Source organism: Microbacterium sp. GXF7504, from assembly GCF_054798235.1.
On the sequence record NZ_JBSJZI010000001.1, the window covers coordinates 760,120 to 816,132 of the forward strand.

The window sequence follows — 56,013 nt, forward strand, 5'->3', positions numbered from 1 at the left end:
GCGGCCTTCCGCGCGCACAGCGACTCGAGCCCGATCCGCACCTCGACGATCTCCACCGCCTCGGCGACCGAGATCGCCCGCACCCGGGCGCCGCGGTTGGGCAGCCGCTCCACGACGCCCTCGTTCGCCAGGTTCAGCAGCGCGGTCCGCACCGCCGCCCGCGAGGCGGTGAACCGTTCGCACAGATCCGCCTCGATGAGTCGCTGGTGCGGCACGAAATCGCCGCGCAGGATCGCCTCGCGGATCCGGACGGTCAGCTCCTCGGCGGCGGACTCGCCGGACGTGATCACGCTCATGGGGACATCCTCTCGCGTCGTCCGGGTTCGCGTACAGATTGTCGCCGATCCGGGCGCCGATCCGGGGTAGCATCGGCGGCACAGGGCATGCCGCGGCCATCCGCCGTCGGCGCGAGGGTGCGGCATCCTGCGGGACCGCGCCGGCCGGCGCGGGGCAGGTGACGCACGAAGGAGTGCAGGACATGACGATCACGGACACGTCCGCCGCGGTGCGGACAGGGTTGTTCATCGGTGGGCAGGAGCGGTTCACCGACGACGTGCTGGCGGTCGCGGACCCCGCGAAGCCGGGAGCGGTCGTCGGCGAGGCCGCCGCGGCGTCGCCGGCCGACGTCGCGGATGCGGTGGCCGCAGCGAAGGAGGCGTTCCCCGCGTGGGCGGCCCTCGGCGCCGCGGAGCGGGCACGCCTCATGGCCGAGGCGATCAAGGGCGTCGCGGACGAGCGCGACGAGGACGCCGCGATCCTGTCGCAGGAGAACGGCAAGGTCCGGATGGAGGCGTGGGTGGACGCGCTCGTGTTCGAGCTGCGCTGGAACCTCGCGCTCATGCTCGCGGACGAGGTCGAGAAGGGGCACACCCTCCCCGTCGTACCCGGCGCGATCCCGGTCACCACCGAGGTCGCCTACCAGCCGCTCGGCGTGGTCACCGTCATCGTGCCGTTCAACTGGCCCATCGCGATCCTGGGCGCCGCCCTCCCCCACGCGCTGCTGGCCGGGAACACCGCGATCGTGAAGCCGCCGCCCTCCGCGCCGCTCGCCACCGCCCGCGTCGTCCAGCGCGTCGCGGAGAAGCTCCCGCCCGGGGTGCTCAACGTCGTCACCGGCCGCGACCAGGACATGGCGGGCCTCATCTCCGACACCGACGTCGCGAAGGTCTGCTTCACCGGCAGCGTCAACGGCGGCAAGCGGATCATGGAGATGGCCTCGAAGAGCCTCACCCGCGTCACCCTCGAGCTGGGCGGCAACGACGCGGCGGTGTTCCTCGAGGACGCGATCCTCGACGACACCCACCTGGACCGGCTCTTCGCCGCGATCTACGACACCACCGGCCAGATCTGCATGAACGCCAAGCGCGTCTTCGTGCACCGCTCCCGCCGCGACGAACTCGTCGCCGGGCTCGAGGCGCGGCTGCAGAAGACGGTGCTCGGCTACGGCCTCGACGAGGGCACCACGATGGGGCCGTTGCACCAGCGCGCGCAGAAGGCGTTCGTGGAGGAGCTCATCCAGGAGGCCAAGGACGCCGGCGCCGACGTGCGCGAGTTCGGCGAGCTCCCCGGCGGCGACCTGGAGGGCGGCAACTTCGTCCGCCCCGCGATCGTCGTCGACCCCGACCCGACGCTGCGCGTGGTCACCCAGGAGCAGTTCGGACCCGTCATCCCGATCATCTCCTTCGACACCGAGGAGGAGGCGATCCGGCTCGCCAACGACACCTGGGGCGGCCTCTGCGGCTCGGTCTGGACCGCATCCCCCGAGTCCGCGCAGCGCGTCGGCTCGCAGCTCGTCTGCGGCTACGTGTGGGTCAACGACCACGGCGCCACCCGCCTCGACCTGCGCGCCCCCTTCGGCGGCATGAAGCAGTCCGGCATGGGCCGCGAGCAGGGCATCGAGGGCGTGCGCGCCTTCCAGGACACCCGGTCGATCGCGACGATCGACCCCGAGGCCCTGGCCGCCATGGCCCACTGACCCGTTCGGACGCCGAGACTGCATCTGGGCGCCGAGACTGCGGGGTTACCCCGCTGTTTCGGCGCCCAGTTGCAGTTTCGCGGCCCTGAGCGCGCGCGGGCGGGAGGGGCGGATGCGGTCAGCCGAGGGCGTCGACGAGGGCGAGGCCGCGGCGGGCCCAGGCGATCTCCGCGCGCGCCCGCTCGACGAGCCCCTCGTAGGTGAAGCGCTTGTAGGCGACCGTGCGCTCGTGCTCCTCGTCGGGGGTGACCTCGAGTCGGCGGTTCAGCATGGGGCTCGTGCCCTGCGCGATGTCGTCGAGCTGCCCCTGGAACTGGGCGAGTTCGCCCTGCCAGTGCACCATGTGCGCGCGGAGGAAGGCGCGGGCGGCATCCGGTTCGGCGGATTCGAGGTACGCGGCGCGCAGATGCGCGGGGTCGCGGAACCGCTGGTAGTCGAGCGGGCCGTTCATCCAGTCGACGAACGCCTGCTCGCCGGCGGGGGTGACGTGGTAGAGCCGCCGCAGGCCCCGTTCGCCGCGCGCCTGCTCCTCGGCCTCGACGAGGCCCTCGGACGCCATCTTGCGCAGCTCCGGGTAGATCTGGGAGTCGGGGGCGTGCCAGACGTGCCCGACCGACAGTGAGAACTGCTTCTGCAGTTCGTACCCCGATTGGGGACCGACGCGGAGGATCGCCAGCAGCGCGTATCGCAGGCTCACGGTACCCCTCTCGGTCCAATCTGTGACGAGGTTATCGGGTCGAAGACGGATGCGGCGGCCACCGGTCGTGGTGGCCGCCGCATCCGGGCGTTCAGCTCTGGTAGTTGGTGCGCCAGCCGCCCTGGTAGGTCTGCCGGGCGACCGTGGAGTACGGCACCGGGCTGACCACGACGCGGACCTCGGTCTGCTCGTGCGGCTCGACCGACGCCTTCGCGGTGCCGCCGTTCGGCTCGCCCCAGACGACCTTGAGCTCGGTGCCCTCGGGGACGTTCGGGTCGACGGTGGCCAGCGACAGACCGCGGCGCTCGTTGGCGCTGTAGCCGGTGAACATCGAGAAGCCGACGACGGTGCCGTCCGCGTCCACGACCGAGTCGTAGTTCGCGGAGCCGTAGTTGGCCAGCGGCAGGTCGAAGAACTTGTAGTTCGGCCCGTCGACGTTCAGCAGCGAGGTCCAGACCTTGCCCAGGTCCTCCTCGTTCCAGGCCAGCGTGACCTTCTTGCGCTGGGTGGCCGGGTCGATCTGCTCGAGCGCGTCGCGGCCGATGAAGTCGTGGTCGAACTTCACGAACGAGCCGTAGCCGAGCTCCCACGGGGTGAGGTAGTAGTCCTCGATGTTCTCCGACACGAACGAGCCGGCGAGCGTGCCGGTGGCCTCGTAGCTGTCGATCCCGAGCCACTCGCGGTAGCCGCGCTCGGCCTCGCCGGTGTAGATCGCGGGCAGGGGCGAGGGGATCCAGCCGGACTCCAGGGTGTTCGACGGGTACGCCCGCGAACCCACCGGGACGAGACCGAACTCGGCGCCCGCCTCGACGATCGTGTCGCGGATGACGTCGTGGTCCTCGTAGGGGCCCCAGATCTCCAGGCCCGGCGCACCGGCCATGCCGTGACGGAGGGTGCGGACCTGCTTGCCGGCGATGGTCATCGTCGCCATGCGGAAGAAGCCGATCTTCTCCAGCGGGCCGCCGTTGAGCTTCTCGATGACGTCCCAGGCACGCGGACCCTGGATCTGGAAGCGGTAGTACTTGCGGGTGACGGCGTGGCCGTAGGGGCGGGACGGCGAACGGCGGTCGACGGTGATGTCGAGGTTCGCGTAGCCACCGGTCTCACCGTGGTACATCAGCCAGTTCGAGGCCGGCGCGCGGCCGACGTACACGTACTCGTCCTCGGCCTCGCGGAAGAGGATGCCGTCGCCGATCACGTAGCCCTGCGACGTGGTGGGCACGTACTGCTTGGCGCGGTTCACCTCGAAGTTGGCCACCGAGTTGATCGCGGTGTCGCTGATGAGCCGGATGGCGTCCGAGCCCTTCAGGAACACGTTGTCCATGTGGTGGGACTGGTCGTACAGCACGGCCGTGTCGCGCCAGGCCTTCTGCTCCTTGATCCAGTTCTGGAAGTCGGCCGGGACGACCGGGTAGATGTACGAGCCGATCTGGGAGTTGCGGAGCAGCTCGACCGGGTTCGTCTGGTCGAGCAGCTGTTGCAGGTTGCTGGCCACGGATGGAACCTCTCTGTTCGCGTGGTGTCCCGCCCCGGAGGGTCAGAACACGATGGTGTGGTTGCCGTGCCGGATGACACGGTCCTGGGAGTGCCAGAGCACGGCGCGGGAGAGCACGGCGCGTTCGACGTCCGCTCCCCGCCGCTGCAGGTCTGCCGCGCTGTCCGCGTGGGTGACGCGCACGACGTCCTGCTCGATGATCGGCCCCTCGTCGAGGTCGCCGGTCACATAGTGCGAGGTCGCGCCGATGAGCTTGACCCCGCGTTCCTTGGCCTTCCGGTACGGCGCGGCGCCGATGAACGCCGGAAGGAAGCTGTGGTGGATGTTGATGACGGGCACGCCGACCTTCTGCAGGAAGTCCTCCGAGAGGATCTGCATGTAGCGGGCGAGCACGACGAAGTCGACGTTGCCGTCGAGGAGCTTCAGGATCTCCGCCTCCGACTGCGACTTGTCGGGCCCCTCCTGCGACGGCACGTGGAAGAACGGCACGCCGAACGAGCGCACGTCCTCCGCCGTGTGGGTGTGGTTGGAGATCACCATCGGGATGCTGACGGGCAGCTCGCCGCGACGGTGACGCCACAGCAGGTCGAGCAGGCAGTGGTCCGAGGTGGAGGCGAGGATCGCCATCCGCTTCGGGATCGACTGGTCGGTCAGGCGCCAGTCCATGCCGTACGGCGAGAGCGTCTTCTCGAGGTCGGCCTCGATCTCGGGCATCGCGGCCGTGAGCTCCTTGCGGTGGAACACCACGCGCTGGAAGAACTCGCCGCCCTGCGGGTTGTCCGAGTACTGGTCGAGCGACACGATGTTGCCCTTGTTGCGCGTGATGAGCGTCGTGACGGCGGCGACGAGACCGGGCTGGTCCGGGCCGTGCACGATGAGGCAGGCGTGGTCGAGGAGGGCGTCGTTGTGAACGGTCATGTGAGGTGCTCCCGGGTCAGGACTGCGCGGCGAGGTACTCGCGGGCCCAGTTGGCCGTCGCGAGGAGTCCGCCGAACGTGTAGAAATGCAGTCTGACATCTCCCGAGCGGGCGTCCTGCGCGAGCAGGCCCGACAGGTCGTTCACGAAGCGCTCCGGACCGGCCGTGCCCATGAGGTTCGTCAGCGAGAAGCCGTACTTCTTCACGATCATGGCGTTCGCGCCGACGCCGAAGCGGCGGGCGAAGTTGATGAGGCGCTTGATGCCGGCGGGGCCGGGCGTGCCGATGCGGATCTCGCTCTCGATGCCGCGGTCCCGGACGCCGTCGATCCAGCGCATGACCGGGTCGGTGTCGAAGGCGAACTGGGTGAGGATGACCGCATCCAGCCCCTGCTCCTTCAGCGCCGCCGACTTGTCCTCGAGGTGGCGCCAGAGCACGTCCACGGCGATGTCGGGGTGCCCCTCCGGGTAGCCGGCGATCGAGACCTCCTTGACGCCGTACTGCTGGAGGATGCCGGTGCGGATGACGGTGAGCGAGTCGGGGTAGGGCCCCTCGGGCTGTGCGGGATCGCCGCCGACGCAGAACACGTGCTCGGTGGCGCCCACCTCCTGCAGGCGCCCCAGGAACTCCTCGAGCTGCGCCTGGCTCGACAGGCGACGGGCGGAGATGTGCGGGACCGGGGTGAACCCGAAGTCCTTGACGGCCTTGGCTGCGGCGACGCGCATGTCGAGGTCCTCGTTGCCGAGGAAGGTCACGTTGATCTTCGTGCCGGCCGGGATGGCGGCGCGGGCCTCCTCGAGACCCGGCACGTCCTTGCCGGTCATCTCGAGCGAGAACGCGTCGATGAGCTTGCGCGCGGCGGTCGTGTCGGCCGCCGGAGAGATCTGAGCCACGGATGGAATCCTTCCGCTGATCGGCCGCCTCGTTGCGGCCCTGCCAGGAACTTTACCTATGTGGATAGGCAATGACAAGAGGGAAATTCGGCGCTTCCGTCAGACGGACACCGGATGCGGGAGGGGGCCCGGACCGAACGGCCCGGACCCCCTCGCGCGTGTGATCGGATCAGCCGAACTGCTCGACCGTGCCGTATCCCTTGCCGTTGTACTTCTGCACGACCACGGTGGAGACGGCGGGCAGCCCGTCCTCGGTGGTGTTCACGTCCGTGCCCTCGAGCATGAACGGGGCGACGAACCCGTCGATGGCCCGCAGCTGCTCCATGAAGTTCTCACGGGTGGGCTCGGTCATCGCCTCGAACGCCTGCTGCAGCGTCGCACCGACCTGGTAGCTCCAGACGCAGTGCGGGAACGCCGGCACCTCGGGGTAGTCGGCGTACTCCGCGAGCTCGTCGAGGAACTGCTGCCCCTCGGGCGACTCGGCGAAGTTCGGCGCGGACGCCGACTGCGCGAACGCGACGGTGTAGACGCCCGGGAACGCGGCGCCGCCGCCCGGCTCGAGGATCGCGCCGGGGCTGGAGGTGTTCGAGGGCAGGAACCAGCTCGGGAGCCAGTTGAGCTGCTGCGCCTTCTGCAGCGAGGAGATCACCAGCGGGGTGATCGACATCGCGTTGAAGAAGACGTCGGCACCGGTCGCGGCGAGCTCGGTGAGCTGCGCGTCGACGGAGGTGTCGGTGGCCTCGTAGGTGAGCTCCTTGACCACCTCGACGTTGTCGGCACCCTCGATGCCGTCGAGGAAGCCCTCGACGTAGCCCTCGCCGTAGTCGTCGTTCTGCGAGAGGATCGCGACCTTGTGGTCCTCGCCGGACTCGGCGAGGAGCTTGCCGAAGGCCTCGCCCTCGTTCTGGTAGATCGGCACGAAGCCGAGCTGCCAGGGGCTCTCCTCCTGGTCGCTGAAGATCGGGTCGCCGGTCATGACGAGCACCTGCGGCACCTCGTCGGCGATGGCGGCCTCGCGGTACGCGCGGTTGGTCGGCGTGCCGAGGCCCGCGGTCATCGCGAAGACGCTGTCCTTGAGCTGGTCGTAGTTCGACTTGGCCTTCTGCGGGTCGTAGCCGTCGTCGAGCGCGTTGATCTCGATCGTGCGGGTCTTCCCGTCGCCGAACTCGACGCCGCCGGCGGCGTTCACGGCGCCGAAGTAGGCCGTGATGCCTGCGACGGTGCAGGTGCCGGGGCCGGCGGTGGCACCGCTCAGCGGTGTGGTGATGCCGAGGGTCAGCGTCTCGTCGGTGATGCCGGGGCTCGCGGCCGCTCCGCCGCCGTCTCCGCCGTCGCCGTCGCCGCCGCGCGCACACCCGGCGAGCGTGAGTGCGACTGCGGACCCCAGGGCGACGATGCCGAGGACCCCCCTCGTGCGCTTTCGCATGTTCATGCCTGTCCTTGCCTCTCTGTGTGGGTGGTGCCCTCCGCGGCGGTCGGCCCCGTGGCGGAACCGGTCGATGCGGACGACGTGGGGGCGTCGGCGCCCCCGCCCCGGCGTGAGCGCAGCGCCCGCGCGATGACGCGCGGCAGCGAGACGATCCCGCCGGGAAGAAGGAACAGCACGAGCAGCAGGAGCGCGCCCTGCAGCAGTGCCGTCAGACTCGGGTCGATGGCGTTCGTCAGCTCCGGCACGAGCACGTAGTACGCGCCGCCGAGGATCGATCCGATGATGCTGGCCGCACCGCCGATGACCATGGAGGCCAGCAGCGTGATCGAGTGGCCGAAGCTCATGGTCTCGGGCGAGGTGTACTGCACGACCACCATGTAGAGGAAGCCGCTCACCCCGCCGATGACGGCGGCGACGGTGAACGCGAGCACCTTGTAGCGGTACGGCGAGATGCCCATCGAGGAGGCGACCGCCTCGTTCGACTTCACGATCGCGAACGCGCGGCCGTACTTGCCGTGCACGAGGTTGCGGGTCAGCAGGAACACGATGCCGCCGATGACGATGACGAGGTAGAGCTGCCACTGGTCGTCGTAGAGCGTGGTCCACTCCGGCGCATCCGAGAACCGTGCCGATAGGCCCTGTGATCCGCCCGTGATGTCGGCCAGGCGCTTGGCCAGCGGCACGCCGATGATCGGCAGCGCGATGGTCACCATGGCGATGGCGAGTCCGCCCAGGCGGGCGGCGGCGAGCGCGATGACCAGGCCGAGGACGCCCGGCACCAGGACGCTCAGGAGGAACACCGGGATGATGTTCCAGTCCTGCTGCACGCCCCACGCGGTGGCGTAGGCGCCGACGCCGACGAAGAAGATCTGGCCGAGCGAGACCTGCCCGGTGTACCCCATCACGACGTTGAGGCCGAGCACGGCGACGGCGAAGACGCCGATCCGCGCGAGCCGCTGGTTGGCGAGTTCGGGCAGCAGGAGCGGCAGCACGAGCAGCACGACCACCACGAGGGCGATGAGGGCCCAGCGCACCCAGGCGCGCTCGAGGAGCTTCGTCGCGGCGGCCATCAGACGCGCACCACCGTTCGGCGGCCGAAGAGGCCCTGTGGTCGCACCAGCAGCACGATGAAGATGAGCACGAACGGCACCGCCACCTTGAGGTCGTATCCGATGAAGGGCACGTACACCGCGGCGAGGTTCTCGAGCACGCCGATCAGCCAGGCGGCGACGACGACGCCGAACGGGCTGGACAGGCCGCCGAGGATGACGGCGGCGAGGGCGTAGACGAGGGCGGTGTCCATCATGCCGGGGGTGAGTGTGAGCTGCGGGGCGACGAGCGCGCCGGCGACCGCGCCGAGCACGGCCGCGAGGCCCCATCCGGTCATCAGCAGGCGTCCGACCGGGAGGCCGGAGAACGACGCGGACTGCGGGTTCACGGCGACGGCGCGGAGCGCGAGGCCCAGCTTCGTGCCGAGGAACAGCCCCTGCAGCAGCAGCATGATCGCGAGGATGACGACGATCGTGCCGATGGAGCGGATGCTGATCGCCGCGCCGAACACCTGGATCGTGTCGAGCGGGAACAGCGACGGCATCTGCCGATTGTTGTAGGTCCAGAGCCAGCCGCAGACGCCGGTGATCAGGGTCAGCAGACCGATGGTGACCACGACGGCCGTGTCCGGGTCGCCGCGCTCGAACCGGCGCATCACGTACCGCTCGAGGAACGCCCCGAGCACGAACGAGAACAGCACCGAGATGAGGATGGCGAGGATGAGCGGCACCCCGATGGTGGTGAACCACCAGGCGACGTAGGCGGAGAGCACCGCCATCCCGCCCTGCGCGAAGTTGATCAGGCCGGTGGCCTGGTTCACGAGCACGATCGCGAGCGCGAGCGCCGCGTAGATCGACCCGGTCGAGAGCCCGTCGACGACGAGCTGGATGAAGGTCCCCATCGATCAGCCTCCCAGGTAGGCGCGTCGGATCTCGTCCATGCCGCGGAGCTCGGCGGACGAACCGGAGAGCACGCTCCGGCCGGTCTCGAGCACCGTCGCACTGTCGACGAGCGTGAAGGCGAGATTGGCGTTCTGCTCGACGACGAGCATCGCGATGCCGGACTCGACCCGGAGGCGCCGGATCGCGTCGTAGACGTTCTTCGCGGTGCTCGGAGCGAGGCCGAGCGAGGCCTCGTCGAGCAGGAGCAGGCGCGGGCGCGCCATGTAGGCACGGGCGACGGCGAGCATCTGCTGCTCGCCGCCGGAGAGTGCGGAGGCGTGCGAGCGGTACCGTTCCTTGAGGTTCGGGAACAGGTCGAGCAGGAAGTCGATGTCGCCCTGGATCGCCTTGCGGTCCTTGCGCAGGTACGCACCGACGCGCAGGTTCTCCTTGACGGTGAGGTCGCCGAGCGTGCCGCGGCCCTCGGGGACGTGGGCGATGCCGATGCCGGCGACCTGCTCCGGGCGGCGACCGCGGATGTCCTTCCCGTCGAACGTGATCCTCCCGCCGGCGCGGACGACGCCCGTGATGGCGCGGAGCGTGGTGGTCTTGCCCGCGCCGTTGGCGCCGAGGATGCCCACCGCGCCGCCGTCCGGGACGCTCAGCGAGACCCCGTCCAGCACCTGGACGGGTCCGTACGAGGCGGTGACGTCCTCGAGTTCAAGCAGCGTCATCCGCGGCCTCCTTGCCGATGTAGGCCTCGATGACGCGCGGGTCGGACTGCGCCTCGGCGGCCGTCCCCTCCATGAGCTTGCTGCCGTGGTCGAGCACGACCACCCGGTCGGTGAGCGCGGAGATGAGGCCCATGTTGTGCTCGACGACGACGACCGTGATGTCGTCCTCGTCGCGGATGCGGCGCACGGTCGCGATGAGCTGCTCGACCTCCGCGTGGGGCAGGCCGGCGGCGGGCTCGTCGAGGAGGAGGAGCGACGGGCGGGAGAGCAGGGCCCGGCACAGTTCGACGCCCTTGTGGAGACCGTGCGAGAGCTCGTCCGCCCGGCGACGCGCGGCCCAGCCGAGTCCGTGCCGCTCGAGCAGGCCCATCGCCTCCTCGCGCAGCTGCCGCTCGGTGCGGCCGGTGCGGGGCAGCCGGAGCGCCCATTCGACGGGACCGCCGGGCAGCCGGGTGTGCGCGCCGAGGAGCACGTTCTCGAGCACGGTGGCGTGCAGCTGCAGCGCCGGGTGCTGGAACGTGCGGGCCAGCCCGTGGCCGGCGAGGGAGGACGGCGCGTGGCCCTGCACCTCGGCACCGTCGATGGTGATCGTGCCCGAGGACGGGCGGTAGTGCCCGCTGATGCAGTTGAACAGCGAGGTCTTGCCGGCGCCGTTGGGGCCGACGAGGCCCATGATCGTGCCGGGCTCGACGTCGAAGCCCACGTCTTTCAGCACGGTGATGCCGCCGAAATGGAGATTCACGTCGGTCAGGGTCAGTCGAGCGGCCATCGCCCTCCTCCAGGTGTCGTCTGCGTCGTTGCTCCGACTCGGGGTGTCGCCCCGCTTCGGAAGGTACGGATCCGGGACCGGATTGTCAACGATTTTGGTGTGACGCGTGCGTCGTGCGTCGCCGCATCCGGACCGGCATCCGCTCCCAGCCGCGCAGCGTGTTGTTCAGATGGCGGGTGGGCTCGGCGGTGAGCTCGATCGTCTCGACCCGGTCGAGGAGGGCCTCCAGCACCGCCGTCGCCTCCAGGCGCGCGATGTGCTGGCCGACGCACTGGTGCAGGCCCATGCCGAAGGCGACGTGCCCGGACGGGTCGCGGTCGAGGTCGAACCGGTCGGGCTCGGGCCACCGGCGCGGATCGCGGTTCGCGGCGCCGAGGTGCATGAGCACCTTGCGGCCCGGGCCGATGCGCACCCCGCCGATCTCGATCTCGGTCGTGGTCGTGCGGAAGAACGTCTGCACCGGCGATTCCAGCCGCACCGCCTCCTCGAAGGCGCGCGGCATGAGCGAGCGGTCCTGCTGCAGCCTCCGCCACTGGTCGGGGTGCGTCGCGGCGGCATGCACGATGGCGGCGATGCCGGTCACCGTGGTGTCGACACCCGCGGTGAGGAGCGACCGGACGATGAGCGGCGCCTGCTCGGCGGTGATGTCGCCGCGGTCTGCCGCCGCCCAGATCCTGGCGCCGATCCCGTCGGGTGAGAGGTTCTCGCGCCGGCACATCGCGCCGATGGCCGCGACGACCGGCGGCATGGACGGTTCGAGCGCGGCGACGATGCCCTCCCGCGGCCCGAACGCGTTGAAGGCGAAGTCGCCGTACGGCAGCAGGTGCTCCCTGCCCTCCTGCTGCAGGCCGACCGCGTCCGGGAACACGCGCAGCGGGAAGACCTCGGCGAGGTCGGCGATCGCGTCGAACTCCTCGCCGCGGGCGAGCACGGCGTCGACCAGCCGCTCGGCGTCCGCACGCCACTGTTCGGCGAGGTCGCGCAGGCGGCGCGGCGAAAGGAGCCCGGCCAGCACCGCCCGCGGCGCGTCGTGGCGCGGCGGGTCGGCCTCGAGCAGCAGACTGGGCGGCCGCCAGGGCTGCTCGCGGGAGAAGTCCGCCAGCCCGACGCCGGCGCCGGAGCGCAGACCCTGCCAGTCGACGAGGGCGCGGTGCACCTCGGCGTATCGGGCGACGACGTACACGTCGTAGGCGGCCAGGTGCCCGACCGGTCCGAGTTCGCGCAGCGCCTCCTGCCCCGGCAGCGGGTCGGCGAGGAAGGCGTGCCCGAACGGGTCGATGTCGGTCGACGGGATGTCGGCGGTGAGGGTCGTCATGTCGTTCCTCCGGTCACAGGTCCAGGATGAGCAGGTCGCCGCGGCTGCGTGAGACGCACGGGAAGATGCAACGGGCGCTGCGTCGCTCGTCGTCGTCGAGCAGGCTGTCGCGGTGGTCGGGTTCCCCCTCGAGCACGTCGGTCTCGCAGGTGCCGCAGACACCCTGTGCGCAGGAGGTCACGACGCGGACGCCGCCGCGGGCGAGGGCCGTCGCGAGCGACTCCTCCGGCTCCACCGTGACCCGCACGCCCGACCGCGCCGCGACCGCCTCGAAGCGGCGCGCGGCGGATCCGACCGGGTCCACGCCGCTGAAGCGCTCGATCCGCGGCGGGTGCCCGCCGGGCACCGCGCCCCAGGCGGCGACGGCGTCCAGGAGCCGGGTCGGGCCGCAGGCGTAGACCCGGACGCCGGGATCGTCGGGCCGCCAGGCGTCGAGGTCAGCGCGTCCGAGTTCGTCCGCGCAGTGCAGTCGCACCCGGTCGCCGAAGGGCGCGAGGTCGTCGAGATAGGCGAGGCGCGCCCGGGTGCGGCCCAGGTAGTGGAGTCGCCAGGGGATGCCGAGGAGCTCCGCCTGTCGGATCATCGGCAGGAGCGGGGTGATGCCGATCCCGCCGGCGACGAAGAGGTAGCCGGTCGCCGGGGCGAGGCGGAACGTGTTCCGGGGCCCGCCGAACCCGAGCACGTCGCCCACCCGGACGGTGTCGTGCACGGCGGCGGATCCCCCGCGCCCGTCGGGCTCGCGCTGCACCGCGATGCGGTAGCGGTGGGCGTCCCAGCGGTCGCCGCAGAGCGAGTACTGCCGCATGCGGCCGTCCGGCAGCACGAGGTCGATGTGCGCACCGGGCGCCCAGTCGGGCAGTCGGCTGCCGTCGGGACGCGCGAGGGTGAGCTCCACCACGCCCGCGGCCACCGCCCGCCTGTCTACGACCACGACCGCACCCCGCCCGGCCACCGCCTGCATCGGTTCCGTCATCCCGGCCTCCTCGCCGCATCCGGTCCGTCCGGCGTCACCGTCGACGCCGCTGGCAACCGTAGGAGCGCGGTCGCGGCCGCGACGGTATCTTTCACATGAACGGAAAAGAACGGAGCGACATGGCGCGGGGATCGGCGGGCGAGTCGGCGCTGCACCGGCACCTGCGCGTGCTCGACGCGTTCGACGCATTGCACCCGTTCCGCACCCTCAGCGGCATCGCCGAGCGGACCGGGCTCCCGGTCTCGACCGTGCACCGCCTCGTCGCGGAGCTCACCGCCGAGGGCCTGCTCGAACGGCTGCCCGACCGCACGTACCGGCTCGGGCTGCGACTGTGGGAGTACGCGTCGCGCACCCCCGGCGCCATCGGCCTGCGCGAGGTCGCACGGCCCTGGCTGCAGGCGGCGCAGACCCGCATCCGACAGCACGTGCAGCTGGGGGTCCGCGCCGGCACCGACGTGCTGTTCGTCGACCGCCTCTCCGCCCGCGACGCGGTCGTCAACGCGACGCTGATCGGCGGCCGCATCCCGCTCCACGCCTCCGCTGCGGGGCAGGTGCTGCTCGCCCACGCCGGCCCCGAGGTCGTCGACGAGCTCCTGGCCGCCGGTCTGCGCCGGTACACCCGGCACACCGTCCGCACCCGCGACGAACTGGAGCGGACCCTCCGCCGGGTGCGTGCGGACGGTCTCGCGGACGCCGTCGGCCACATCCACGAGGCGGCGCGCGGGCTCGCCGTGCCGGTCCGCGGCCCCGACGGGTCGGTCTACGCCGCGCTCGGCGCGGTGGTGCGGGCCGAGGGTGCGAACGTCGCGGAGGTCGTCGAGACGCTCCGGATCGCCGCGGCGGGGGTCACCCGCAGCCTCGCCGAGGCGTATGCGCCCGGCCGGGGTGCAGGGGCGTCCTGGCACGGACCGGCCCCGGATGCGGGCGTGTCCGCGGAGTCGTGGGAGTACATCGCGACCATCGCCCGGGCGGGCTGACGGATTGTCGACGAAATCGTCGCGGATCCGGCCGGTGCTGGGCTAACGTGTCGGCCATGACCACGATCGCCGTCATCGGACTGGGTGAAGCCGGATCGCTGTATGCGCGCGGCCTGGCCGCGGCCGGCGCCGAGGTGCGCGGGTACGACCGCCGCACGGAGGTCGTCGCGGCCGACGTGCGCCGCGACGACCTGCGGGACGCCGTCGCCGACGCCGACGTCGTGCTGAGCCTCGTGTGGGCCCGCACCGCGGTCGACGCGGCACGGGCCGCGATGCCGCACCTTCGGCCGGGCGCCGTCTACGCGGACCTCAACACGGCCGCACGCGAGGTCAAGCAGGCGGTCGCCGAGGTCGGCGCCGCCCACGGCGTCCCGGTCGCCGACGTCGCGGTGCTCGCGCCCGTCCCCCGTGCCGCGGAGCGCAGTCCGCTGCTGGCCAGCGGCGACGGCGCCGCCCGGTTCGCCGAGCTGCTCGGCCCGTTCGGCGCGCCGGTGGAGGTCCTGCCCGGCGCGGCGGGCGACGCCGCGCAGCTCAAGCTGCTGCGGAGCGTCTTCATGAAGGGCCTCGCGGCGGTGGTCATCGAGGGTCTGGAGGCCGCGAAGGCGATGGGCGCCGAGGAGTGGCTGCGGGCGCAGATGGCAGCCGAGCTCGGCGGCGATCCGGCGCGGATCGACCGCATCGTCCACGGCACCCGCACGCACGCCGAACGGCGCTCCCGCGAGGTCGCCGACGCGCTCGGCGAACTCGAGGCGGCGGGACGACCGGCGGACATGACCCGGGGCACGCTCGCCTGGCACCGCCGCATCCTCGCCGAGGAGGGCGGCGCCGTCACCCGCTGACGGTCGCCGCGATCTCCTCGCGGAGGCGCGCGATGGGCACCTTGCCGGTCGGGGTGCGCTCCAGCGAGTCGCGGAAGACGATCCGGCGCGGCTTCTTGTACCCCGCGAGGCTCGCCCCGACGTGCGCGACGAGCTCGTCGGCCGTCACCGCCGGGTCGCGGCGCGCGACGACCGCGGTCACGACCTCGCCGAAGCGGTGGTCGGGCACGCCGATGACGGCGGCGTCGGCCACGCCGGGGTGCGAGAGCAGTGCGTCCTCGACCTCCTGCGGGTAGACCTTCTCGCCGCCGGTGTTGATGACGCCGCTGCCGCGGCCGAGGAGTTCGACGTGGCCGTCGTCGAGCACGCGCACCCAGTCGCCCGGCACGACGTGGCGGATGCCGTCGATCTCGGGGAACGTCTCCCGCGTCTTGGCCTCGTCGCCGTGGTAGCCGAGCGGCAGCGCGCCGCGCTGGGCCAGGATGCCCATCGCGCCCGGCCGGTCCTGCACCTCGCGGCGGTCGGCGTCGAGCACCGCGGCGGTGGGCATGAGCCGCGGACGACCGGGCAGGTCGTCGACGCCGCGGGTGGTGGTCACCGCGAACACCCCGCCCTCGGTCGAGGCCAGCATGTCGTAGATCGTCATGTCGCCCAGCGCGTGGAGGCTGCGCTTGGCCTCGGGGCTGAACCGCATCCCGGAGCTCTGCACGACCCGGACGGTGGGCAGCCGCACCCCGGCCCGCTCCGCAGCCGCGGCGAGGGGCAGCGCGATCGCGTCGCCCGCGACGACCATGCGGGTCGCGCCCTCCCGGTTCGCGAAGTCCAGCGCGGCGTCCGCGTCGAGCGTCGCGGACGACGTGGTGAGCACGGTGCCGCCGAGGGTGAACGTGTTCATCGAGGTGGTGAGCGCCGTCCCGTGCATGAACGGCGCGAGCGGGAGGGTGACGACGCGGGGCGTCGCCGGGTCCGCGGCCATGTCGGCGGCCGCCGCGACGGTCTCCGGGAACGGCAGGTCCGCCATCGTGTAGGTCGGCACCATCTGCGCCTGGAACATGTCCTCGACGCTCCACCGCACGGCCTTCGGACGACCCGTGGTCCCGCCGGTGTAGATCCAGAGCTCGCCGCCGGCCGGGGCGGATGCGGGGAGCTCGCCCGCCTCGCCGACGGCCTCCGCCCACGTCATCCCCGCCGCATCCGCACCCGTCACGTCGGGGACCTCGATGCGCAGCGGGGTGCGCCGGGCGTCGGCCGCGGCCGACACCGCGGTCGCCGCCGCGGACGCCGGGTGGAGCAGCACCGCGGCGTCGGAGTCGTCGAGGAGCTCGGTCAGCTCGCCGGCGCGGAACCGGTAGTTCATGGGCACCGGCACGACGCCGATCGCGAGGCAGGCGAAGAACGCCAGCAGGAACTCCGGCCGGTTGTAGAGCAGGATCGCGACCCGGTCGCCCTCGCGCACCCCGTGCGCCGTCAGGGTGCGGGCGAACGCGCCCGCCTCCGCGACCGCCTCGGCGTAGGTCCATTCGCGTCCGTCGACCGAGACGATCGCCCGCCGCCCGGGGACCCGCGCGGCGACCGCCTGCCACACATCCGAGTACCGTGCCCGCATCCACAGCCCCTTCGCCTCGTCGCGTGCCGTGCCGGAAGGCTAGGCGACGCAGGCACCGCCGCGCGAGGGCCCTTCCACCGGACGGACGTCGGCGGGAAGGACCCTCGGCGCGCCCGGTTCAGCCCTTGCGGTACTGCTCCCGGGCGTAGCGCGAGAACGGCGCCGGCGCGACGGTCGCACGGATGCGCACCTGGCGGTGCGGCTCGACCGCGGGCTTGCGGGAATTGGGCTCCTCGCCCCACACCACCTCGACCTCGTCGCCCTCGGCCACGGACGCGTCCACGCTCGCGAGGGAGACGAAGGCCTGCTCGTTCGTGATGTAGCCGCAGTCGTGCGAGAGCCCCACGAGGGCGCCGCCGCGTTCGACGCGGTCGACCTGGTACACGCCGTACCGCGCCTTCGGGAAGTCGATGAACTTGGCCGGGACGCCCGGTTCGTAGAGGGACCGCTGCGCCGCGGCGACGTCGTCCGGCTCCCAGACGAGCGTCACCTTCCGCCGTCCGGCATCCGCCCTCCCCTCCAGGGCCGCACGCCCGATGAAGTCGTGGTCGAACGCCACCGACCGGGTGTAGCCGAGGTCCGCCGGGGTGAGGTAGTAGTCCTCGATGTCGTCGGAGGCGAAACTGCCGGCGAGCGAGCCCAGTCGCGACGCCGGCAGCCAGGCGAGGTACGCGTCGGCGCGGGCGCCGGTGAAGATCGCCGGGAGCGGCGACGGCACCCACGCGGACTCGAGGTTCGCGGACGAGTAGGCCTTCGCCCCGACCCGGACGAGCCCGAACTCCGCACCGGCGGCGAGGAGCGCGTCGCGCACCCGCTCGCCCTCGGCCCACGGCCCGAACAGCTCGAATCCGGGCTGCCCGGCCATGCCGTGCCGGAGCGAACGGACGGCGGTGCCCGCGATCTCGAAGGTCGTCATGCCGAAGAACCGGGTGGGCGGCACCGGCGCCCCGGTGACCCGCTCCATGAGCGCGAGCGCGTTCGGACCCTGCAGTTCGTACCGGTACAGTGCCGGGTCGCGGCCGGGCTCGCGCATGAGCGAGTTCGCGTCGCGCTCGAACACCACGTCGTAGTCGCCGGTCTCGCCGATGAACTGCACCCAGTCGAGCACCATGAACCATCCGACGAGGTCGTAGCGGTCCTCCTCCAGGTGGAACAGGATGGCGTCGCCGATGAGGAAGCCCTCGTCGTTGACCGCGACGAACTGCTTCGCCGCGTCGACCGGGAAGCGCTCGAAGCTGTTGACGCCGGTGTCGCGGAGCAGCCGCAGCGCGTCGGGGCCGGAGATGAACAGGTCGGTCATGTGGTGCGACTGGTCCAGCAGCGCGACGCCTTCCCGCCACGCACGCTGCTCGCTGCGCCAGTTCGAGAACTCGGGCGTCACCGGGAAGATCGTGGGGCGCGCCTGGGCGTTGCGCAGCAATTCGACAGGCCCGCCGGCGCGCGCGATCGCGGCTGCCGCGGACTCGGGGACGGTGTCGGTCATGGGAACTCCTTCGTTCGGGGTGCAGCCAGCGTAGGAAAGCCGCGCCTATCCGGACCCTTCTTGGTCATAAGCTCTGCTTATCCGGGCGCAAGGATGCGTGAGGAGGCGCCGTGGACCTCAACCTCATCCGCGTGTTCGTCGCGGTCGCCGAGACCCGCAGTCTCACCGCTGCCGCCGCCCGGCTGTACGTCACGCAGCCCGCGGTGAGCCAGGCGCTCTCACGACTGCGGCGGGAGCTCGACGACCCGCTCTCCGTCCGCAGCGGCCGCGAGATGACGCCGACACCGCTGGCGAACTCGGTCTACCCCGGCTTCCGAGAGGCGCTGAGCGCCGTCGACCGGACGCTCGACGCCGTGCACGGATTCGAACCGGCCACGTCCGAGCGACTGTTCCGTATCGCGATGTCGGAGCTCGGGGAGATCGGCTGGCTCCCCGCGATCGTCGGCGCGGTGCGCGCGCAGGCCCCGCGGATGCGCATCGAGGTCGTGCCGATGGACGTCGCAGCGCTGCCGGAATGGCTCGGACGCGGCACGGTGGACCTCGCGATCACCCCGTCGCCCGTCCCGGGACGATTCGACCGGGTGCTGCTGAAGTCGCAGGCCTACGGGGTGGTCATGTCGCGCCGTCACCCCCTCGCCGGCACGGGGATGACGCTCGAGGACTACGCCGCGGCGGCGCACGCCGTCGTCACCGGGGACTCCGGGGCACCGGTGCTGCAGCAGGCGCTCCGGGCCCACGGCGTGGAGCCCGAGGCCCGGGTCGCCCTGAACCAGTTCGCGTCGCTCCCGCCGATGCTCACCGCCGGGCACGACCTCATCGCGACGATGCCCGACACGATCGCGGAGGGCTGGGCGCGCACCTGGCCGCTCGTGGTCGAGCCGTTGCCGTTCGAGATGCCGCCGGTCCGGGTACGGCTCTACCGGCGTTCGACGACGCAGCACGCGGCGGCACTGGAGTGGCTGTTCCGCACGGTCGCGCGCGCCGTGCGCGGCTCGTCGGGGCGGTTCCAGGTCATCCACGGCGACGCGGCGGCATCCGGAGGCGGCTGACCGGCACCGGGACGCCGGAAGGCCGCACCCTCGCGGATGCGGCCTTCCGGGTCGTGGCGTGCGCCGGTCAGGAGGCGACGGCGCCGGTGCGCCAGCCGCCCTGGTACTCGGTGCGGGCGGTCACGGCGTAGGGCACGGGGCTGACGACCGCGCGGATGGCGATCTGCTCGTGCGGCTCGACCGTCGTCTTGCCGGAGCCGCCGTCGGGCTCGCCCCAGACGACGCGGACCTCCGCGCCGACCGGCACGTCCGCGTCGACCGTCGCGAGCGACAGGCCGCGCTTCTCGTTCGCGGTGACGCCGGTGAACAGCGACAGGCCGACCGTCTTGCCGTCGGCGTCGATGACGGCGTCGAAGTTCGACGACCCGTAGTTCGCGTTCGGCAGGTCGAAGAACTGGTACCCGGGGCCCTCGCGGTCGAGCACCGAGGCGAGCACCTTGGTGAGGTCCTCGTCGTTCCAGGCCAGCGTGACCTTCTTGCGCTGGGTGGCCGGGTCGATCTGCTCGAGCGCGTCGCGGCCGATGAAGTCGTGGTCGAACTTCACGAACGAGCCGTAGCCGAGCTCCCACGGGTTCAGGTAGTAGTCCTCGATGTTCTCCGACACGAACGAGCCGGCGACCGCGTTGATGGCCTCGTAGCTCGTGTCGGTCAGCCACTCGCGGTACTTCCGCTCGATCTCGCCGCCGGTGTAGATGGCGGGCAGGGGCGAGGGGATCCAGCCGGACTCCAGCGTGTTGGAGGAGTAGGCGCGCGAGCCGCAGGGCTCGATGCCGAACTCGCGGCCCGCCTCGAGGATCGCGTCGCGGATGACCTCGTGCTGCTCGTACGGTCCCCACAGCTCGAGACCGGGGGCGCCGGCCATGCCGTGGCGGAGCGTGCGCACCTCGTGACCGGCGATGGTCATGTGTCCCATGTGGAAGAAGCGGACCTTCTCCATCGGACCGCCGTTGAGCTTCTCGATGATGTCCCAGGCGCTCGGACCCTGGATCTGGAAGCGGTAGTACTCGCGCTGCACGGCCTTGCCGTAGGGACGCGACGGCGAACGGTCGTCGTAGCGGAACTCGACGTCGTAGCCCCCGGTCTCGGCGTGGAACTGCAGCCAGTTCGCGCCGGGCGCGCGGCCGACGTAGACGTAGTCGTCCTCCGCCTCGCGGAACAGGATGCCGTCGCCGATGACGCCGCCGTTGGAGGCGGTCGGGACGAACTGCTTCGCGGTGTCGACCGGGAAGTTCGCGAACGAGTTGACACCCGTGTCGCTCAGGAGCTTCAGCGCGTCGGGGCCGGAGACGAAGAAGTTCACCATGTGGTGCGTCTGGTCGTAGAGCACGGCCGTGTGGCGCCATGCCTTCTGCTCGCGGCGCCAGTTGCTGAACTCCGCCGGCACCACCGGGTAGATGTACGTGCCCAGCTGCGAGTCCCGCAGCATCTGGACCACGTTGCCCTTCTCGTCCATCAGGTCTTGCAAGCTACGTGCCATGTACGGCCCTCGACTTCCTCGTCGCGACGTGAACGGGGAACCGTCCGGTTTCCCTACGTAGATAGTGACTTTGGATCAGGGGGATGTCAACGCCCGATGTTCCGTCGGACGAAAGTCGCCGCCAGATTGTCGCCAATTTATTGACCAATTCCGGCGGGGTGTGGTTCGCTCGACGGTGGACAGCACCGTCGTCCTCCCCCGTGAAGGAGTCCCATGAGCGAGACCACCGCATCCCTCCTCGTCGTCAGCGCCCACGCCGGCGACTTCGTCTGGCGGGCGGGCGGCGCGATCGCCGCCGCCGCGATGCGCGGAGAGCGCGCCACGGTCGTGTGCCTGTCCTACGGCGAGCGCGGCGAATCCGCCAGCCAGTGGCTGGCCGGCAAGTCGCTCGACGAGATCAAGGCGATCCGCCGCGAGGAGGCGGAGGCCGCCGCCGCCGCGCTGGGCGCAGACATCGAGTTCCTCGACCTCGGCGACTACCCGCTGCGGGAGACCCCGGAGGCGGTCGCGCAGCTCGTGGACGTCTACCGCCGCGTGCAGCCGACCGTCGTGCTCACCCACCCGCTGCACGACCCGTACAACGGCGACCACCCCGCGGCCGCGCGCATGGCGCTCGAGGCGCGCGTGCTCGCGCAGGCGATCGGCGTCGCCAACTCCGACGGCTCGTTCCCCACCAAGGACGAGATCATCGGCGCCCCGCCGGTGTTCTTCTTCGAGCCGCACCAGAGCGAGCAGAGCGACTTCAAGCCCAACGTGCTGCTCGACATCACCGAGGCGTTCCCGCGTAAGCGCGCGGCGATGGAGTGCCTGCCGGCGCAGAAGCACATGTGGTCGTACTACACCGACCTCGCGGTCCGCCGCGGTGTGCAGGTCAAGCGCAACGCGGGCCCGAACCTCGGCCTCGCGCACGACACCATGGGCGAGGCGTACATGCGCTACTACCCGCAGGTCACCTCGGTGCTGGCATGAACCGTCCCGTCATCGTCACCGACATCGCACGCGCGGACGCCGGGGTCGTCGACGCGCTGGCGGCGCACGGCGTCGCGACGGTGCACGAGGCCATGGGTCGCACCGGCCTGGCCGGCCCCGACATCCGGCCCGTCCAGGACGGCGCGCGCATCGCGGGCACCGCGGTCACGATCCTGCAGGCGCCGGGCGACAACCTCATGATCCACGCCGCGGTCGAGCAGTGCCGCGCCGGCGACGTGCTCGTCATCGCCACCACCTCGCCCTCGACCGACGGCGCGTTCGGCGACCTGTTCGCGACCGCGCTGAAGGCCCGGGGGGTGCGGGGCATGGTCACCGCCGGCGGCGTGCGCGACATCGCGGACCTCCGCGAGATGGGCTTCCCGGTGTGGTCCCGGGCCGTGCACTCGCAGGGCACGGTGAAGGCGACCCCCGGATCGGTGAACGTGCCGATCGTCCTCGACGGCGTGGTGGTGAACGCGGGCGACGTGGTCATCGCCGACGACGACGGTGTGGTCGTCGTCCCCCGCGACCGCGCGGCCGAGGCGCTCGCCGCCGCCGACGCCCGCGTCGCCAAGGAGGCCGCGGACCGCGACGCCTACGGCAGCGGGCGCGAACTCAGTCTCGACCGCAAGGGGCTGCGCCCGCTCCTCGACCAGCTCGGCGTGACCTACGTGACGCAGGCGGAGTACGAGCGTGACCGGCACTGACCCGGTCCGCGACGGCATCCCCTGCATGCTCATGCGGGGCGGCACCTCCAAGGGCGCCTACTTCCTCGCGGACGACGTGCCCGCCGACCCCGCCGACCGCGACGACCTGCTGCTGCGGGTCATGGGCAGCCCGGACCGCACCCAGATCGACGGGCTCGGCGGCGCGCACCCCCTCACCAGCAAGGTCGCGATCGTCTCCCGCTCGGATGCCGAGGGCATCGACGTCGACTACCTGTTCCTGCAGGTCGGGGTCGACGAGGCCCGCGTCGGCACCACGCAGACGTGCGGCAACCTGCTCGCCGGCGTCGGCCCGTTCGCGCTCGAGCGGGGACTCGTCGCCGCGACCGGCGACGTCACGACCGTCCGCATCCGCCTGCGGAACACCGGCGACGTCGCGACCGCGACGATCCGCACCCCCGGCGGGCGGGTCGACTACGACGGCGACACCGCGATCGACGGGGTCCCGGGCACCGCGGCGGGGATCGGGCTCGAGCTCACCGCATCCGCCGAGAAGCCACTGCTGCCCACCGGGAACGTCGCCGACGAGGTGGCCGGACACCGGGCGACGCTCATCGACAACGGCATGCCGGTCGTGCTGCTGGACGCCGCCGGGTTCGGGGTCACCGGCGACGAGACGCCGGCCGAGCTGGAGGCGCGGACCGACCTCGCCGCCGAGGTCGAGCGCGTGCGGCTCGCCGCGGGCCCGCTCATGGGCCTTGGCGACGTCGCCGCACAGACCGTCCCGAAGATGTTCCTGCTCTCCCCGCCGCGATCCGGCGGGGCGATCGGCACCCGCGCGTTCATCCCGCACCGGGTGCACACCTCCATCGGAGTGCTCATGGCCGCATCCGTGGCCGCCGGCATCCGCATCCCCGGCACCGTCGGGGCGCGCCTCGCCGCGGTGCCGGCCGACGGGCCCACCCCCGTCGAGCATCCGGAAGGGATGCTGTGGAGCGAGGTGAGCGTCCGGCAGGATGAGGCCGGGCGCTGGCACGCCGCATCCCGGTCCGTGCGCACCGCCCGCAAGATCTTCGACGGGCGCGTCTTCCCGCGCCCTCGCCCGTGACCACTGTCAGAGAGGACAACCCATGGCCGTTCCCGAGAACTTCGATCTCGCCCACGTCGGCGCGATCGAGCTGTACACCCCCAAGTTCGAGGAGAGCCTGCACTTCTTCCGCGACATCTGCGCGATGCGCGAGGTGGCGCGGATCGGCGACTCCGCGTACCTGCGCACCTGGGACGAGTACCAGCAGTACTCGCTGAAGCTCACCGCGAGCGACACGAACGGCGTCGGCCGGACGCTGTTCCGCACCTCGAGCGAGGACGCCCTGCAGCGCCGGGTCGCCGCCATCGAGCAGGCCGGCCTCGGCCACGGCTGGCGCGACCCGGAGGTCGGTGTCGGCCGCTCGTACGAGTTCGAGGACCCGGACGGGCACCTCATGGCCGTGTACTTCGACACCGAGCACTACGTGCCGGACGACGAGGACCGCCCCGCGCTGAAGAACCAGGCGTCGGCCTTCCCGGGGCGCGGCATCAACGCGCGCCGTCTCGACCACATCAACTACCTGGCGAGCGACGTCAACGCGGCCGGCGAGTTCTGGCGCGACGTGATGATGGCCCGCGAGTCCGAGCGGGTGCGCCTGGACAGCGGCGACTACGGCGCCTGGTGGTTCCGGTTCAACCAGAAGTCGTACGACGTCGTCTACTCCGAGGACTGGACCGGCGAGCGCGGCCGCTTCCACCACTTCGCGATCGCCCCGGACTCCCGCGAGGACATCCTCAAGGCCGCCGACATCTGCCTCGAGAACGGGATCTACATCGAGTACGGCCCGTACAAGCACGCGATCAACCAGACGTTCTTCCTGTACGTGTGGGAGCCGGGCGGCAACCGGATCGAGTTCGCCAACGCGCAGGCGCGCCTCATCCTCGACCCGGACTGGCCGGTCGTGGAGTGGAGCCAGGCCGAGCGCGCGAAGGGCCAGGCGTGGGGTATGAAGACGGTCGCCACGTTCCACACGCACGGCACCCCGTACGTGAAGGACCAGGAGGCGATCGACGCGGCCGCCCTGGCCGGCAAGCCGTACGTGCCCTCCGCCAACGACGGCGCCTGACCCCCGCCCCCGCCCGCGCTCCCGCGCCCGCGCACTCCGCGCGCGCAGTTCCGCCGACCCACCCCTCTTTCTGCGACCCACCCCTTTTTCTGCCGCAGAAAGAGGGGTGGGTCGCAGAAAAGGGGGTGGGTCGCGCGCACGGATGCGGCGGCATCCGCGCTTGCAATCGTTGGGGTACTGAGCATATTGTGGGCGCAGACCGCCGCCGGCCGAGGATCGAGGGAGATCGAGCATGCAGTTCTACCGTGACGGGTACCGCCCCGGCGACCCCGACGTCCAGCCGCCCGCACCCGAGGCGCTCGCCCGCGGCGAGGCCTTCCCCGCCGAGCTCGATGTGCTCATCGTCGGCACCGGTCCCGCCGGCACCGTGCTCGCGGCCCAGCTCGCCGCCTTCCCCGGCATCCACACCCGCATCGTCGAGCGCCGCGCCACCCCGCTCGAGCTCGGCCACGCCGACGGCGTCGCCTGCCGCACCGTGGAGATGTTCCAGGCGTTCGGCCTCGCCGAGACCCTCGTGCGCGAGGCGTACTGGGTGAACGAGGTGCGCTTCTGGGGCCCGTCCGACGAGGACCGCTCCAAGATCACACGCACCGGCTGGGTCGAGGACACCCCCGAAGGACTCAGCGAGTTCCCGCACGTCATCGTGAACCAGGCACGGATGCAGCAGTACCTGCTCGAGTACGCCGCGAAGTCGTCGAGCAAGCTGCAGGCCGACTACGGCGTCGAACTCGTCGGCCTCACCGTCGGCGAGGGCGAGCGCCCGGTGGAGGCCACCCTCCGCCGCACGGCGGGGCCCGACGCGGGCACCGAGTTCACCGTCCGCGCGACGTACGTCGTCGGCTGCGACGGCGCCCGCAGCAGCGTGCGCCGCGCGATCGGCCGCACGCTCGAGGGCGACGCCGCCAACCACGCGTGGGGCGTCATGGACGTGCTCGCGGTGACCGACTTCCCCGACTGGCGCACGAAGAACGTCATCCAGTCCGCCGGCAAGGGCAGCCTCCTGATGATCCCCCGCGAGGGCGGGAACATGGTGCGCTGCTACGTCGACCTCGGCGAGGTGCAGGCCGGTGACACCGAGATCCGCAAGACCACCGCGGAGCAGCTCACGGCGGTCGCGAACGGCATCCTCCACCCCTACTCGATCGACGTCCGCTCCGTGGTGTGGTCGTCGGTGTACGAGGTCGGGCAGCGGCTCACCGACAAGTTCGACGACGTGCCGGCGGACGACGCGACCGGCCGCATCCCCCACGTCTTCATCGCCGGCGACGCCTGCCACACCCACTCCGCGAAGGCCGGCCAGGGCATGAACGTCTCGATGCAGGACGCGTTCAACCTCGGCTGGAAGCTCGCCGCCGTGCTCGTGGGCCGGTCGGCGCCCGAGCTGCTGCACACCTACTCGGCCGAGCGGCAGACGGTCGCGAAGGACCTCATCGACTTCGACCGGTTCTGGTCGGCCTTCATCGCGCAGCCCACCCTGGACCCGGAGCACCCGGAGCTCGGCGGCGTCACCGCCGAGGAGATGCGCGCGGAGTTCGCCCGCCAGGGCCGGTACACCGCGGGACTCGCGACGAAGTACACGCCGTCGGTGCTGACCGGCACCGCGGAGCACCAGGCGCTCGCGACCGGCTACCCGATCGGCGAGCGCTTCCAGGCGGCCCCGGTCGTTCGGGTGGCCGATGCGAAGCGCATGCACCTGGGCCACACGCACCGCGCCGACGGCCGGTGGCGCCTCTACGCGTTCGACGGCGTCGAGGGCGGACTCGTCGACTTCGCCGCATGGCTGACCGACGACCCGGAGAGCCCGCTGCACCGCTTCCGCGCCGACGGCGACGACCTGGATGCGGTCATCGACGTGCACGGCGTGCTCCGCGGCACCCACCACGGCGTCGACGTCACCCGCTTCCCGGAGGCGCTCATCCCCCGGTCGGGCCCCCTCGGCATCCAGGACTGGGAGAAGCTGTGGGCGGTCGACCCGCGCGCCGACGTGTTCGCGGACCGCGGCGTCGCCGCATCCGGTGCCGTCGTGGTGGTGCGGCCCGACCAGTACGTCGCGCACGTGCTGCCGCTGTCGGCGCGGGCCGAGCTCACCGCGTTCTTCGGCGGGTTCCTGCTGCCGCAGCGGAGTACCGTGCTGCAGTGACCGATCCCACGTCCGACCAGGAACCGCAGCGCCACACCGGCTACCTCATCCGGCGTGCGCAGCAGGCGCACGTCGCGGCGTGGAACCGGATCGTGTCGACCGAGGTGTCGAGCGTGCAGTACGCGCTCCTCGCGACGCTCGACCGGCTCGGCGAGGCCAGTCAGCGGGAGCTCTGCGACGAGATCGACCTCGACCGGTCCACGATCGCCGACCTCGTCTCGCGGATGGAACGGCGGGGGCTCCTCGTGCGGCGCCGCTCGGCCGAGGACGCCCGCCGCAACACCGTGAGTCTCACCGAGCACGGCCTGGCGGAGCGGATGCGGCTGCGCCCGCTCGTGGAACAGGTCGAGGGTGCGCTCACCGGTGCGTTGACGGATGCGGAGCGGACGGCGCTGCGCCGCGCGCTCCGCACCGTGCTGCAGACCCGGCCCGAATAGGCCTCAGGCGCCCCAGACGTCCTTCGCGGTGTCGACGACGAGGCGGATCTTCGCCCACTGCTCGTCCTCGGTGAGGCTGTTGCCCTCCTCGGTCGACGCGAACCCGCACTGCGGGCTGAGCGCGAGCTGCGCGAGCGGCGCGTACTGCGCCGCCTCGTCGATGCGGCGGCGGATGACGGCCGCATCCTCGAGCTCGCCGGTCTTGGTCGTGACCAGGCCCAGCACGACGGTCTTGTCGCCCTCGGGGAGGAAGCGCAGCGGCTCGAACCCGCCGGCGCGGTCGGAGTCGTACTCCAGGAAGTAGCCGTCGTACGCGGTGTTGCCGAGGAGCTGCTCGGCGACCGGCTCGTACCCGCCGGAGGAGATCCAGGTGGAGCGGAAGTTGCCCCGGCACACGTGGGTCGTCACGACGAGGTCGGCGGGCTTGCCCTCGAGGATGCGGTTCAGCAGCGACGAGTACCGCTCGGCGATGCCGTCGGTGTCGATGCCGCGCTCCCGGGCCTTGGCGAGTTCCTCCTCGGAACAGAGGTACGCCCACGCGGTGTCGTCGAACTGGAGGTAGCGGGCACCGGCGGCGTGGAAGGCGGCGATCGCGTCGCGGTAGGCCTGCACGAGGTCGTCGACGATCGCGTCGCGGCCGCCGTAGAAGGCGGGGTCGATGTTCTCCGGCTCGAGGCGGAAGTCGAGCACCGTCGGGGCGGGGATCGTGAACTTCACCGTCGCGCCGCTGCCGGCCGCCGCATCCTGCAGGCGCCGGAAGTGCTCGAGGAACGGGTGGGTGTCGGAGAACCCGATGGGGCCGGTGATCTTCAGCCCCCGGGGGCGGGTCTGCACGCCCTGGAACTGGATGCCGTGGTCGAGCTCGACGACCTCGACGCCGTCGAGGAAGCCGAAGAAGTCGAAATGCCACCAGGAGCGGCGGAACTCGCCGTCGGCGACGACCGGCAGCCCCGCGTCGACCTGCTTGCGGATCAGGTCGGCGATCTCGGCGTCCTCGACGGCGCGCAGGGCGTCGGCGTCGATCTCGCCGGCCGCGAACCGGGCACGCGCCTCGGCGAGCTCGGCGGGACGCAGGAAGCTGCCGACGATGTCGGCGCGGAAAGGAGGACGTTCGCTCACCGTTCCAGGGTATTCCCGCCCGGGCATTCCGCCGCATCCCCCGTCACCGAGCGAAACACCGGTCGGCGTCAGAAGACGTACTCCATGAGTTCGGTGCCGAGGGTGCGGAACGCCTCGTGCACGCGCAGCCGGTGGGTGATCGAGAGGTCGTCGAAGCCGACGAACAGCGCGTACGACACCCCGGCCCGGGGCCCGGCGAGCACCCCCGCCTCGGCCCGGATGCCGTCGGCACGCCCGGTCTTGTTCACGAACAGCAGGCCGTGCTCGTCGTCGTCGTGGCCGAACGGGTCGAGCCCGGTCGCGGACGCCACGAGCGAGAGGTCCTGCCCGAGGCTGAGCCACTCGGCGACCTGCGCGCTCACACCGGGGCTGACCGCATCCGCGTTCACGATCGCGGCGAACAGCCGCACGTACTCCCGCGCGGTGCCGACCGCGACGTGCGGTGCGTCGTCCGGGCCGCGACGGTCGCGGAAGCTGTCCATGACCGCCGACGCCTCCAGCCCCAGCGCGGCGAGGCGGGTGCGCACCGCCGGCAGCCCGACCCGGTCGAGCAGCGCGTTGGCGGCCAGCGCGTCGCCGGCGGATGCGGCGAGCACCGCGAGATCGCGCAGCGGCAGCGTCGGCACGGCGAGCTGCCGCCAGAGCCCCGACGCGGTCGCCGCCGGCAGGGTGTCGCGTTCGACGAGCTCGAACGGGTTCAGCTCGCCGGTCTCGAACCGTGCGGCGACCTCGAGCAGCACCGGCACGAGCCCGAGCCCCGCGATCGGGACGCTGAGGTGGTCGTCGCCGGCGAGCACCTGCTCGCGGGTGTCGAGGTCGTCGACCCGCACCGACACCTGGGCGCCCGCGGCGACGAGACCGTCGAGCGCCTTCCACGTGGCCGGGAAGCTGCGCCGCGCGGGCGCGTGCCGGCGCGTCTGCCGTGTGCCGCTGCGGCGTCGCCGCAGGGCGGGTTCCGTACCCCGGACGGGCTCGGACGGCGTGGCCACGATCGGTCCCTTCTGATCGAAACGGACGAGGGCACTGCGGGCGGCGCGGGTCGGCGCCGCCGGTGTCACGGGTGGGTCACCAGATGGTGACGCGCTCCTCCGGCGCGAGCCAGAGCGCGTCGCCCTCGGTGACGTCGAACGCCTCGTAGAAGGCGTCGATGTTGCGCACGATCTGGTTGCAGCGGAACTCGTTCGGCGAGTGCGGGTCGATCGTCAGCAGACGGATCGTCTCCGCATCCCGGCCCTTCTGCTGCCACACCTGCGCCCAGCTGAGCAGCAGCCGCTGGATGCCGGTGAGCCCCTCGACGACCGGGTCCTCGTCGTCGCCGAGCGAGAGCGCGTAGGCCTTCAGCGCGATGCCGAGGCCGCCGAGGTCGCCGATGTTCTCGCCGATCGTGAGCGCGCCGTTGACGTGGTGCTCCCCCCCGAGGCCCTTCGGCACGAGCACGTCGTACTGGGCGATGAGGCTCTTCGTGCGTTCCTCGAAGGCGGCGCGGTCGTCCTCGGTCCACCAGTCCCGAAGCGACCCGTCGCCGTCGAAGCGGCTGCCCTGGTCGTCGAAGCCGTGCCCGATCTCATGGCCGATGACCGCGCCGATGCCGCCGTAGTTCGCGGCGGGGTCGCGGTCGGCGTCGAAGAACGGGTACTGCAGGATCGCCGCCGGGAACACGATCTCGTTCATGAGCGGGTTGTAGTAGGCGTTGACCGTCTGCGGGGTCATGTACCACTCGTCGCGGTCGATCGGCTGCCCGACCTTGCCGAGCTGCCGGTCGTGCTCGTGCACGTGCGCGCGCCGGACGTTGCCGACCAGGTCGGTCGCGTCGACCTCGAGCCCGTCGTAGTCGCGCCACTTCACCGGGTACCCGATCTTCGGGGTGAAGGCGTCGAGCTTCGCGAGCGCACGATCGCGGGTCTCGGGGCTCATCCACTCGAGCGCGGTGATCGACCGGCGGTACGCCTCGATGACGTTGGCGACGAGCTCGTCCATCGCCTCCTTCGCCTTCGCGGGGAAGTGCCGTTCGACGTACACCTTGCCGATGGCCTCGCCGAGCGCGGCCTCGACGAGGCTGACGCCGCGCTTCCACCGCTCGCGGTTCACCGGCACACCGGTGAGCTGCGTGCCGTAGAACGAGAAGTTCTCCTCGACGAACGGGGCGGACAGGAACGCCGCGGCGGCGTGGACGACCTTGAACCGCAGCCACGCCTTCCAGTCGTCGAGGCGGTCCTCGGTGAGGACCGCGCCGAGCCCGGTGAGGAAGCTCGGCTGCGAGACGACGACCTCGGCGAACGCGTCGGGATGCTTCGGGGCCACGCCGTCGAGCCAGGGCTGCAGGTCGACGCCCACGGCCGCGACGACCTCCGCCCACGGCATGAGGTTGTAGGTGGCGACCGCGTCGCGGCTGCGGACGTTGTCCCAGTGGTGCGAGGCGAGTTCGGTCTCGAGGGCGACGATGCGGTCGGCGGCGGCCGCCGCATCCGCGACGCCGGCGAGGTCCAGGATGCGCTCGATGTGCCCGCGGTACGCGACCCGGGTCTCCTGGAAGTTCTCGAGCCGGTAGTACGACTCGTCGGGCATGGTGATGCCGGACTGCACGAAGAAGGGCACGTAGCGCTGCGGGTTGCCCGGGTCGGGCTCGACGTACAGGTCGATGATGCCGCCGACGCCCTCGCGCTCGAATTCGCCGACCGTGCGCAGCAGTGCGGGGACGCCGTCGATCGCGTCGATCCGCGCGAACTGCGCCTGCAGCGGCTCCGCACCGAGGGCCTCGATGCGGTCGGTGTCCATGAAGCTCGCGAACAGGTCGCCGATCTTGCGGGCCTCGGTGCCGGGCTCGGCCTGCTGCGACTCCTCGACGATCTCCTGCACGTGCTTCTCGGCCTGCTCGGCCAGCAGGTGGAAGGAGCCCCAGCGCGCCTTGTCCTCGGGGATCTCGGTGCGCTCGATCCAGTTGCCGTTGACGTGGCGGAACAGATCGTCCTGCGGGCGGACGGTGGTGCTCAGGTCATCGAGCGCGAGACCGGCGGAACGGGGGGATTCGGTCATGACGTCCAGGATAGGACGCCATCCTGAACCGGGACCCGACGGATGCGGATGTCGACGGAGGGGCGTAGCGTCGGGCGCAGCATCCGGTGCTCGACGAGGAGGATCCATGTCGCTGTTCCCCGACCGTTCCGGGACGGCACTGCTGGTGGTCGACGTGCAGCGCGGCGTCGTGGACGACGCGTACGAGCGGGATGCGGTGGTGTCGCGGATCGCGGCCCTCGTCGACCGTGCGCGCGCCGAGCGGGTGCCCGTCGTGTGGGTGCAGGACGACGACCTCGGCCGCGGCACCCCGGCGTGGGAGATCGTCGACGAGCTGACGCCCGTCGACGAGGAGGACCGCGTGTACAAGCGCTACGGCGACGCGTTCGAGGCGACCGACCTCGACGAGGCCCTCGCCCGGCTGGGCGTCGACCGCCTGGTGGTCGCGGGCGCCGAGACCGACGCCTGCATCCGGTCGACGATCCACGGCGCCTTCACCCGCGGGTTCGACACCGTGCTGGTGGAGGACGCGCACACCGCGACCGACAAGTCCGAGTGGGGTGCGCCGCCGGTGGCCGACGTCATCCGTCACACGAACCTGTACTGGGCCTACCACGACGGCCCCGGCCGCACCGCCGGCACCGCCACCGCCGCCGAGGTCGCCCTGCGCTGAGGCCCGCCGGGTCGTCGGCCCGTCCCGGTGTTCACAACTCAGGCAGAATCGCCTCCCAAGGCCCGATTCCGGCCGATTCGGGCAGTTCTGCCTGAGTTGTGCGCACCGCCCGCAGCCCGAACTCCTCAAAACCGGCCCCCGCAGCCGCCCGCCGGGGCCCGGACGGGGCGAATCTGAGGAGTTCGGGCGGCGGGTCGCCCTAGTCTCGAGGGCATGAGCGCGCGCACGGGCACCCTGAACCGGGAGATCCTCGCCCTCGCCGTCCCCGCGCTGGGGGCGCTCGTCGCGGAGCCGCTGTTCCTCATCGTCGACGCCGCGCTCGTCGGGCACCTGGGGGTGGTGCCGCTGGCGGCCCTCGGCATCGCGTCGGCCGTGCTGCAGACGATCGTCGGGCTCATGGTGTTCCTCGCCTACTCCACCACCCCGGCCGTCGCCAGGCGCTTCGGCGCGGGGCAGCACGGGGACGCCGTGTCGGCCGGCATCGACGGGATGTGGCTGGCACTCGGCCTCGGTGCGGTGCTGGCCACCGTCGGGTCGCTCCTCACCCCCTGGCTCGTCTCGCTGTTCGGCGCGTCGCCGGCGGTGGCCGGGCAGGCGGAGTCGTACCTGTCCATCTCGATGTGGGGACTGCCGGCGATGCTCATCGTGTTCGCCGCGACCGGGCTCCTGCGCGGGATGCAGGACACCGTCACGCCGCTGTGGATCGCCGGCGCCGGTTTCGCCGCGAACGCGCTCCTGAACGCCCTGTTCATCTACGGCCTCGGCTGGGGCATCGCCGGCTCCGCGGCGGGCACGGTCGTCGCGCAGTGGGGCATGGTCGCGGCGTACGTGCTCGTGATCGGGCGCCTCGCCCGGCGGCACGCCGCATCCCTCCGCCCGCGCGCCGACAGCGTGAGCGCGAGCGCCCGGGCCGGATGGTGGATGTTCCTGCGCACCGTGACGCTGCGCGGCGCCCTGCTCGCGACGGTCGCGGTGGCGACCTCGCTCGGCACCGACGAGCTCGCCGGCTGGCAGGTCGCGTTCACGATCTTCTCCACCGCCGCGTTCGCCCTGGACGCGCTGGCGATCGCCGCGCAGGCGCTCATCGGTCGTGGACTCGGCGCCGGTGACGAGCCGTTCGTGCGCCGGGTGCTCGGCCGCACGATGGCATGGGGCGCCTGGTTCGGCGTGCTCGTCGGGCTCGTGATCGGGCTGTGCTCGGGACTCATCGGGTTCGTGTTCACGAGCGATCCGGCGATCGCCGCGCTCGTGCAGCCGGCGCTCATCGTGCTGGCGGTGGCGCAGCCGGTGTGCGGTGTCGTGTTCGTACTGGACGGGGTGCTCATCGGCGCGGGCGACGGCAGGTACCTCGCGCTCGCGGGGGTGGCGAACCTCATCCCGTTCGCACCGGTCCTGGCGGTGCTCCTGTGGCTCGGCGTCTCGGGCGCGGCCGGCCTCGCGTGGCTCGCGGTCGCGTTCTTCGGGGTCTACATGCTGGCGCGGCTCGTGACGCTGGGCCTGCGCGTGCGCGGCTCGCGCTGGCTGCGCGCCGGGGCGTGACTCACGCCCAGCGGCGGCACCACTCGTACATGACGACGGCGGCGGCGGCCGCGGCGTTGATCGACCGGGTCGAGCCGTACTGGGTGATCTCGACGTGCCCGGATGCGGCGGCGAGCGCCTCCGCGGAGAGTCCCGGCCCCTCCTGCCCGAACAGCAGCACGCACCGCTCCGGCAGCTCGGCGCGGTCGACCGGCACGGAGCCGTCGACGTTGTCGACCGCGATGACGGGGAGCCCCTCCCCCGCCGCCCAGGCGGCGAACGCGGCCACGTCCTCGTGGTGGACGACGTGCTGGTAGCGGTCGGTGACCATGGCACCGCGCCGGTTCCACCGTCGCCGGCCGATGATGTGCACCGTGTCGGCGAGGAACGCGTTGGCGCTGCGCACGATGGACCCGATGTTCATGTCGTGCTGCCAGTTCTCGATCGCGACGTGGAACGCGTGCCGGCGCTGGTCGAGGTCTGCGACGATCGCCGCCATCCGCCAGTAGCGGTAGCGGTCGACGACGTTGCGGCGGTCGCCCTCGGCGAGCAGTTCGGGGTCGTAGTGCGGCTCGGTGGGCCACGGTCCGTCCCAGGGCCCGACGCCGTGCGCGGGGGCGGTGTCGGCGGTGTCGTCAACGTCCGGTCGCGCCGCCTCTTCCACCCGGTCAGCCTACCCGTGGCGCCCTGCGCGCCGCCGGGTAGCCTGGGCGCGTGCTCTCCACGTCCGCGGCCGTCGACGACTACCTGAAGTCGATCTACCACCACACCGAGTGGCAGGAGCGCCGCATCACGCCGTCGCAGCTGGCGACCGAGCTGGGGTTGGCGCCGTCGAGCGTGACCGAGATGGTGCAGAAGCTCGTGGCGCAGGGGCTCGTCGAGCACCGCCGGTACGGTCCGATCTCGCTCACCGCGGAGGGGCACCGTCGTGCCGCCGCGATCGTCCGCCGGCACCGGCTCATCGAGACGTGGCTCGTGCGCGAGTACGGCTACACCTGGGACGAGGTGCACGACGAGGCCGAGGTGCTCGAGCACGCGCTGAGCGACCGGCTCCTGGACCGCATCGACGAGCGGCTGGGGCACCCGCGGTTCGACCCGCACGGCGACGCGATCCCCGCCGCCGACGGCTCCACCGAGCGGGCGCCGTTCGTCCGGCTGTGCGACGCCGCCCCGGGGCACGAGGGCAGCATCCTGCGGGTGAGCGACCGCGATCCGGCGCTGCTGCGCGAGCTCGAACAGCTCGGCGTGCAGGTGGGCCGCGCGGCCGTCGTGGTGGATGCGGCGAGCCTCCGCTTCGGTCGCGACACGGTCTCGCTGCCGGTCGACGCGGCGGATGCGGTGTGGCTTTCGGCCTGATCAAGCGGTAGGTGTTGCCCGGCCGCGGCGACTAGCGTGGAGCGACCACCGGCCTTCCCCGAGGAGACAGCCTTGATGAACGATGACGGCGCGAGCGGCCTGCACGCCGTGATCCACCCCGACGGATCCGCGGTGCTCACGGTCGACGAGACCCCGCAGCGGATCGACACGACTGCCGCGGAGGACGCCCGGCGCGAGATCGTCGAGCGGGCGGCGTCGATCGCGCAGCAGGTCGGCGGCCCGGTGCCGCTCGTCGTCGAGGAGCCCGACGGGGTGTTCCCGCTCCTGGTGCACCCGGACGGAGAGGTCGAGATCACCGAGCAGCGGCAGACGTCGGATGCCGTCGACGACCGCACCGCGCCGACCGCCGAGGTCGCGCTCCCCGCGGCGACCGACGCAGCATCCGAGGACGACCGGGCGGTGTCGGGCGACGAGCCGACGGTGCTCGAAGACGACCCGACGCCGTTCGACGACGACCTGACGCCGTTCGACGACGAGCCGGCGGTGCTCGACGACGACCCGACGCCGGGAGTGGACGGCGACGTCGAAGCCCCCGACGAGGACGAGGACGAGGACGAAGGGGTCGACGACGCGCCCGCGCCCATCGCCGCGCCCGTCTTCGCCGGGCTGTCGACCCCCGAGCCCGCACCCGCGTTCGCGACGGACGACGCCGACGACCGCGCCGACGAGGGCGCCCCGGAACCGCTCACCACGACCGATGAGACGCTCGCGGAGGACGCCGAGGTCGACCCCGAGGCCGAGGACGCCGACGCCGAGCCGGCACCGGAACCCGAGCTCTCCGACCCCGAGCCGGTCGCGACACCGCGGCACGCCCGGCACGGCGCGCGGCCGTCGTTCCTCACCGCCGAACGCGCGGAGGAACCGGCGACGCAGGGGTGGCGCCGCAGCCTCGTCGCCTTGGGGCTGCCGGTCCCGCCCGGACCCGCCGAGCGCCGCGAGCGCGCCGACGTCGCCGCCGTCTCGCGGCTGTGGACGGAACCGCGCACCATCGCCGTGGTGAACGGCAAGGGCGGCTCGGGCAAGACCCCGACCTCGATCCTGCTCGCGGCCGTGTTCGCCAAGCACGGCGGCGCGGGCGTGCTCGCGTGGGACAACAACCAGACCCGCGGCACCCTGGGGTGGCGCACCGAGAAGGCCGAGCACGACGCGACCCTGCACGACCTGCTCCCCGAGACCGGCCGGCTGCTGTCGTCCGAGGCGCAGGCCGCCGACCTCGCCCGGTTCGTGCACCATCAGTCCCGCGACCGGTTCGACGTGCTGCGGTCGCAGCCGATCGCGCTCGCGGAGGAGCAGCGGATGGACTCGGGCGACGTGTCCCGCATCCACGCCGTCGCCGCGAAGTACTACCGGCTCATCATCATGGACTCCGGCAACGACGAGTCCGACCCGATGTGGCTGCGCATGATCGACCACACCGACCAGCTCGTGGTCGCCACGAGCACCCGCGGCGAGCACGCCGAGGCGGGTGCGCTGCTGCTGGAGGCGCTCGCCAAGCGCGACGAGCGCACGGCTGCGCTCGCGCACGGCGCGGTCACGATCGTGAGCCAGGCCGACCCCGGGGCCTCCGGCGACGAGCTGCGCCGCGTGGTCGACGGGTTCACCGGGCTCGCCCGCGATGTGGCGACGATCCCCTACGACCCGGCGATGATCGGCGGGCAGCTGCGGTTCGACAACCTGCGTCCGGCCACCCAGCGGGCGTGGCTCGCCGCCGGCGCGACCGTCGCCCGGGGGCTCGACCCCGCCTGACGCCGCACCCCCACGGGGTGGGCGCGGGGGTCAGCGACGCGCGGCGTCGAAGGGCCACCGCATGCGGGTGGTGTTCTCGCACTCGACCCACAGCCGCTCGGCGATGGCCGGGTCGCGGGTGACCTTCGACGGCGTGGCCTTGCGGGGGGCGCCGGTCACGATGCGCTGCGGCCCCCACATCTCGCCGCCCTCGACGCCGGGGTCGACGAGCGCGCGCACGAGCGACCACGCGCCGATCTCCTTCGACTGCGTCACCGGTCCCTGCAGGTTGTCGGCGAACCGGCCGAGCCGGCTCGGCTCGTTGACGCCCCGGATGCCGGGGGTCCGTCCGCTCGTGGAGTAGCCGGGGTGGGCGATGACGCTCTTCACCGGCACGTGCGCCTCCCGCATCCGCCGGTCGGCCTCGAGCCCGAGCGCGGTCGTCGCGATCTTCGACTGCACGTAGGCGCGCCAGCCGCTGTACCCGGTGCGCAGCTGCGGGTCGACAGGATCCTTCGCGAGGAGCGAGGTCGACATGCTGCCCAGCCACACCATCCGTCCGCGCGCCGCGGCGAGGGTCGTGAGCAGGGCGCCGCCGAGGGCGAAGTGCCCGAGGACGTTCGTCGCGAACACGAGTTCGTTGCCGTCGCGCGTGGTCTCCCGCCGCTTCGGTGCGTGCACGATCCCGGCGTTCAGGAGCAGCCCGTCGAGCCTGCCGCGCTGGCGCACGGTGGCCGCGGCCGCCCGCACGGAGCCCAGGTTGCTCGTGTCGAGCAGGAGCGTGTCGACCGTGCCCGAGCTCCGCGGATTGTCCGCCGCGCGGCCGAGCACGGCGGCGCGGGCGGTGGCGAGGCGGTTGGGGTTCCGCCCCGTCATGACCACGGTCGCGCCGGCGCCGTACAGCTGCTCCGAGGCGAAGAAGCCGAGGCCGGCGTTCGACCCGGTCACGAGGAAGGTGCGACCGGTCAGATCGGGGAGGTGGCGCGGATCCCAGTCCGCCGCACGCGGGCTCACGCGACGAGCCTAGCCCCGCCGGCGGACCCCTCCGCACGCCGCCGTGCACAGCTGCGGAGTTCGCACCGGACACGCCGGCCACCCCGCATCCGTCGTCGGCGTGTCGCCCCTCATCTCCGCAGTTGTGCACGGTCGGACGGGCGGATGCTGCGGGGCAAGGCGGGCGGATGCGGCGGCGACGGGCGGACGGATGCGGGGACGGGGCGGGCGGATGCTGCGGGGCAAGGCCCGTCGCGGCGTCGCCCCTCGCCCTAGGCTGTGGACATGCGGACGCGTGCGGACATCGAGTGCTGGCTCACCGACATGGACGGTGTGCTCGTGCACGAGAACCGGCCGATCCCCGGTGCCGCCGAGCTGCTCGCGCAGTGGCGCGACACCGGCACCCCGTTCCTCGTGCTGACGAACAACCCGATCTTCACCCCGCGCGACCTCAGCGCCCGGCTGGCGCGGTCCGGGCTCGACGTGCCGGAGGAGCGGATCTGGACCTCGGCCCTCGCGACCGCTGAGTTCCTGTCCTCGCAGATGCCCGGCGCATCCGCCTTCGTCATCGGCGAGGCGGGGCTCACCACGGCGCTCCACGAGGCCGGCATCCTCATGACCGAGACGCAGCCCGACTACGTCGTCGTCGGCGAGACCCGCCAGTACTCGTTCGAGGCGATCACGCAGGCCATCCGGTTCATCAACGACGGCGCGCGGTTCATCGTGACGAACCCCGACGCCACCGGCCCCACCCCGTACGGTGTCGTCCCGGCGACCGGGTCGTTCGCGGCGATGATCACCCACGCCACCGGGAAGAGTCCGTACGTGGTCGGCAAGCCGAACCCGATGATGTTCCGTTCCGCGCTCAACCGCATCGGCGCGCACTCCGAGAACACCGGCATGATCGGCGACCGCATGGACACCGACGTGGTCGCCGGCATCGAGGCGGGCCTGCACACCGTGCTCGTGATGACCGGGATCAGCGATCCCGCCGAGATCGAGCGGTACCCGTTCCGGCCGGACGAGGTGGTCGACTCGGCGGCCGACCTCGTGGCGGCGGAGCCCATGGAGACGGAGCTCCCCGAGCTCGACACGACGCAGGGGCTGTGATGGGGGCCCTCGACGACGGCGAGCGCGTCGAGGTGCCGGATGCGGCCGCCTGGCGGTCGTGGCTCGAGGTGAACCACGCCACCTCCCGCGGTGCGTGGCTCGTGCGGGCCCGGCCCGGCTCGGGACTCGAGCTCGTCGACTATGAGGACGCCATCCTGCAGGCGCTGTGCTTCGGGTGGATCGACGGGCCGACCCGCACCTTCGACGAGCTGCGCGGCGGACTCTGGTTCTCGCCGCGGCGTCCCGCGAGCGGGTGGGCCGCGACGAACAAGGCCCGCGTCGAGCGGCTGGCCGCAGCGGGGCTCCTGACCGAGGCGGGCGTCCGGGCGATCGAGGTCGCGAAGGCGAACGGCTCGTGGACCGTGCTCGACAACGCCGAGGCGCTGCGCGAGCCCGACGACCTCGCGGCCGCGCTGGACGCGGTGCCCGGGGCCCGCGCCGCGTGGGACGGCTTCCCGCCGTCGGCGCGGAAGCTCGGCATCACGAACGTCGACACCGCACGCCGGCCCGAGACGCGCGCGGCGCGCATCGCGAAGCTCGTGGCGGATGCGGCGGAGGGGCGCCGACCGTGAACGTCGACACGACGCCCCTCCTCGTCGTCGCGCTCGTCATCGGGCTGGGCTCGCTCGGCGTGGTGGTCTGGCAGGCGGTCCGGTACTTCCGGAACGACCGCGACGACGACTGAGCCGGGTCAGCTCCAGGTGTAGCCGATCGAGTAGCCCCACTTCTTCTTGGCGTCGAGGTAGCCGCAGCTCGTACCGAACTTGATGATCGCGCCGTTCTTGACGAGGTTGTTCATGCTCCGCTTCTCGGCCGTCTGGCAGGCGGACTTCGTGGTGTATCCGTGGGAGCTGAGGGTGTTGGCGCCGCTGGCGGCGGATGCGGCGGTGGGGACGGCGAGCACGCCACCCGCGGCGAGCGCGAGGGCGGCGGCGGTTGCGGCGAAACGGCGGCGACGTGCCATGGGGGACTCCTCAGTGAAGACGGACGGTTCCCCTCCACCTTCCCGCGCCGTGCGCGGCCGCATCCGGTTATCAACAGCCCGCCACCGCATCCGGATCAGGTGATTCGGCGAACACAGGCCGTTTCGGCGCCAGAACTCCCTGATCCCGCCGAATCACCTGATCTCGGCGAAGCGTGCGGGGACGCCCGGCCCGAGGGATGCGGCGGTCCGCTGCCGCATCCGCAACAGCCCGCCACCGCATCCGGATCAGGTGATTCGGCGAACGCAGGCCGTTTCGGCGGCAGAACTCCCTGATCCCGCCGAATCACCTGATCCGGGCGACGGATGCGGCGGGCACGGCCGGCGACGCGGCGACGGATGCGGCGCGGCGGGGCCTACTGCGGGGCGAGGCCGAGGTCGTCGAGGTCGATCGCGGCGAGCCACTGCAGGCCCTCGGCCTCGACGGCGGCCTGCGCACCGGTCTTGCGGTCGACGATCACGGCGACGGCGACGGGCTCCGCACCCTCGCGGCGAAGCGCCTCGACCGCCTTGAGCGCCGACTGGCCGGTGGTGGAGGTGTCCTCGACGACGACGACGCGCTTGCCGGCGACGTCGGCGCCCTCGATCTGGCGGCCGCGGCCGTGGTCCTTGGGCTCCTTGCGCACGACGAACGCGTCGAGCGGGGTGCCGGCGTGCACCGACTCGTGCATGACGGCGTTCGCGATCGGGTCGGCGCCGAGGGTCAGTCCGCCGACGGCGACGACGCCGTCCACGTCGCGGATGAGGTCGAGCATGATGCGGCCGATCGCGGGCGCCGCTCGGTGGTCGAGGGTGAGCTTGCGCATGTCCACGTAGTAGCTCGCGCGCTTGCCGCTGGAGAGCGTGAAGTCGCCGTGGAACACCGCCTCGTCCTTGATGAGGCCGATGAGGGCCTGACGGTCGGATTCGAGCTCGGGCGTGGATGCGGTCGTCACCCCTCGAGTCTACGGACATCGTGTTTCGTGAAGAATCGCGGAATCTTCGCTTTCGAATGCGCGCAACATGACCGATTCCGCACATCCGCCGCGCTAGGTTCCTCTGGACCGTTCAGTCCGGCGTGCACTGCCGCACGCCCCAGCAAGGAGGCCGCATGACGCTCATCGGCATCGTCGCCGAGCAGGCGGGCGAGAACCGGGTGTCCGCCACGCCGACCACCGTCGCGAAGATCCTCGCCCTCGGGTACGAGGTCGCCGTCGAGACCGGCGCGGGGGCCGCGTCGTCGTTCCCCGACGACGCGTACGCCGCGGTGGGCGCCCGGATCGTCGACACGGATGCGGCGTGGGCCGCCGACCTGGTGCTCGCCGTGAACGCGCCCGACGACGCGGCGATCGCGCGGCTGCGGCCCGGCGCGATCGTGCTCGGCCTGCTGACCCCGGCGCTCCGGCCGGAGCTGCTGGCGAAGCTCGCCGACCGCGGGGTGACCGCGCTCGCGATGGACGCGGTGCCGCGCATCTCGCGCGCGCAGTCCATGGACGTGCTCAGCTCGATGTCGAACATCTCCGGCTACCGCGCGGTCGTGGAGGCTGCGAACGAGTTCGGCCGGTTCTTCACCGGTCAGGTGACCGCGGCCGGCAAGATCCCGCCGGCGAAGGTGCTCGTCGCGGGAGCCGGCGTCGCGGGGCTCGCCGCGATCGGCGCGGCCTCGAGCCTCGGGGCCATCGTGCGGGCGACCGACCCGCGCCCCGAGGTCGCCGACCAGGTGCGCTCGATCGGCGGCGAGTACCTCGCGGTCGAGGTCGACGAGGTCATGGAGTCCTCCGACGGGTACGCGAAGGCGACGAGCGAGGCGTACGACCGGCGGGCGGCCGAGATCTACACCGAGCAGGCGCAGGACGTCGACATCGTCATCACCACGGCCCTCATCCCCGGCCGGCCGGCGCCGCGGCTGCTCACCGCATCCGATGTCGCCCTGATGAAGCCGGGGAGCGTCATCGTCGACATGGCGGCCGGGCAGGGCGGCAACGTCGAGGGCTCGGTCGCCGGGCAGCGCGTCGTCACCGCGAACGGCGTGGTCATCCTCGGCTACACCGACCTCGCCGGGCGCCTGCCCACGCAGGCGTCGCAGCTGTACGGCACCAACGTGGTGAACCTGCTGCAGCTGCTCACCCCCGGGAAGGACGGGGCGCTCACCCTCGACTTCGACGACATCGTGCAGCGCTCGGTGACGGTCGTCCGCGACGGCGAGGTGACCTGGCCGCCACCGCCGGTGCAGGTGTCCGCGGCGCCCGCGGCGAAACCCGCATCCGAACCCGTCCCGGTCGCGGAGAAGAAGCGCCTGTCGCCGGGCGCGAAGCTCGGGCTCATCGCGCTCGGCATCGCCGCCCTGTTCGCGGTGTGCGCGGTCGCCCCGGCGCCGCTGCCGCAGCACTTTCTCGTGCTCGTGCTGTCGGTCGTCATCGGCTTCTACGTCATCGGCCACGTCGCGCACGCGCTGCACACGCCGCTCATGAGCGTGACGAACGCGATCAGCGGCATCATCGTCGTCGGCGCGATCGTGCAGATCACGTCCGGGTCGCTCCTGGTGCAGATCCTCGCCGCGGTCGCGGTGCTGCTGGCCTCCATCAACGTCTTCGGCGGGTTCGCCGTCACCCGGCGGATGCTCGCCATGTTCCAGAAGGGCGACCGCCGATGAGCGCCGAGATGATCAGCGCGTCCGCCGCCGTCGCGGGCGCCGCATACATCGTGGCGGCCCTGCTGTTCGTGCTGAGCCTCGCCGGCCTCAGCAAGCACGAGACCGCCCGCCGCGGCGTCGGGTTCGGCGTCGCGGGCATGACGATCGCTCTGCTCGCGACCGTATGGGGCACCGTCACCCAGGCGTGGGGCGCGGACTCCGCGACCCTCGGGCTCGTGCTGCTGCTCGTGGCCGTTGTCGTCGGCGCGGCCATCGGCCTCTGGCGCGCGCGCTCGGTCGAGATGACCGGGATGCCGGAACTCATCGCCCTGTTCCACTCGTTCGTGGGACTCGCCGCCGTGCTCGTCGGCTGGAACGGCGCGCTCGACGACGGGGGCCTCCACGGGGCGCTGCGCGACATCCACCACGGCGAGGTGTTCATCGGCGTCTTCATCGGCGGCGTCACCTTCACCGGCTCGATCGTGGCGTACCTGAAGCTGTCGGCGAAGATCTCGTCGAAACCCCTCATGCTGCCCGGCAAGAACGTGCTGAACGTCGGCGCGCTCGTCGTCTTCCTCGCCCTCACGGTCTGGTACGTCATCACCCCCGAGCTGTGGCTGCTCATCGTCGTGACCGTGCTCGCGCTGCTGCTGGGCTGGCACCTCGTCGCCTCGATCGGCGGCGGCGACATGCCCGTGGTCGTCTCGATGCTCAACAGCTACTCCGGCTGGGCGGCTGCCGCCGCGGGCTTCCTGCTGAACAATGACCTGCTCATTGTCACCGGCGCGCTCGTCGGCTCCTCCGGTGCGTACCTGTCGTACGTCATGTGCAAGGCGATGAACCGCTCCTTCATCTCCGTCATCGCGGGCGGCTTCGGCATCGAGGCACCCCGCACCGACGGCGAGGAGGAGACCGGCGAGCACCGGGAGACGGATGCGGCGCAGGTCGCCGAGCTCCTCGCGAACGCGTCGAGCGTCGTCATCACGCCCGGCTACGGCATGGCCGTCGCCCAGGCCCAGTACCCGGTCGCCGAGCTCGCCTCGACGCTGCGTTCGCGCGGCGTCGACGTGCGGTTCGGCATCCACCCGGTCGCCGGCCGCCTCCCTGGGCACATGAACGTGCTGCTGGCCGAGGCGAAGGTGCCGTACGACATCGTGCTCGAGATGGACGAGGTGAACGACGACCTCGCCGAGACCGACGTGGTGCTGGTGATCGGCGCGAACGACACCGTGAATCCGGCCGCCGCGGAGGACCCGGGCAGCCCCATCGCCGGGATGCCGGTGCTGCGGGTGTGGGAGGCGCGCGACGTCGTGGTGTTCAAGCGGTCGATGGCATCCGGGTACGCCGGCGTGCAGAACCCGCTGTTCTTCCGCGACAACGCGCAGATGCTGTTCGGCGACGCGAAGGAACGGGTGGAGGACATCCTCCGCGCGCTGTGAGGCCGGGCGGGCGTCGGTGACAGACTGAGCAGATGAGCATCGGGTCGAAGACGACGCCCGCCCCGGCCAGGCGCGGCCGTCCCGGGTACGACCGCGAGGGTGTCCTCGCCGTCGCCGTGCAGCTGTTCAACGAACAGGGGTACGACGCGACGAGCGTGTCCGACCTCGCGCAGCGGCTCGGGCTGACGAAGTCCGCGCTCTACCACCACTTCAGTTCGAAGGAGGAGCTGCTGCAGGTGGCGCTCGACGCCGCGCTGGGCGGACTCGAGGCCGTGCTGGCCGAGGCGGAGGCGGTGGAGGGGCCTGCGATCGACCGGCTCCGCGCCGTCATCCGCGGCGCGGCCGACGTGCTCGTCGACCAGCTCCCCGCCGTGACGCTGCTGCTGCGGGTGCGCGGCAACAGCCCGGTCGAGCTCGCCGCGCTCGAGCGCCGGCGGCTGTTCGACCAGCAGGTCACCCGCCTCGTCGCCGAGGCGCAGCAGGGCGGCGACGTGCGCGACGACGTCGACGCCTCGGTCGTCGCGCGCCTCATCTTCGGCATGATCAACTCGGTCGTCGAGTGGTACCGCCCCGGCGGCCCGGTGGACGGCGCCCGGCTCGGCCACGACATCCTCACGGTCGCGCTCGACGGGCTGCGCCCGCCCGCCTCCTGACGCGGTCCGGCCCGGCACCGCCGGAGCGGGACCGGGCCGGATGCGGCGCGCGGCTCAGGCGTGCAGGTCGATGTTCATCGGGTCCTTGATGAGCGAGACGCCGATGAGGGACACGACCGCGGCGATCGCGATGTAGAGCCCGATCGTCCACGACATGCCGGTGGCGTTCATGAGCGCCTCGGCGATCATCGGCGCGAAGGCGCCGCCGAGGATCGCGCCGAGCGCGTACCCGATCGAGACGCCGGAGTAGCGCACGTTCGCGGGGAACATCTCCGCGTACAGCGCGGCCTGCGGGCCGTACGAGAGGCCGAGCCCGAACGTCATGACGAACAGCGCGACGAAGTACCAGCCGATCTCGGCGGTGTCGATGAGGAACCACATCGGGACGGCCCAGACGGCGAGGAACAGGTAGCCGATCTGGAACGTGCGCACCCGGCCGATCCGGTCGGAGATCCGCCCGCCCCAGAGGGTGAAGCCGAGCCACCCGAACGAGGCCAGGGTGGTGGCCAGCAGCACGGTGGGCCGGTCCATGCCGAGTGCGGTGACCGCGTAGGTCGCGAAGAACGCGATGAGCAGGTAGCCGGCGGCGTTGTTGGCGATGAACACGACCGCGGTGAGCACGACCTCGCGCCAGTTCTTGCGGAACAGCCGGCGCAGCGGCGCCGAGGACTCCTTGCGGCGGCGCAGCAGGTCGGCGAAGACCGGGCTCTCCTCCACGGCGCGACGGATCACGTAGCCGATGGCGATGAGCACGATCGAGAACAGGAACGGGATGCGCCAGCCCCACTCCAGGAACGCCTCGGGCGACATCGACGAGGTGAGGATCCACAGGGTCGCGGTCGCGAGGATCATGCCGACCGGCACCCCGATCTGCGGGAACGCGCCGAAGAAGCCGCGGCGGCCCTTGGGCGCGTGCTCGACCGACATGAGCGCCGCGCCGCCCCATTCGCCGCCCGCCGAGAAGCCCTGCAGGATGCGGAGCACGATGAGCAGCACGGGCGCCGCGATGCCGATCGCGGCGTAGGTGGGCAGGACGCCGATGAGCGAGGTGGACGCGCCCATCATGATGAGCGTGAGCACCAGCATCCGCTTGCGGCCGAGCCGGTCGCCGAGGTACCCCGCGACGACCGCGCCGAGCGGGCGGAAGAGGAACGAGATGCCGATCGTCGCGAACGACAGCACCTGCGCGAGTCCGGCGTTGGACTCGGCGAGCGGCGCGAGGAAGAGCGGCGCGAGCACGAGCCCGGCGGCCTGTGCGTAGATGAAGAAGTCGTACCACTCGATCGAGGTGCCGACGAGGGTGCCGGCGAGGACCTTGCGTTCCTCCCGCGTGACGGTGCCGGTGCGTTCGGATGCCTGGGTGGGTGACGCCATGGGGTGAACTCCGTTGTTCGAGGCGGTCTCGGCCGGGGGAATTCCTGACCGATCGGTGAGGAAACCTCAACATAGCGGACAGCGCTGACCGCCGGGAAGAGGCCCTGTGGACGGCTCAGCCGGGTCGCACGAGCAGGTTCGAGATGCGCCCCGTCGCGAGCAGCGCACCGGCCTCGTCCTCGATCCGGATGTCGTAGGTGGCGATCCGCCGGCCGCGGTGGAGGGCGGTCGCCGTGCCGGTGATGACACCCTCGCGCGCGCCGCGGTGGTGCGTGATGTTGAGGTCAACGCCGACGCAGACCATCCCGAGGGTGCTCGCGTGCACCATCGCCGCCCACGACCCGATCGCCTCGGCGAGCGCGGCGCTCGCCCCGCCGTGCAGCCTGCCGAGCGACTGCGTGTTGCCGGCGACGGGCATCGTCGCGACGACCCGGTCGGGCGACTGCTCCCGCACCTCGATGCCGAGCTTCACGTCGAGCGCGCCCGGCTCGATCCGCCACTGTCCGTCGGTCATCCGCACTCCGTCCACAGGTCGCCGGTGCGGCCTTGTCGGGGCCGCGTCGGTCTGACACTATTACTGAACGATCGGTCTGCAAAGATGCACGGCCGCACTCCCCGGTGCGATGACGCAGAGGAAGGACACCGATGTCCGAGGCTTCACGGCACGCGGCGACGGCGACGTCGCTGCGGATCGAGCGCGGCGCCGACCGGGTGGTCGCGACCCTCGACCGCCCCGAGGTGCGCAACGCCATCGACCAGGCGCTCGTCGACGAGCTGCACGCGCTGTGCGCGGAGCTGGAGGCCGAGCCTCGCACGCTCATCCTCACCGGCGCGCACGGCGTCTTCGCCTCCGGCGCCGACATCGCCCAGCTCCGGGACCGCCGCGCGGCCGACGCCCGCGCCGGCATCAACACGACGGTCTTCCGCCGCATCCACGACCTGCCCATGCCGGTCATCGCCGCGGTCGACGGCTACGCCCTGGGCGGCGGCGCGGAGCTCGCCTACGCCGCCGACCTGCGGATCGGCACGCCGGCGCTCCGGATCGGCAACCCGGAGACCGGGCTCGGCATCATCGCGGCGGCCGGGGCGACCTGGCGTCTCCCGGCGATCGTGGGCGAGGCACGGGCCGCGGAGCTCCTGCTCACCGGCCGCGTGCTCGACGGCGAGGAGGCCCTCGCCTGGGGCCTCGTGAGCGCGCTCCACCCCGCGGACGAGTTGCTGCCGGCCGCCCACGCCCTCGCCGGCCGCATCGCCCGCAACGACGCGCTCGCCACGCAGTACACGAAGCGCGCCCTCGCCGCCCCCGCTGCGGCCCACCCCGCCCTCGACCTCGAGCTCCAGGCCGAACTGTTCGACCGCCCCGAGAAGCACGCGCGCATGAGCGCGTTCCTGGAACGGCGGGCCCGATGAGCGTGCCCGCGAAGGTCGGCGTACTCGGCGGCGGCCGCATGGGCGCCGGGATCGCCCACGCCTTCGTCCTGGCAGGCGCCGAGGTGACGGTCGTCGAGCGCGACGAGGCGGCGGCGGATGCGGCGGCGGACCGCGTGCGGGCGAACCTCGCCCGGTCCCTCGAGCGCGGCACGGCGGCCCGGCCGCTCGACGAGCTCACGAACGCCGTCCGATGCGGCACCGACACGGCCTGGTTCGCGGACGCGGGCCTCGTGATCGAGGCGGTGCCGGAGGACCGCGCGCTGAAGACCGAGGCGCTGCGGCGCGCCGAGGCCGCGATGCCCGCGCACGGCGTGCTCGCCTCGAACACCTCCTCCATCTCGATCGACGCCCTCGCCGGTGCGCTCACCCGGCCCGGACGCTTCGTGGGGCTGCACTTCTTCAACCCGGTGCCGGCGTCCGCGCTGGTGGAGGTGGTCGTGGGGGCCGCGACCGAGCGCGACGTCACGACGGCCGCGACCGGGTGGGTGGACGCGCTCGGCAAGCGCGCGGTCGTGGTGCGGGACGCACCGGGCTTCGCCTCCAGCCGGCTCGGGGTGGCCCTGGCCATGGAGGCGATCCGGATGCTCGAGGAGGGCGTCGCCTCGGCCGCCGACATCGACGCCGCCATGGAGCTCGGGTACCGGCATCCCGTGGGGCCGCTGCGCACCACCGACCTCGTCGGCCTCGACGTGCGCCTCGGGATCGCCGAGGAGCTCCACCGCGAACTCGGCGAGCGCTTCGCGCCGCCCCGGCTGCTGCGCGACCTCGTCGCGCAGGGCCACCTCGGTCGCAAGAGCGGCCGCGGCTTCTACGAATGGAGTGAGGGATGAACCGGATGCTGCCGAGCCACCTGCAGGGCCGATGGTGGACGCCCGACGACGAGACCGGCGCGACCCCCGTGCACGACGCGTCGACCGGTGAGGTCGTCACGCTCGTGAGCGCTCGCGGCGCGGACCTCGACGGCGCGCTGTCGTACGCGCGGACGGTCGGGCAGGCGAGCCTCGGCGAGCTGACCTTCCACCGGCGCGCCCTGCTGCTCAAACGCTTCGCGACCGTGCTGAGCGAGCACAAGGAGGAGCTCTACGAGCTGTCGAAGCGCGCCGGCGCCACGGTGCGGGACTCGATGATCGACGTCGACGGCGGCATCGGGGTGCTCTTCGCCTACGGGTCGAAGGGCCGGCGCGAGCTGCCGAACGCCCGCATGGTGCTGGACGGCCCGGCGGAGTCGCTGTCGAAGGACGGCTCGTTCCTCGGCCGTCACGTCTACACGCGTCTCCCGGGCGTCGCGGTGCAGATCAACGCGTTCAACTTCCCCGTCTGGGGCGCGCTGGAGAAGTTCGCCCCCGCCTTCCTCGCCGGGGTCCCCACCCTCGTGAAACCGGCGACCCCCACGGCGTACGTGGCCGAGGCATGGGTGCGGATCCTCGTCGACGCGGGGGTGCTCCCCGACGGCTCGCTGCAGCTGCTGAGCGGGAGCGCCGCCGGGCTCCTCGACGCCCTGCGACTCGGCGACCTGGTGGGCTTCACCGGCAGCGCCTCGACCGCCGACCGGCTCCGCGAACACCCCCGCATCCGCTCGGGCGAGGTGCGGTTCACCGCCGAGACCGACTCGATCAACGCCTCCGTCCTCGGCCCGGACGCCGCTCCCGGCACCCCCGAGTTCGACGCGTACGTGAAGCAGCTGCTCGTCGAACTCACCGCGAAGGCCGGGCAGAAGTGCACGGCCATCCGGCGCGCCATCGTACCCGCCGAGCGCGTGGACGACGTCGTCGACGCGCTCCGTGCGAAGCTCGACGAACGCGTCGTGATCGGCGACCCGCGCGCCGAGACCGTCACGATGGGCCCGCTCGTCTCGCGCGACCAGCGCAACGACGTGCTGCGCCAGGTGCGGCGGCTGCTGGACGCGGGCGGCGAGCTGCGGATCGGCGGGCTCGACGCCCCCGAGGTCGTCCGCGCCGACGGGTCCGTGGGGCCTGCGGGCGACGGCGCCTTCGTCGCCCCGACGGTGCTGACGTTCGCGGATGCGGCGACCCCCGCGGTGCACGAGCTCGAGGCGTTCGGGCCGGTCGCCAGCATCCTGCCGTACCGCTCGGTCGTCGAGGCGGCGGAGCTCGTGAACCGCGGCGGCGGGTCGCTCGTGACGAGCGTCGCGACCCACGACCCCGAGGTCGCGGCGCTGCTGCTGGAACGGATCGGCGCCGCGAACGGGCGGGTGCTCCTCCTCGACCGCGACGACGCCCGCACCTCCACCGGCCACGGCTCCCCCGTGCCGCACCTCGTGCACGGCGGGCCGGGCCGGGCGGGCGGCGGCGAGGAGCTCGGCGGTATCCGTGCCGTGCTGCACCACATGCAGCGCACGGCCGTGCAGGGCAGCCCCGCGATGCTCACCGCGCTCACGGGCGTCTGGCACGCCGGCGCACCCGCGTCGGACGACGGCCGGCACCCGTTCCGCAAGTCGCTCCGGGAACTGCGGATCGGCGACCGGATCGAGTCCGCCTCGCGCACGGTGACCCTGGAGGACATCGAGACGTTCGCGCACTTCACCGGCGACACGTTCTACGCCCACATGGACGAGGCCGCCGCGGCCGCGAACCCGTTCTTCCCGGGCCGCGTCGCGCACGGCTACCTGCTCGTGTCGTGGGCGGCGGGTCTGTTCGTCGACCCCGACCCGGGCCCCGTGCTCGCCAACTACGGCCTCGAGGATCTCCGGTTCCTCACCCCGGTCTCCCCCGGCGACGAGATCCGGGTGACCCTCACGGCGAAGCAGATCACGCCGCGCGAGACCGACGACTACGGCGAGGTGCGCTGGGACGCGGTCATCCGCAACCAGCGTGACGAGCCGGTCGCGACCTACGACGTGCTCACCCTCGTCGCGAAGGATGCCGAACCGGCGGATGCGGCGGCCGGCCGCCGCGAGGAGGTGGCGGCGCGATGACCGACGCGACCCTGCGGCCGATGATGCAGCGCGACCGGGCCTCCGCGGCGCTCGGGTTCACCGTCGAGCGCGACGAGCCCGGCCACGCCGTGGTGTCGATGACGGTCCGCGAGGACATGACGAACGGCTTCGGCATCACGCACGGCGGCATGGTGTTCGCCCTCGCCGACACCGCGTTCGCGATCGCCTGCAACGAGGACGAGCGGGTGACGGTCGCCGCCGGCGCCGACATCACCTTCCTGCAGCCCACCGTGCCCGGGCAGGTGCTCACCGCCTCGGCCCTGCGCCGCACCGTGCGCGGCCGCACCGGCGTGTACGACGTCACCGTCACCGACGAGCACGGCGAGCCGGTCGCGGAGTTCCGCGGCCGCTCCTTCACCACCGACCGCACCGCCTGACCCCCGGGAGCATCCATGTCGAAGACGACCACCGCGACCCGCCCGCGCACCGCAGAACCGGACCCCGCCGTCATCGGTCGCGCCGAGCTGGAGCGCCTGCAGCTCGAACGCCTGCAGTGGACCGTGCGCCACGCGTACGAGCAGGTCCCCCTCTACCGGCGGAAGTTCGACGAGGCGGGCGTCGGGCCGGACGACATCCGGAGCCTCGCGGACGTGCGCCGGCTCCCCTTCACGACGAAGGAGGACCTCCGGCAGTCGTACCCGTTCGGCATGTTCGCGGTGCCGATGGCCGACGTCCGCCGCGTGCACGCGTCGTCCGGCACCACCGGCCGCCCCACCGTCGTCGGCTACACCGAGGGCGATCTCGACCGGTGGGGCGCGCTCGTCGCGCGGTCGCTGTCGGCGGCGGGCGTGCGGGCGGGCATGAAGGTGCACAACGCGTACGGGTACGGCCTGTTCACCGGCGGGCTCGGCGCGCACGGCGGCATCGAACGGCTCGGCGCCACCGTCATCCCGATGTCGGGCGGGCAGACCGCCCGGCAGGTGCAGCTCATCCGCGACTTCGAGCCCGACGCGATCATGTGCACGCCGAGCTACCTGCTCACGATCGCCGACGCGATGGCGGATGCCGGGATCGACCCGGCCGGCACGTCGCTGCGGGTCGCGATCCTCGGCGCGGAGCCGTGGACGAACCGGATGCGGACGGAGATCGAACGGCGGCTCGGGCTCGACGCGGTCGACATCTACGGGCTCAGCGAGGTCATGGGGCCGGGCGTCGCGAGCGAGAGCGTGCTCACGAAGGACGGCCCGCACGTCTGGGAGGACCACTTCCTCCCGGAGACGATCGACGGCGAGAGCGGGGCGCCGCTGCCCGACGGCGAGCTCGGCGAGCTCGTGTTCACCTCGCTCACGAAGGAGGCGTTCCCGGTCATCCGCTACCGCACCCGCGACCTCACCCGGCTCCTGCCCGGCACCGCGTACCCGGCGATGCGGCGGATCGAGAAGATCACCGGACGCAACGACGACATGATCATCCTCCGCGGCGTGAACCTCTTCCCGACGCAGATCGAGGAGCTCGTGATGGGCATCGAGACCCTCACGCCCCACTTCGTGCTGGAGCTGCGCCGCGAGGGGCACCTGGACTGCATGACCGTGCGGATCGAACGCGCCCCGCACCTGGACCGTGCGACCTGCGAGGCGGCGGCGGTCGTGCTCGCCGAGCGCATCAAGACGCACATCGGCACCTCGGTCGAGGTCGCGGTGGAGGAGCCCGGGACGCTGCCGCGCAGCGAGGGCAAGTACAAGCGGGTCTACGACCACCGCTGATCCACCCGCCGGGGTTGCCCCCGTGGCATCCCCGGCCTACCATTACTGAACGATCGGTCTGTAAAGGAGTCGACGATGACGACAGCAGCACCTCCCGTGACGGAGGCGGAGGCCCAGGCGGCCTTCGACGAGCTCATCGCGGCCGACGCGCGCATCGAACCGCGCGACTGGATGCCGGAGGGGTACCGCCGCACGCTCATCCGGCAGATCTCGCAGCACGCCCACTCGGAGATCATCGGCATGCAGCCGGAGGGCAACTGGATCACCCGGGCGCCGAGCCTCAAGCGCAAGGCGATCCTGCTGGCCAAGGTGCAGGACGAGGCCGGGCACGGGCTCTACCTCTACTCGGCGGCGCAGACCCTCGGCATCACCCGCGACGAGATGACGGCGCAGCTCATCGACGGCCGCGCGAAGTACTCGTCGATCTTCAACTACCCGACCCCGACCTGGGCCGACATGGGCGCGATCGGCTGGCTCGTCGACGGCGCCGCGATCTGCAACCAGGTGCCGCTGTGCCGCGCGTCGTACGGTCCGTACGGCCGGGCGATGGTGCGCATCTGCAAGGAGGAGTCGTTCCACCAGCGGCAGGGGTTCGAGATCCTCCTCACCCTCATGCAGGGCAGCGAGGCGCAGCGCCGGATGGCGCAGGATGCGGTCGACCGCTGGTACTGGCCGTCGCTCATGATGTTCGGCCCGCCCGACGACGCGTCGCCGAACTCGGCGCAGTCCACCGCCTGGAAGATCAAGCGCTTCTCGAACGACGAGCTGCGCCAGCGGTTCATCGGCATGCTCGTGCCGCAGGCCGAGGCGCTGGGCGTGACCCTGCCCGACCCGGAGCTGCGCTGGGACGAGGAGGCCGGGCGCTGGCACACGAGCGAGATCGACTGGACCGAGTTCCGCGAGGTGCTCGCCGGCCGCGGCCCCCTGAACGCCCTCCGCCTGCGGCATCGGCGCGAGGCGCACGAGGACGGCGCCTGGGTGCGCGAGGCGGCCGCCGCCTACGCCGCCACGCGGGCGCAGGCTGAACGGATCGCCTCATGACCTCCCCCGGTTCGTCGCCCGCAGAGCAGTGGCCCCTGTGGGAGGTGTTCGTGCGCGCCAAGCGCGGGCTCTCGCACGTGCACGTCGGGTCGCTTCACGCCCCCGACGCCGAGCTCGCCGTGCGGAACGCCCGCGACCTGTACACCCGGCGCGGCGAGGGCGTCTCGATCTGGGTGGTCCCGGCCGAGGCGATCACTGCCAGCGACCCCGATGCGAAGGGCGCGTTCTTCGAGAGCCCCGCCGGCAAGAACTACCGGCACGCGAAGTACTACACCGCGTCCGAGGGGGTGCCGCACCTGTGAGCACGCACGACCTCCACGGCGAGGTGACGGTCGACGACGTCGAACTGGCGGCCGAGCTCGCCGGCGAGGGCGGCCGGGCCGCATCCGCCGACGTCGCGGCATACGCGCTGCGGCTCGGCGACGACGCCCTCGTGCTGGCGCAGCAGCTCGGCGCCTGGGTCTCGCGCGCGCCCGAACTCGAGGAGGACGTCGCGCTCGCGAACATCGCGCTGGACCTCCTCGGCCACGCCCGCTCGCTGCTGCACTACGCCGGCACCTTCGACGGCCGCACCGAGGACGACCTCGCGTACTTCCGCGACGAACCGGACTTCCGCAGCGCCTGGCTGTTCGAGCAGCCGAACGGCGACTTCGCGCACACGATCGCCCGCCAGCTGGTTGCCGCTGGCTGGCTGTGCGAGCTGTACGCCGCGCTCACCGCATCCGCCGACGCGACCCTCGCGGCCGTCGCGGCGAAGGCGGTCAAGGAGGTCGACTACCACCGCGACCACGCCGTGCAGTGGACGCTGCGGCTGGCGCTCGGCACCGAGGAGTCCCGTCGGCGGATGCTGACCGCGATCGCGGACGTGTGGCCGTACGTCGACGAGCTCTTCCGCGACGACGACCTGATCGACCGGCTCGAGGGGGTCGCGGTGCGCCCGTCGACCCTGCGCGCCGCGTTCGACCGCGCGGTCGGCGCCGTGCTTGCCGAGGCCGACGTGCCGGTCCCGGACGTGCAGCCCGCCGCGGGGGGCGGGCGGGACGGCGCCCACTTCCCGAGCTTCGGGGCGCTGCTCGCCGAGATGCAGGTGCTCGCCCGGCAGCATCCGGGGGCGACCTGGTGACCGGCACGGCGTGGGAGGTCGCGGCGACCGTGTGCGACCCCGAGGTGCCGGTGCTGACGATCGCCGACCTCGGCGTCCTCCGCGACGTCCGCGAGGACGGCGACGCGGTGACGGTGACGATCACCCCGACGTACTCCGGCTGCCCCGCCATGGACACGATCCGACAGGACCTCGAACTCGCGCTCGGCGCCGCGGGGTACGCGCACGTGGAGGTGCGACTCGTGCTGTCGCCCGCCTGGACCACCGACTGGATGAGCGAGGACGGCAAGCGCAAGCTGACCGAGTTCGGCATCGCGCCGCCCACGGGCCGCGCCGCCGCATCCGGGCCGGTCCGCGTGCAGCTCGGCGTGCGCTGCCCGCGTTGCGGCTCGCTCGACACGAGGGAGGTCACCCGGTTCGGCTCCACCTCCTGCAAGGCGCTGTACGAGTGCCGCGCCTGCCTCGAGCCGTTCGACTTCTTCAAGGTGCACTGATGCCGGACTCCCCCACCCTCACCGAGCAGGCCGCCCTCGCCGACGCCCTGCTGCACAGCGCCGTCGGCGGTCCCACCGCCACCGGGCGCAGACGCGCGCGGTTCCACCCGCTCCGGGTGGCCGAGGTGCGCCCCCTCACCGCCGACGCGGTCGAGGTCACCTTCGCGGTGCCGGACGACCTCGCCGGCGAGTACGACTACCTGCCCGGGCAGTACGTGGCCCTCCGCGCCCGTCTCGACGGGCAGGAGGTGCGCCGCTCCTACTCGCTGTGCCGCCCGCCGACCGCCGGGTCGGTGAGCATCGCGATCAAGCGGGCGAGCGGCGGCCGGTTCTCCGAATGGGCGCAGACCGGCCTCCGCCCCGGCGACGAGCTCGACGTGATGAGCCCGCAGGGCACCTTCACCACGACACTCGACGACCTCGACGGCGCCCACGTCGCCGCCGTCGCCGCGGGATCGGGCATCACCCCGCTCATGGCGCTCGCGACGACCGTGCTCACCCGCTCGGCGAGCGCCCGGTTCACGCTCGTCTACACGAACCGGTCCAGCCTCGACGTGATGTTCCTCGACGAGCTGGCGGACCTGAAGGACCGCTTCCCCACCCGCTTCGCGCTCCACCACGTGCTCTCGCGGGAGCAGCGGGCGGCGCCCCTCCTCTCCGGGCGCATCGACGAGGACCGGCTCCGCCGCATCCTCGACGGGCTCGTGCTGCCGTCGACCGTCGACGAGTGGTTCCTGTGCGGGCCGATGGAACTCGTGCAGCTGTGCCGGGACACCCTGGCTGACATCGGCGTCGACCGCGCGCATGTGCGGTACGAGCTGTTCACCACCGGCGACGACACCGGACGGGACGCGCCGCGACCGCCGGTGCGGGTGCGGGCCGACGAACCCGTGCACACGATCGAGTTCACGCTCGACGGCCAGTCGACCCGGGTCGACAGCCCCGTCGCCGCCCGTGAGTCGATCCTCGACGCCGCCCTCCGGGTGCGCCCCGACACCCCGTTCGCCTGCGCCGGCGGCGTGTGCGGCACCTGCCGCGCCCGGGTGCTCACCGGCTCGGTGGCGATGACCGAGAACTACGCGCTCGAACCCGACGAGATCGAGCGGGGGTACGTGCTCACCTGCCAGTCCCACCCCACCTCCGACCGGGTCACGGTCGACTACGACGAATGAGGACCGCATGATCGAGCTGCGCATCGACGACGACGTCGCCCGCATCGTCCTGACGAACCCCGACCGGCTGAACGCCCTCGACGAGCAGGCGCTCCGCGACCTCGACGCCGCGTACGCCGAGGCCGAGGCGGCGGGCGTGCGCGCCCTCACCCTGCGCGGCGAGGGCCGCGCGTTCTGCGCGGGCCGCGACATCGCCGGCGTCGACGCCGCCACCGACGACGTGACCGGCTACCTCGACGGCCTGCTCACCCCGCTCCTGCACCGCATCGCCGCGTTCCCGGCGCCGACCTTCGCCGCCGCCCACGGCGCCTGCCTGGGCGTGGGACTCGGCCTGCTCATCGCGACCGACGTCGTGTACGTCGCCGACACCGCGAAGATCGGGTCGCCGTTCGCCGGGCTCGGCGCGGCGCTCGACTCCGGCGGGCACGCCCTCTTCGTCGAGCGGCTCGGTGCGCACCGCACGCTCGACCTCGTCTACACCGGCGGGATGCTGTCGGGCGACGAGGCCGTGCGGCTCGGCCTGTTCTCCCGGAGCATGCCGGCGGGCGAGGTGCAGGACGCCGTCGACACGGCGGCGCGGGCCGCCGCATCCGGGCCCACCGCCGCGTTCCTCGCGAGCAAGCGCA

At 72.2% G+C, this 56,013-nt stretch carries 54 protein-coding genes (2 of these 54 cut by a window edge); 30 read left to right on the forward strand and 24 right to left on the reverse strand.

The window, feature by feature from the left end:
* Positions 1-296: the start of a GntR family transcriptional regulator gene (locus ACWAUO_RS03565; RefSeq protein WP_460773109.1), read on the reverse strand. The gene continues 352 nt to the left of window position 1, outside the view; only the first 296 of its 648 coding nucleotides appear in the window; the start codon lies at positions 294-296; the stop codon falls past the left edge of the window.
* Positions 297-478: 182 nt separating this feature from the next.
* Here ACWAUO_RS03565 and ACWAUO_RS03570 point away from each other — a divergent pair, with 182 nt between their 5' ends.
* Positions 479-1,975 carry an aldehyde dehydrogenase family protein gene (locus ACWAUO_RS03570; protein WP_460773111.1) on the forward strand — a complete coding sequence of 499 codons (1,497 nt, stop codon included), beginning with the start codon at positions 479-481 and terminating at the stop codon, positions 1,973-1,975.
* Positions 1,976-2,093: 118 nt separating this feature from the next.
* On the opposite strand, the gene ACWAUO_RS03575 is transcribed toward ACWAUO_RS03570, so the two are convergent.
* From ACWAUO_RS03575 to ACWAUO_RS03625, 11 genes are all read right to left on the reverse strand, one after another.
* The gene (locus tag ACWAUO_RS03575) at positions 2,094-2,672 is read right to left on the reverse strand and encodes a PadR family transcriptional regulator (protein WP_460773113.1); all 579 of its coding nucleotides are present in this window, start codon (positions 2,670-2,672) and stop codon (positions 2,094-2,096) included.
* Between the two features lie 91 nt (positions 2,673-2,763).
* Positions 2,764-4,167 carry a vanillate/3-O-methylgallate O-demethylase gene (gene ligM, locus ACWAUO_RS03580; RefSeq protein ID WP_460773114.1) on the reverse strand — a complete coding sequence of 468 codons (1,404 nt, stop codon included), beginning with the start codon at positions 4,165-4,167 and terminating at the stop codon, positions 2,764-2,766.
* Between the two features lie 42 nt (positions 4,168-4,209).
* Positions 4,210-5,085 carry a formyltetrahydrofolate deformylase gene (gene purU, locus ACWAUO_RS03585; protein WP_460773116.1) on the reverse strand — a complete coding sequence of 292 codons (876 nt, stop codon included), beginning with the start codon at positions 5,083-5,085 and terminating at the stop codon, positions 4,210-4,212.
* A gap of 16 nt (positions 5,086-5,101) precedes the next feature.
* Positions 5,102-5,908: a methylenetetrahydrofolate reductase gene (locus tag ACWAUO_RS03590; protein ID WP_460773291.1), complete on the reverse strand. Its 807-nt coding sequence runs from the start codon at positions 5,906-5,908 to the stop codon at positions 5,102-5,104.
* 238 nt (positions 5,909-6,146) lie between these two features.
* Complete coding sequence (locus tag ACWAUO_RS03595) at positions 6,147-7,409, reverse strand: ABC transporter substrate-binding protein (protein ID WP_460773117.1); 1,263 nt, start codon at positions 7,407-7,409, stop codon at positions 6,147-6,149.
* Entirely contained in the window at positions 7,406-8,476 is a 1,071-nt protein-coding gene (locus ACWAUO_RS03600; RefSeq protein WP_460773119.1) for a branched-chain amino acid ABC transporter permease, read from the reverse strand. The genes ACWAUO_RS03595 and ACWAUO_RS03600 overlap by 4 nt, the downstream gene beginning before the upstream one ends.
* Positions 8,476-9,357 carry a branched-chain amino acid ABC transporter permease gene (locus tag ACWAUO_RS03605; RefSeq protein WP_460773121.1) on the reverse strand — a complete coding sequence of 294 codons (882 nt, stop codon included), beginning with the start codon at positions 9,355-9,357 and terminating at the stop codon, positions 8,476-8,478. Before ACWAUO_RS03605 ends, ACWAUO_RS03600 begins: the two co-directional genes overlap by 1 nt.
* Positions 9,358-9,360: 3 nt before the next feature.
* Positions 9,361-10,071 (reverse strand): ABC transporter ATP-binding protein, encoded by a 711-nt coding sequence (locus tag ACWAUO_RS03610; protein WP_460773123.1) that lies wholly within the window; start codon positions 10,069-10,071, stop codon positions 9,361-9,363.
* Positions 10,058-10,840 (reverse strand): ABC transporter ATP-binding protein, encoded by a 783-nt coding sequence (locus tag ACWAUO_RS03615; protein ID WP_460773125.1) that lies wholly within the window; start codon positions 10,838-10,840, stop codon positions 10,058-10,060. The genes ACWAUO_RS03610 and ACWAUO_RS03615 overlap by 14 nt, the downstream gene beginning before the upstream one ends.
* Before the next feature lie 85 nt (positions 10,841-10,925).
* Entirely contained in the window at positions 10,926-12,155 is a 1,230-nt protein-coding gene (locus tag ACWAUO_RS03620; protein WP_460773127.1) for a cytochrome P450, read from the reverse strand.
* A 13-nt stretch (positions 12,156-12,168) separates the two neighbouring features.
* Positions 12,169-13,128, reverse strand: coding sequence for a PDR/VanB family oxidoreductase (locus tag ACWAUO_RS03625; protein ID WP_460773129.1), 960 nt, complete (start codon positions 13,126-13,128; stop codon positions 12,169-12,171).
* Positions 13,129-13,247: 119 nt separating this feature from the next.
* Here ACWAUO_RS03625 and ACWAUO_RS03630 point away from each other — a divergent pair, with 119 nt between their 5' ends.
* Positions 13,248-14,105: an IclR family transcriptional regulator gene (locus ACWAUO_RS03630; RefSeq protein WP_460773130.1), complete on the forward strand. Its 858-nt coding sequence runs from the start codon at positions 13,248-13,250 to the stop codon at positions 14,103-14,105.
* A 56-nt stretch (positions 14,106-14,161) separates the two neighbouring features.
* The gene (locus tag ACWAUO_RS03635; RefSeq protein WP_460773132.1) at positions 14,162-14,944 is read left to right on the forward strand and encodes an NAD(P)-dependent oxidoreductase; all 783 of its coding nucleotides are present in this window, start codon (positions 14,162-14,164) and stop codon (positions 14,942-14,944) included.
* On the opposite strand, the gene ACWAUO_RS03640 is transcribed toward ACWAUO_RS03635, so the two are convergent.
* A complete protein-coding gene (locus ACWAUO_RS03640) occupies positions 14,934-16,529 on the reverse strand; it encodes an AMP-binding protein (protein WP_460773134.1) in 1,596 nt (531 codons plus the stop codon). The genes ACWAUO_RS03635 and ACWAUO_RS03640 overlap by 11 nt on opposite strands.
* Positions 16,530-16,647: 118 nt before the next feature.
* Positions 16,648-18,012 carry an aminomethyl transferase family protein gene (locus tag ACWAUO_RS03645; protein WP_460773135.1) on the reverse strand — a complete coding sequence of 455 codons (1,365 nt, stop codon included), beginning with the start codon at positions 18,010-18,012 and terminating at the stop codon, positions 16,648-16,650.
* A 110-nt stretch (positions 18,013-18,122) separates the two neighbouring features.
* On the opposite strand from ACWAUO_RS03645, the gene ACWAUO_RS03650 reads away from it, so the two are divergent.
* Complete coding sequence (locus ACWAUO_RS03650) at positions 18,123-19,061, forward strand: LysR substrate-binding domain-containing protein (protein WP_460773137.1); 939 nt, start codon at positions 18,123-18,125, stop codon at positions 19,059-19,061.
* Between the two features lie 67 nt (positions 19,062-19,128).
* Here ACWAUO_RS03650 and ligM (ACWAUO_RS03655) read toward each other — a convergent pair whose 3' ends face one another.
* Positions 19,129-20,538 (reverse strand): vanillate/3-O-methylgallate O-demethylase, encoded by a 1,410-nt coding sequence (gene ligM / locus ACWAUO_RS03655; protein ID WP_460773138.1) that lies wholly within the window; start codon positions 20,536-20,538, stop codon positions 19,129-19,131.
* A gap of 213 nt (positions 20,539-20,751) precedes the next feature.
* On the opposite strand from ligM (ACWAUO_RS03655), the gene ACWAUO_RS03660 reads away from it, so the two are divergent.
* The 6 genes from ACWAUO_RS03660 (at position 20,752) to ACWAUO_RS03685 (ending at position 26,902) form a co-directional block, all read left to right on the forward strand.
* The gene (locus ACWAUO_RS03660; protein ID WP_460773140.1) at positions 20,752-21,507 is read left to right on the forward strand and encodes a PIG-L deacetylase family protein; all 756 of its coding nucleotides are present in this window, start codon (positions 20,752-20,754) and stop codon (positions 21,505-21,507) included.
* Positions 21,504-22,214 carry a 4-carboxy-4-hydroxy-2-oxoadipate aldolase/oxaloacetate decarboxylase gene (locus ACWAUO_RS03665; RefSeq protein ID WP_460773142.1) on the forward strand — a complete coding sequence of 237 codons (711 nt, stop codon included), beginning with the start codon at positions 21,504-21,506 and terminating at the stop codon, positions 22,212-22,214. Before ACWAUO_RS03660 ends, ACWAUO_RS03665 begins: the two co-directional genes overlap by 4 nt.
* Positions 22,201-23,280 carry a 4-oxalomesaconate tautomerase gene (locus ACWAUO_RS03670; protein WP_460773144.1) on the forward strand — a complete coding sequence of 360 codons (1,080 nt, stop codon included), beginning with the start codon at positions 22,201-22,203 and terminating at the stop codon, positions 23,278-23,280. The genes ACWAUO_RS03665 and ACWAUO_RS03670 overlap by 14 nt, the downstream gene beginning before the upstream one ends.
* A gap of 22 nt (positions 23,281-23,302) precedes the next feature.
* Complete coding sequence (locus ACWAUO_RS03675) at positions 23,303-24,325, forward strand: VOC family protein (RefSeq protein WP_460773146.1); 1,023 nt, start codon at positions 23,303-23,305, stop codon at positions 24,323-24,325.
* A 232-nt stretch (positions 24,326-24,557) separates the two neighbouring features.
* Positions 24,558-26,465 (forward strand): FAD-dependent monooxygenase, encoded by a 1,908-nt coding sequence (locus ACWAUO_RS03680; RefSeq protein WP_460773148.1) that lies wholly within the window; start codon positions 24,558-24,560, stop codon positions 26,463-26,465.
* Complete coding sequence (locus ACWAUO_RS03685; RefSeq protein WP_460773150.1) at positions 26,462-26,902, forward strand: MarR family winged helix-turn-helix transcriptional regulator; 441 nt, start codon at positions 26,462-26,464, stop codon at positions 26,900-26,902. The genes ACWAUO_RS03680 and ACWAUO_RS03685 overlap by 4 nt, the downstream gene beginning before the upstream one ends.
* A 3-nt stretch (positions 26,903-26,905) precedes the next feature.
* On the opposite strand, the gene ACWAUO_RS03690 is transcribed toward ACWAUO_RS03685, so the two are convergent.
* The 3 genes from ACWAUO_RS03690 to ACWAUO_RS03700 all read right to left on the reverse strand — a co-directional run bounded on the left by ACWAUO_RS03690 (position 26,906) and on the right by ACWAUO_RS03700 (position 31,054).
* Positions 26,906-28,021 carry a 5-methyltetrahydropteroyltriglutamate--homocysteine S-methyltransferase gene (locus ACWAUO_RS03690; RefSeq protein WP_460773152.1) on the reverse strand — a complete coding sequence of 372 codons (1,116 nt, stop codon included), beginning with the start codon at positions 28,019-28,021 and terminating at the stop codon, positions 26,906-26,908.
* 68 nt (positions 28,022-28,089) lie between these two features.
* Positions 28,090-29,010: a serine hydrolase gene (locus ACWAUO_RS03695; protein ID WP_460773154.1), complete on the reverse strand. Its 921-nt coding sequence runs from the start codon at positions 29,008-29,010 to the stop codon at positions 28,090-28,092.
* 76 nt (positions 29,011-29,086) lie between these two features.
* Entirely contained in the window at positions 29,087-31,054 is a 1,968-nt protein-coding gene (locus ACWAUO_RS03700; RefSeq protein WP_460773156.1) for a M13 family metallopeptidase, read from the reverse strand.
* Between the two features lie 106 nt (positions 31,055-31,160).
* Here ACWAUO_RS03700 and ACWAUO_RS03705 point away from each other — a divergent pair, with 106 nt between their 5' ends.
* Complete coding sequence (locus ACWAUO_RS03705; protein WP_460773158.1) at positions 31,161-31,706, forward strand: isochorismatase family protein; 546 nt, start codon at positions 31,161-31,163, stop codon at positions 31,704-31,706.
* A 213-nt stretch (positions 31,707-31,919) separates the two neighbouring features.
* Positions 31,920-33,245, forward strand: a complete 1,326-nt coding sequence (locus ACWAUO_RS03710) for an MATE family efflux transporter (protein ID WP_460773160.1) — start codon at positions 31,920-31,922, stop codon at positions 33,243-33,245.
* A 1-nt stretch (position 33,246) separates the two neighbouring features.
* Here the strand turns inward: ACWAUO_RS03710 and ACWAUO_RS03715 are convergent, their stop codons facing one another.
* Positions 33,247-33,888 carry a TrmH family RNA methyltransferase gene (locus tag ACWAUO_RS03715; protein ID WP_460773162.1) on the reverse strand — a complete coding sequence of 214 codons (642 nt, stop codon included), beginning with the start codon at positions 33,886-33,888 and terminating at the stop codon, positions 33,247-33,249.
* A gap of 50 nt (positions 33,889-33,938) precedes the next feature.
* On the opposite strand from ACWAUO_RS03715, the gene ACWAUO_RS03720 reads away from it, so the two are divergent.
* Positions 33,939-34,580, forward strand: coding sequence for a metal-dependent transcriptional regulator (locus ACWAUO_RS03720; RefSeq protein WP_460773164.1), 642 nt, complete (start codon positions 33,939-33,941; stop codon positions 34,578-34,580).
* A gap of 75 nt (positions 34,581-34,655) precedes the next feature.
* Complete coding sequence (locus tag ACWAUO_RS03725; protein ID WP_460773165.1) at positions 34,656-36,347, forward strand: MinD/ParA family ATP-binding protein; 1,692 nt, start codon at positions 34,656-34,658, stop codon at positions 36,345-36,347.
* A 30-nt stretch (positions 36,348-36,377) separates the two neighbouring features.
* Here the strand turns inward: ACWAUO_RS03725 and ACWAUO_RS03730 are convergent, their stop codons facing one another.
* Entirely contained in the window at positions 36,378-37,340 is a 963-nt protein-coding gene (locus ACWAUO_RS03730; protein ID WP_460773167.1) for an SDR family NAD(P)-dependent oxidoreductase, read from the reverse strand.
* Between the two features lie 264 nt (positions 37,341-37,604).
* Between ACWAUO_RS03730 and ACWAUO_RS03735 the strand changes: the two genes are divergently transcribed.
* On the forward strand, positions 37,605-38,429 hold the full coding sequence (locus ACWAUO_RS03735) for an HAD-IIA family hydrolase (protein WP_460773168.1): 825 nt from the start codon (positions 37,605-37,607) through the stop codon (positions 38,427-38,429).
* Complete coding sequence (locus ACWAUO_RS03740) at positions 38,429-39,001, forward strand: YdeI/OmpD-associated family protein (RefSeq protein WP_460773170.1); 573 nt, start codon at positions 38,429-38,431, stop codon at positions 38,999-39,001. Before ACWAUO_RS03735 ends, ACWAUO_RS03740 begins: the two co-directional genes overlap by 1 nt.
* 119 nt (positions 39,002-39,120) lie before the next feature.
* On the opposite strand, the gene ACWAUO_RS03745 is transcribed toward ACWAUO_RS03740, so the two are convergent.
* On the reverse strand, positions 39,121-39,393 hold the full coding sequence (locus ACWAUO_RS03745) for a hypothetical protein (RefSeq protein ID WP_460773171.1): 273 nt from the start codon (positions 39,391-39,393) through the stop codon (positions 39,121-39,123).
* Between the two features lie 374 nt (positions 39,394-39,767).
* Positions 39,768-40,346, reverse strand: a complete 579-nt coding sequence (pyrE, locus tag ACWAUO_RS03750) for an orotate phosphoribosyltransferase (RefSeq protein ID WP_460773173.1) — start codon at positions 40,344-40,346, stop codon at positions 39,768-39,770.
* Positions 40,347-40,501: 155 nt separating this feature from the next.
* On the opposite strand from pyrE, the gene ACWAUO_RS03755 reads away from it, so the two are divergent.
* The 3 genes from ACWAUO_RS03755 to ACWAUO_RS03765 are packed head-to-tail and all read left to right on the forward strand — an operon-like array spanning position 40,502 to position 44,114.
* A complete protein-coding gene (locus ACWAUO_RS03755; RefSeq protein ID WP_460773175.1) occupies positions 40,502-42,043 on the forward strand; it encodes a Re/Si-specific NAD(P)(+) transhydrogenase subunit alpha in 1,542 nt (513 codons plus the stop codon).
* Positions 42,040-43,461, forward strand: a complete 1,422-nt coding sequence (gene pntB / locus ACWAUO_RS03760) for a Re/Si-specific NAD(P)(+) transhydrogenase subunit beta (protein WP_460773176.1) — start codon at positions 42,040-42,042, stop codon at positions 43,459-43,461. Before ACWAUO_RS03755 ends, pntB begins: the two co-directional genes overlap by 4 nt.
* A gap of 32 nt (positions 43,462-43,493) precedes the next feature.
* A complete protein-coding gene (locus ACWAUO_RS03765; RefSeq protein WP_460773177.1) occupies positions 43,494-44,114 on the forward strand; it encodes a TetR/AcrR family transcriptional regulator in 621 nt (206 codons plus the stop codon).
* 54 nt (positions 44,115-44,168) lie between these two features.
* Here ACWAUO_RS03765 and ACWAUO_RS03770 read toward each other — a convergent pair whose 3' ends face one another.
* Both ACWAUO_RS03770 and ACWAUO_RS03775 read right to left on the reverse strand, forming a co-directional pair.
* Positions 44,169-45,488, reverse strand: coding sequence for an MFS transporter (locus tag ACWAUO_RS03770; protein WP_460773179.1), 1,320 nt, complete (start codon positions 45,486-45,488; stop codon positions 44,169-44,171).
* 115 nt (positions 45,489-45,603) lie between these two features.
* Positions 45,604-46,002: a PaaI family thioesterase gene (locus ACWAUO_RS03775; protein WP_460773180.1), complete on the reverse strand. Its 399-nt coding sequence runs from the start codon at positions 46,000-46,002 to the stop codon at positions 45,604-45,606.
* 131 nt (positions 46,003-46,133) lie between these two features.
* Between ACWAUO_RS03775 and ACWAUO_RS03780 the strand changes: the two genes are divergently transcribed.
* From ACWAUO_RS03780 to ACWAUO_RS03830, 11 genes are all read left to right on the forward strand, one after another.
* Complete coding sequence (locus ACWAUO_RS03780; protein ID WP_460773182.1) at positions 46,134-46,898, forward strand: enoyl-CoA hydratase/isomerase family protein; 765 nt, start codon at positions 46,134-46,136, stop codon at positions 46,896-46,898.
* Entirely contained in the window at positions 46,895-47,749 is an 855-nt protein-coding gene (locus tag ACWAUO_RS03785) for a 3-hydroxyacyl-CoA dehydrogenase family protein (RefSeq protein WP_460773183.1), read from the forward strand. The genes ACWAUO_RS03780 and ACWAUO_RS03785 overlap by 4 nt, the downstream gene beginning before the upstream one ends.
* Positions 47,746-49,854 (forward strand): phenylacetic acid degradation bifunctional protein PaaZ, encoded by a 2,109-nt coding sequence (paaZ, locus tag ACWAUO_RS03790; RefSeq protein WP_460773185.1) that lies wholly within the window; start codon positions 47,746-47,748, stop codon positions 49,852-49,854. Before ACWAUO_RS03785 ends, paaZ begins: the two co-directional genes overlap by 4 nt.
* Complete coding sequence (gene paaI / locus ACWAUO_RS03795; RefSeq protein ID WP_460773187.1) at positions 49,851-50,252, forward strand: hydroxyphenylacetyl-CoA thioesterase PaaI; 402 nt, start codon at positions 49,851-49,853, stop codon at positions 50,250-50,252. Before paaZ ends, paaI begins: the two co-directional genes overlap by 4 nt.
* A 15-nt stretch (positions 50,253-50,267) precedes the next feature.
* Positions 50,268-51,578 (forward strand): phenylacetate--CoA ligase PaaK, encoded by a 1,311-nt coding sequence (paaK, locus tag ACWAUO_RS03800; protein ID WP_460773189.1) that lies wholly within the window; start codon positions 50,268-50,270, stop codon positions 51,576-51,578.
* 75 nt (positions 51,579-51,653) lie between these two features.
* A complete protein-coding gene (paaA, locus tag ACWAUO_RS03805; protein WP_460773191.1) occupies positions 51,654-52,619 on the forward strand; it encodes a 1,2-phenylacetyl-CoA epoxidase subunit PaaA in 966 nt (321 codons plus the stop codon).
* Positions 52,616-52,921 (forward strand): 1,2-phenylacetyl-CoA epoxidase subunit PaaB, encoded by a 306-nt coding sequence (gene paaB, locus ACWAUO_RS03810; protein WP_460773193.1) that lies wholly within the window; start codon positions 52,616-52,618, stop codon positions 52,919-52,921. The genes paaA and paaB overlap by 4 nt, the downstream gene beginning before the upstream one ends.
* Positions 52,918-53,742: a 1,2-phenylacetyl-CoA epoxidase subunit PaaC gene (paaC, locus tag ACWAUO_RS03815; RefSeq protein WP_460773194.1), complete on the forward strand. Its 825-nt coding sequence runs from the start codon at positions 52,918-52,920 to the stop codon at positions 53,740-53,742. Before paaB ends, paaC begins: the two co-directional genes overlap by 4 nt.
* On the forward strand, positions 53,736-54,215 hold the full coding sequence (gene paaD, locus ACWAUO_RS03820) for a 1,2-phenylacetyl-CoA epoxidase subunit PaaD (RefSeq protein ID WP_460773292.1): 480 nt from the start codon (positions 53,736-53,738) through the stop codon (positions 54,213-54,215). Before paaC ends, paaD begins: the two co-directional genes overlap by 7 nt.
* On the forward strand, positions 54,215-55,387 hold the full coding sequence (gene paaE / locus ACWAUO_RS03825) for a 1,2-phenylacetyl-CoA epoxidase subunit PaaE (RefSeq protein WP_460773196.1): 1,173 nt from the start codon (positions 54,215-54,217) through the stop codon (positions 55,385-55,387). The genes paaD and paaE overlap by 1 nt, the downstream gene beginning before the upstream one ends.
* A gap of 7 nt (positions 55,388-55,394) precedes the next feature.
* Positions 55,395-56,013: the 5' portion of an enoyl-CoA hydratase/isomerase family protein gene (locus ACWAUO_RS03830; protein ID WP_460773198.1), read on the forward strand. 152 nt of this gene lie beyond the right edge of the window; 619 of the gene's 771 nt are visible here — the first part of the coding sequence; the start codon lies at positions 55,395-55,397; the stop codon falls past the right edge of the window.

Coding starts and splice junctions, on each gene's coding strand:
- paaK (WP_460773189.1), top strand. CDS start 50,268: ATGTCGAAGACGACCACCGCGACCCGCCCGCGCACCGCAGAACCGGAC.
- paaZ (WP_460773185.1), top strand. CDS start 47,746: ATGAACCGGATGCTGCCGAGCCACCTGCAGGGCCGATGGTGGACGCCC.
- ACWAUO_RS03570 (WP_460773111.1), top strand. CDS start 479: ATGACGATCACGGACACGTCCGCCGCGGTGCGGACAGGGTTGTTCATC.
- ACWAUO_RS03780 (WP_460773182.1), top strand. CDS start 46,134: ATGTCCGAGGCTTCACGGCACGCGGCGACGGCGACGTCGCTGCGGATC.
- ACWAUO_RS03745 (WP_460773171.1), bottom strand. CDS start 39,393: ATGGCACGTCGCCGCCGTTTCGCCGCAACCGCCGCCGCCCTCGCGCTC.
- ACWAUO_RS03645 (WP_460773135.1), bottom strand. CDS start 18,012: ATGACCGACACCGTCCCCGAGTCCGCGGCAGCCGCGATCGCGCGCGCC.
- ACWAUO_RS03635 (WP_460773132.1), top strand. CDS start 14,162: ATGACCACGATCGCCGTCATCGGACTGGGTGAAGCCGGATCGCTGTAT.
- ACWAUO_RS03770 (WP_460773179.1), bottom strand. CDS start 45,488: ATGGCGTCACCCACCCAGGCATCCGAACGCACCGGCACCGTCACGCGG.
- ACWAUO_RS03775 (WP_460773180.1), bottom strand. CDS start 46,002: ATGACCGACGGACAGTGGCGGATCGAGCCGGGCGCGCTCGACGTGAAG.
- paaE (WP_460773196.1), top strand. CDS start 54,215: ATGCCGGACTCCCCCACCCTCACCGAGCAGGCCGCCCTCGCCGACGCC.
- ACWAUO_RS03605 (WP_460773121.1), bottom strand. CDS start 9,357: ATGGGGACCTTCATCCAGCTCGTCGTCGACGGGCTCTCGACCGGGTCG.
- ACWAUO_RS03625 (WP_460773129.1), bottom strand. CDS start 13,128: ATGACGGAACCGATGCAGGCGGTGGCCGGGCGGGGTGCGGTCGTGGTC.
- ACWAUO_RS03615 (WP_460773125.1), bottom strand. CDS start 10,840: ATGGCCGCTCGACTGACCCTGACCGACGTGAATCTCCATTTCGGCGGC.
- ACWAUO_RS03725 (WP_460773165.1), top strand. CDS start 34,656: ATGAACGATGACGGCGCGAGCGGCCTGCACGCCGTGATCCACCCCGAC.
- ACWAUO_RS03665 (WP_460773142.1), top strand. CDS start 21,504: ATGAACCGTCCCGTCATCGTCACCGACATCGCACGCGCGGACGCCGGG.
- purU (WP_460773116.1), bottom strand. CDS start 5,085: ATGACCGTTCACAACGACGCCCTCCTCGACCACGCCTGCCTCATCGTG.
- ACWAUO_RS03595 (WP_460773117.1), bottom strand. CDS start 7,409: ATGAACATGCGAAAGCGCACGAGGGGGGTCCTCGGCATCGTCGCCCTG.
- pntB (WP_460773176.1), top strand. CDS start 42,040: ATGAGCGCCGAGATGATCAGCGCGTCCGCCGCCGTCGCGGGCGCCGCA.
- ACWAUO_RS03660 (WP_460773140.1), top strand. CDS start 20,752: ATGAGCGAGACCACCGCATCCCTCCTCGTCGTCAGCGCCCACGCCGGC.
- ACWAUO_RS03700 (WP_460773156.1), bottom strand. CDS start 31,054: ATGACCGAATCCCCCCGTTCCGCCGGTCTCGCGCTCGATGACCTGAGC.
- ACWAUO_RS03710 (WP_460773160.1), top strand. CDS start 31,920: ATGAGCGCGCGCACGGGCACCCTGAACCGGGAGATCCTCGCCCTCGCC.
- ACWAUO_RS03590 (WP_460773291.1), bottom strand. CDS start 5,908: ATGACCGGCAAGGACGTGCCGGGTCTCGAGGAGGCCCGCGCCGCCATC.
- ACWAUO_RS03675 (WP_460773146.1), top strand. CDS start 23,303: ATGGCCGTTCCCGAGAACTTCGATCTCGCCCACGTCGGCGCGATCGAG.
- ACWAUO_RS03600 (WP_460773119.1), bottom strand. CDS start 8,476: ATGGCCGCCGCGACGAAGCTCCTCGAGCGCGCCTGGGTGCGCTGGGCC.
- paaI (WP_460773187.1), top strand. CDS start 49,851: ATGACCGACGCGACCCTGCGGCCGATGATGCAGCGCGACCGGGCCTCC.
- ligM (WP_460773138.1), bottom strand. CDS start 20,538: ATGGCACGTAGCTTGCAAGACCTGATGGACGAGAAGGGCAACGTGGTC.
- ACWAUO_RS03620 (WP_460773127.1), bottom strand. CDS start 12,155: ATGACGACCCTCACCGCCGACATCCCGTCGACCGACATCGACCCGTTC.
- ACWAUO_RS03785 (WP_460773183.1), top strand. CDS start 46,895: ATGAGCGTGCCCGCGAAGGTCGGCGTACTCGGCGGCGGCCGCATGGGC.
- ACWAUO_RS03680 (WP_460773148.1), top strand. CDS start 24,558: ATGCAGTTCTACCGTGACGGGTACCGCCCCGGCGACCCCGACGTCCAG.
- ACWAUO_RS03740 (WP_460773170.1), top strand. CDS start 38,429: ATGGGGGCCCTCGACGACGGCGAGCGCGTCGAGGTGCCGGATGCGGCC.
- ACWAUO_RS03765 (WP_460773177.1), top strand. CDS start 43,494: ATGAGCATCGGGTCGAAGACGACGCCCGCCCCGGCCAGGCGCGGCCGT.
- paaB (WP_460773193.1), top strand. CDS start 52,616: ATGACCTCCCCCGGTTCGTCGCCCGCAGAGCAGTGGCCCCTGTGGGAG.
- ACWAUO_RS03630 (WP_460773130.1), top strand. CDS start 13,248: ATGGCGCGGGGATCGGCGGGCGAGTCGGCGCTGCACCGGCACCTGCGC.
- ACWAUO_RS03705 (WP_460773158.1), top strand. CDS start 31,161: ATGTCGCTGTTCCCCGACCGTTCCGGGACGGCACTGCTGGTGGTCGAC.
- ACWAUO_RS03640 (WP_460773134.1), bottom strand. CDS start 16,529: ATGCGGGCACGGTACTCGGATGTGTGGCAGGCGGTCGCCGCGCGGGTC.
- ACWAUO_RS03755 (WP_460773175.1), top strand. CDS start 40,502: ATGACGCTCATCGGCATCGTCGCCGAGCAGGCGGGCGAGAACCGGGTG.
- ACWAUO_RS03610 (WP_460773123.1), bottom strand. CDS start 10,071: ATGACGCTGCTTGAACTCGAGGACGTCACCGCCTCGTACGGACCCGTC.
- ACWAUO_RS03735 (WP_460773168.1), top strand. CDS start 37,605: ATGCGGACGCGTGCGGACATCGAGTGCTGGCTCACCGACATGGACGGT.
- paaA (WP_460773191.1), top strand. CDS start 51,654: ATGACGACAGCAGCACCTCCCGTGACGGAGGCGGAGGCCCAGGCGGCC.